54 protein-coding genes (2 of these 54 running past the window's edge) are annotated in these 56,445 nt (G+C 72.3%); 23 read left to right on the top strand and 31 right to left on the bottom strand.

The genetic code is table 11. The features are described from left to right. The 3 genes in view from BLS67_RS16105 to BLS67_RS16100 are tightly spaced (each overlapping or abutting the next) and all read left to right on the top strand, a layout consistent with a single transcriptional unit that may run on beyond the window. Positions 1-502, top strand: partial view of a thiamine pyrophosphate-binding protein gene (locus tag BLS67_RS16105; RefSeq protein WP_165617624.1) — the end only. It extends 1,172 nt beyond the left edge of the window; only the last 502 of its 1,674 coding nucleotides appear in the window; the start codon falls outside the window, past its left edge; its stop codon occupies positions 500-502. Next, positions 499-726 (top strand): putative antibiotic biosynthesis monooxygenase, encoded by a 228-nt coding sequence (locus BLS67_RS23505; RefSeq protein WP_131801761.1) that lies wholly within the window; start codon positions 499-501, stop codon positions 724-726. The genes BLS67_RS16105 and BLS67_RS23505 overlap by 4 nt, the downstream gene beginning before the upstream one ends. Continuing rightward, the gene (locus BLS67_RS16100; RefSeq protein ID WP_091247045.1) at positions 723-1,703 is read left to right on the top strand and encodes a substrate-binding domain-containing protein; all 981 of its coding nucleotides are present in this window, start codon (positions 723-725) and stop codon (positions 1,701-1,703) included. Before BLS67_RS23505 ends, BLS67_RS16100 begins: the two co-directional genes overlap by 4 nt. A gap of 4 nt (positions 1,704-1,707) precedes the next feature. Here the strand turns inward: BLS67_RS16100 and BLS67_RS16095 are convergent, their stop codons facing one another. Both BLS67_RS16095 and BLS67_RS16090 read right to left on the bottom strand, forming a co-directional pair. Beyond that, on the bottom strand, positions 1,708-2,940 hold the full coding sequence (locus tag BLS67_RS16095; protein WP_091247042.1) for a lipase family protein: 1,233 nt from the start codon (positions 2,938-2,940) through the stop codon (positions 1,708-1,710). 62 nt (positions 2,941-3,002) lie between these two features. Continuing rightward, complete coding sequence (locus tag BLS67_RS16090) at positions 3,003-3,452, bottom strand: NUDIX hydrolase (protein WP_091247040.1); 450 nt, start codon at positions 3,450-3,452, stop codon at positions 3,003-3,005. 50 nt (positions 3,453-3,502) lie between these two features. Between BLS67_RS16090 and BLS67_RS16085 the strand changes: the two genes are divergently transcribed. After that, a complete protein-coding gene (locus BLS67_RS16085) occupies positions 3,503-4,300 on the top strand; it encodes an alpha/beta fold hydrolase (RefSeq protein ID WP_207500653.1) in 798 nt (265 codons plus the stop codon). Here BLS67_RS16085 and BLS67_RS16080 read toward each other — a convergent pair. Then, positions 4,286-5,287 (bottom strand): LLM class flavin-dependent oxidoreductase, encoded by a 1,002-nt coding sequence (locus BLS67_RS16080; RefSeq protein ID WP_091247036.1) that lies wholly within the window; start codon positions 5,285-5,287, stop codon positions 4,286-4,288. The genes BLS67_RS16085 and BLS67_RS16080 overlap by 15 nt on opposite strands. Before the next feature lie 78 nt (positions 5,288-5,365). Between BLS67_RS16080 and BLS67_RS16075 the strand changes: the two genes are divergently transcribed. Further along, positions 5,366-6,280 carry a DUF5996 family protein gene (locus BLS67_RS16075; protein ID WP_091247034.1) on the top strand — a complete coding sequence of 305 codons (915 nt, stop codon included), beginning with the start codon at positions 5,366-5,368 and terminating at the stop codon, positions 6,278-6,280. A 20-nt stretch (positions 6,281-6,300) separates the two neighbouring features. Here BLS67_RS16075 and BLS67_RS16070 read toward each other — a convergent pair whose 3' ends face one another. After that, on the bottom strand, positions 6,301-6,867 hold the full coding sequence (locus BLS67_RS16070) for a TetR/AcrR family transcriptional regulator (RefSeq protein WP_091247032.1): 567 nt from the start codon (positions 6,865-6,867) through the stop codon (positions 6,301-6,303). An 86-nt stretch (positions 6,868-6,953) separates the two neighbouring features. Between BLS67_RS16070 and BLS67_RS16065 the strand changes: the two genes are divergently transcribed. After that, positions 6,954-7,874, top strand: coding sequence for an SDR family oxidoreductase (locus tag BLS67_RS16065; RefSeq protein WP_091247030.1), 921 nt, complete (start codon positions 6,954-6,956; stop codon positions 7,872-7,874). Between the two features lie 108 nt (positions 7,875-7,982). Beyond that, entirely contained in the window at positions 7,983-9,074 is a 1,092-nt protein-coding gene (locus BLS67_RS16060; protein WP_091247027.1) for a DUF5925 domain-containing protein, read from the top strand. A 22-nt stretch (positions 9,075-9,096) separates the two neighbouring features. Here BLS67_RS16060 and BLS67_RS16055 read toward each other — a convergent pair whose 3' ends face one another. From BLS67_RS16055 to BLS67_RS16045, 3 genes are read right to left on the bottom strand one after another with little or no spacing between them, the layout of a single operon-like run. Further along, positions 9,097-11,838, bottom strand: coding sequence for an MGH1-like glycoside hydrolase domain-containing protein (locus tag BLS67_RS16055; RefSeq protein ID WP_242654131.1), 2,742 nt, complete (start codon positions 11,836-11,838; stop codon positions 9,097-9,099). Positions 11,839-11,898: 60 nt separating this feature from the next. Continuing rightward, positions 11,899-12,876, bottom strand: coding sequence for a GGDEF domain-containing protein (locus BLS67_RS16050; RefSeq protein ID WP_091247024.1), 978 nt, complete (start codon positions 12,874-12,876; stop codon positions 11,899-11,901). Further along, a complete protein-coding gene (locus BLS67_RS16045) occupies positions 12,873-13,796 on the bottom strand; it encodes a GGDEF domain-containing protein (protein ID WP_207500652.1) in 924 nt (307 codons plus the stop codon). The genes BLS67_RS16050 and BLS67_RS16045 overlap by 4 nt, the downstream gene beginning before the upstream one ends. Before the next feature lie 136 nt (positions 13,797-13,932). Between BLS67_RS16045 and BLS67_RS16040 the strand changes: the two genes are divergently transcribed. Next, the gene (locus BLS67_RS16040; RefSeq protein WP_091247021.1) at positions 13,933-15,666 is read left to right on the top strand and encodes a DUF429 domain-containing protein; all 1,734 of its coding nucleotides are present in this window, start codon (positions 13,933-13,935) and stop codon (positions 15,664-15,666) included. Positions 15,667-15,762: 96 nt separating this feature from the next. On the opposite strand, the gene BLS67_RS16035 is transcribed toward BLS67_RS16040, so the two are convergent. Continuing rightward, on the bottom strand, positions 15,763-16,320 hold the full coding sequence (locus tag BLS67_RS16035) for a hypothetical protein (RefSeq protein ID WP_091247019.1): 558 nt from the start codon (positions 16,318-16,320) through the stop codon (positions 15,763-15,765). A gap of 323 nt (positions 16,321-16,643) precedes the next feature. After that, the gene (locus BLS67_RS16030) at positions 16,644-17,192 is read right to left on the bottom strand and encodes a hypothetical protein (RefSeq protein WP_131801760.1); all 549 of its coding nucleotides are present in this window, start codon (positions 17,190-17,192) and stop codon (positions 16,644-16,646) included. 127 nt (positions 17,193-17,319) lie between these two features. Here BLS67_RS16030 and BLS67_RS16025 point away from each other — a divergent pair, with 127 nt between their 5' ends. Next, complete coding sequence (locus BLS67_RS16025) at positions 17,320-17,850, top strand: tetratricopeptide repeat protein (protein WP_091247015.1); 531 nt, start codon at positions 17,320-17,322, stop codon at positions 17,848-17,850. 36 nt (positions 17,851-17,886) lie between these two features. On the opposite strand, the gene BLS67_RS16020 is transcribed toward BLS67_RS16025, so the two are convergent. Next, positions 17,887-18,078, bottom strand: a complete 192-nt coding sequence (locus BLS67_RS16020) for a hypothetical protein (RefSeq protein ID WP_091247013.1) — start codon at positions 18,076-18,078, stop codon at positions 17,887-17,889. A 133-nt stretch (positions 18,079-18,211) separates the two neighbouring features. Between BLS67_RS16020 and BLS67_RS24525 the strand changes: the two genes are divergently transcribed. Together BLS67_RS24525 and BLS67_RS16010 are read left to right on the top strand one after the other, a co-directional pair. Beyond that, a complete protein-coding gene (locus BLS67_RS24525; protein WP_242654130.1) occupies positions 18,212-19,423 on the top strand; it encodes a helix-turn-helix transcriptional regulator in 1,212 nt (403 codons plus the stop codon). Positions 19,424-19,509: 86 nt separating this feature from the next. Beyond that, complete coding sequence (locus tag BLS67_RS16010; RefSeq protein WP_091247011.1) at positions 19,510-20,154, top strand: hypothetical protein; 645 nt, start codon at positions 19,510-19,512, stop codon at positions 20,152-20,154. 6 nt (positions 20,155-20,160) lie between these two features. Here the strand turns inward: BLS67_RS16010 and BLS67_RS16005 are convergent, their stop codons facing one another. Beyond that, the gene (locus tag BLS67_RS16005) at positions 20,161-20,484 is read right to left on the bottom strand and encodes a hypothetical protein (protein ID WP_091247009.1); all 324 of its coding nucleotides are present in this window, start codon (positions 20,482-20,484) and stop codon (positions 20,161-20,163) included. A gap of 54 nt (positions 20,485-20,538) precedes the next feature. On the opposite strand from BLS67_RS16005, the gene BLS67_RS16000 reads away from it, so the two are divergent. Continuing rightward, complete coding sequence (locus tag BLS67_RS16000; RefSeq protein WP_091247006.1) at positions 20,539-21,054, top strand: HAD domain-containing protein; 516 nt, start codon at positions 20,539-20,541, stop codon at positions 21,052-21,054. Here the strand turns inward: BLS67_RS16000 and BLS67_RS15995 are convergent. From BLS67_RS15995 to BLS67_RS15985, 3 genes are all read right to left on the bottom strand, one after another. Continuing rightward, entirely contained in the window at positions 21,051-22,628 is a 1,578-nt protein-coding gene (locus tag BLS67_RS15995) for a PP2C family protein-serine/threonine phosphatase (protein ID WP_091247003.1), read from the bottom strand. The genes BLS67_RS16000 and BLS67_RS15995 overlap by 4 nt on opposite strands. A gap of 62 nt (positions 22,629-22,690) precedes the next feature. Then, positions 22,691-23,002: a hypothetical protein gene (locus tag BLS67_RS15990; RefSeq protein ID WP_091247002.1), complete on the bottom strand. Its 312-nt coding sequence runs from the start codon at positions 23,000-23,002 to the stop codon at positions 22,691-22,693. Positions 23,003-23,092: 90 nt separating this feature from the next. Then, complete coding sequence (locus BLS67_RS15985) at positions 23,093-23,920, bottom strand: aldo/keto reductase (protein ID WP_091247000.1); 828 nt, start codon at positions 23,918-23,920, stop codon at positions 23,093-23,095. Positions 23,921-24,007: 87 nt separating this feature from the next. Between BLS67_RS15985 and BLS67_RS15980 the strand changes: the two genes are divergently transcribed. Next, positions 24,008-24,451, top strand: coding sequence for a hypothetical protein (locus BLS67_RS15980; RefSeq protein WP_091246997.1), 444 nt, complete (start codon positions 24,008-24,010; stop codon positions 24,449-24,451). Here the strand turns inward: BLS67_RS15980 and BLS67_RS15975 are convergent. Next, positions 24,441-25,391: a D-2-hydroxyacid dehydrogenase family protein gene (locus tag BLS67_RS15975; protein ID WP_091246995.1), complete on the bottom strand. Its 951-nt coding sequence runs from the start codon at positions 25,389-25,391 to the stop codon at positions 24,441-24,443. The genes BLS67_RS15980 and BLS67_RS15975 overlap by 11 nt on opposite strands. 88 nt (positions 25,392-25,479) lie before the next feature. Between BLS67_RS15975 and BLS67_RS15970 the strand changes: the two genes are divergently transcribed. Next, a complete protein-coding gene (locus tag BLS67_RS15970) occupies positions 25,480-26,163 on the top strand; it encodes a helix-turn-helix domain-containing protein (RefSeq protein ID WP_091246994.1) in 684 nt (227 codons plus the stop codon). A gap of 56 nt (positions 26,164-26,219) precedes the next feature. Beyond that, positions 26,220-26,960: a hypothetical protein gene (locus BLS67_RS15965; protein WP_242654129.1), complete on the top strand. Its 741-nt coding sequence runs from the start codon at positions 26,220-26,222 to the stop codon at positions 26,958-26,960. A 14-nt stretch (positions 26,961-26,974) separates the two neighbouring features. On the opposite strand, the gene BLS67_RS15960 is transcribed toward BLS67_RS15965, so the two are convergent. Next, positions 26,975-27,829 carry an NAD(P)-dependent oxidoreductase gene (locus tag BLS67_RS15960; RefSeq protein ID WP_091246990.1) on the bottom strand — a complete coding sequence of 285 codons (855 nt, stop codon included), beginning with the start codon at positions 27,827-27,829 and terminating at the stop codon, positions 26,975-26,977. 56 nt (positions 27,830-27,885) lie between these two features. Between BLS67_RS15960 and BLS67_RS15955 the strand changes: the two genes are divergently transcribed. Continuing rightward, positions 27,886-28,500 (top strand): HD domain-containing protein, encoded by a 615-nt coding sequence (locus tag BLS67_RS15955; RefSeq protein WP_207500651.1) that lies wholly within the window; start codon positions 27,886-27,888, stop codon positions 28,498-28,500. Here the strand turns inward: BLS67_RS15955 and BLS67_RS15950 are convergent, their stop codons facing one another. Continuing rightward, positions 28,501-29,733, bottom strand: a complete 1,233-nt coding sequence (locus BLS67_RS15950; protein ID WP_091246988.1) for a hypothetical protein — start codon at positions 29,731-29,733, stop codon at positions 28,501-28,503. A gap of 148 nt (positions 29,734-29,881) precedes the next feature. On the opposite strand from BLS67_RS15950, the gene BLS67_RS15945 reads away from it, so the two are divergent. Continuing rightward, complete coding sequence (locus BLS67_RS15945; RefSeq protein ID WP_091246986.1) at positions 29,882-30,295, top strand: very short patch repair endonuclease; 414 nt, start codon at positions 29,882-29,884, stop codon at positions 30,293-30,295. Here BLS67_RS15945 and BLS67_RS15940 read toward each other — a convergent pair. From BLS67_RS15940 to BLS67_RS15905, 8 genes are all read right to left on the bottom strand, one after another. Next, the gene (locus BLS67_RS15940) at positions 30,281-31,177 is read right to left on the bottom strand and encodes a PGN_0703 family putative restriction endonuclease (protein ID WP_091246985.1); all 897 of its coding nucleotides are present in this window, start codon (positions 31,175-31,177) and stop codon (positions 30,281-30,283) included. The two genes, BLS67_RS15945 and BLS67_RS15940, sit on opposite strands and share 15 nt — an antisense overlap. Next, complete coding sequence (locus tag BLS67_RS15935) at positions 31,174-31,467, bottom strand: DUF7662 domain-containing protein (RefSeq protein ID WP_091246983.1); 294 nt, start codon at positions 31,465-31,467, stop codon at positions 31,174-31,176. Before BLS67_RS15935 ends, BLS67_RS15940 begins: the two co-directional genes overlap by 4 nt. A gap of 4 nt (positions 31,468-31,471) precedes the next feature. Then, entirely contained in the window at positions 31,472-33,106 is a 1,635-nt protein-coding gene (locus BLS67_RS15930; protein WP_091246981.1) for an NERD domain-containing protein, read from the bottom strand. A gap of 88 nt (positions 33,107-33,194) precedes the next feature. Then, positions 33,195-33,737, bottom strand: coding sequence for a hypothetical protein (locus BLS67_RS15925; RefSeq protein ID WP_091246980.1), 543 nt, complete (start codon positions 33,735-33,737; stop codon positions 33,195-33,197). Beyond that, positions 33,734-34,354 (bottom strand): hypothetical protein, encoded by a 621-nt coding sequence (locus tag BLS67_RS15920; RefSeq protein WP_091246978.1) that lies wholly within the window; start codon positions 34,352-34,354, stop codon positions 33,734-33,736. The genes BLS67_RS15925 and BLS67_RS15920 overlap by 4 nt, the downstream gene beginning before the upstream one ends. A 73-nt stretch (positions 34,355-34,427) precedes the next feature. Continuing rightward, a complete protein-coding gene (locus BLS67_RS15915) occupies positions 34,428-34,616 on the bottom strand; it encodes a hypothetical protein (protein WP_091246976.1) in 189 nt (62 codons plus the stop codon). A 61-nt stretch (positions 34,617-34,677) separates the two neighbouring features. Beyond that, entirely contained in the window at positions 34,678-35,088 is a 411-nt protein-coding gene (locus BLS67_RS15910; protein ID WP_131801759.1) for a hypothetical protein, read from the bottom strand. Positions 35,089-35,245: 157 nt separating this feature from the next. Next, the gene (locus BLS67_RS15905; RefSeq protein ID WP_091246973.1) at positions 35,246-35,890 is read right to left on the bottom strand and encodes an NUDIX hydrolase; all 645 of its coding nucleotides are present in this window, start codon (positions 35,888-35,890) and stop codon (positions 35,246-35,248) included. 77 nt (positions 35,891-35,967) lie between these two features. Between BLS67_RS15905 and BLS67_RS24145 the strand changes: the two genes are divergently transcribed. The 4 genes from BLS67_RS24145 to BLS67_RS15885 all read left to right on the top strand — a co-directional run bounded on the left by BLS67_RS24145 (position 35,968) and on the right by BLS67_RS15885 (position 40,325). Continuing rightward, positions 35,968-36,816 (top strand): ARPP-1 family domain-containing protein, encoded by an 849-nt coding sequence (locus BLS67_RS24145; protein WP_207500650.1) that lies wholly within the window; start codon positions 35,968-35,970, stop codon positions 36,814-36,816. After that, positions 36,813-38,222: an ADP-ribosylglycohydrolase family protein gene (locus BLS67_RS15895; RefSeq protein WP_091246970.1), complete on the top strand. Its 1,410-nt coding sequence runs from the start codon at positions 36,813-36,815 to the stop codon at positions 38,220-38,222. The genes BLS67_RS24145 and BLS67_RS15895 overlap by 4 nt, the downstream gene beginning before the upstream one ends. A 110-nt stretch (positions 38,223-38,332) precedes the next feature. Next, positions 38,333-39,208 (top strand): hypothetical protein, encoded by an 876-nt coding sequence (locus BLS67_RS15890; protein ID WP_131801758.1) that lies wholly within the window; start codon positions 38,333-38,335, stop codon positions 39,206-39,208. A 133-nt stretch (positions 39,209-39,341) separates the two neighbouring features. Then, on the top strand, positions 39,342-40,325 hold the full coding sequence (locus tag BLS67_RS15885) for a DUF4268 domain-containing protein (protein WP_131801757.1): 984 nt from the start codon (positions 39,342-39,344) through the stop codon (positions 40,323-40,325). A gap of 85 nt (positions 40,326-40,410) precedes the next feature. Here the strand turns inward: BLS67_RS15885 and BLS67_RS15880 are convergent, their stop codons facing one another. Beyond that, on the bottom strand, positions 40,411-41,964 hold the full coding sequence (locus BLS67_RS15880; protein ID WP_091246966.1) for an SIR2 family protein: 1,554 nt from the start codon (positions 41,962-41,964) through the stop codon (positions 40,411-40,413). Positions 41,965-41,978: 14 nt separating this feature from the next. After that, complete coding sequence (locus BLS67_RS15875) at positions 41,979-42,740, bottom strand: LEM-3-like GIY-YIG domain-containing protein (protein ID WP_091246964.1); 762 nt, start codon at positions 42,738-42,740, stop codon at positions 41,979-41,981. Between the two features lie 231 nt (positions 42,741-42,971). Between BLS67_RS15875 and BLS67_RS15870 the strand changes: the two genes are divergently transcribed. Beyond that, positions 42,972-46,049 carry a PD-(D/E)XK nuclease family protein gene (locus BLS67_RS15870; protein ID WP_091246962.1) on the top strand — a complete coding sequence of 1,026 codons (3,078 nt, stop codon included), beginning with the start codon at positions 42,972-42,974 and terminating at the stop codon, positions 46,047-46,049. Beyond that, positions 46,046-49,270: a UvrD-helicase domain-containing protein gene (locus tag BLS67_RS15865; RefSeq protein ID WP_091246961.1), complete on the top strand. Its 3,225-nt coding sequence runs from the start codon at positions 46,046-46,048 to the stop codon at positions 49,268-49,270. Before BLS67_RS15870 ends, BLS67_RS15865 begins: the two co-directional genes overlap by 4 nt. 18 nt (positions 49,271-49,288) lie before the next feature. Here BLS67_RS15865 and BLS67_RS15860 read toward each other — a convergent pair whose 3' ends face one another. The 4 genes from BLS67_RS15860 to BLS67_RS15845 form a co-directional block, all read right to left on the bottom strand. Continuing rightward, the gene (locus BLS67_RS15860) at positions 49,289-49,972 is read right to left on the bottom strand and encodes an EcsC family protein (protein WP_091246960.1); all 684 of its coding nucleotides are present in this window, start codon (positions 49,970-49,972) and stop codon (positions 49,289-49,291) included. A gap of 90 nt (positions 49,973-50,062) precedes the next feature. Continuing rightward, positions 50,063-50,605 (bottom strand): HNH endonuclease, encoded by a 543-nt coding sequence (locus tag BLS67_RS23860; protein ID WP_165617622.1) that lies wholly within the window; start codon positions 50,603-50,605, stop codon positions 50,063-50,065. 268 nt (positions 50,606-50,873) lie between these two features. Further along, entirely contained in the window at positions 50,874-51,599 is a 726-nt protein-coding gene (locus tag BLS67_RS15850) for a DUF6308 family protein (protein ID WP_091246956.1), read from the bottom strand. Position 51,600: 1 nt separating this feature from the next. After that, positions 51,601-56,445 carry the 3' portion of an AAA domain-containing protein gene (locus tag BLS67_RS15845; RefSeq protein ID WP_091246954.1) on the bottom strand. It continues 297 nt past the right edge of the window, so only the last 4,845 of its 5,142 coding nucleotides appear in the window; its start codon lies beyond the right edge, outside the window — the gene reads right to left on this strand; it ends in the stop codon at positions 51,601-51,603.

The following is a 56,445-nucleotide window of genomic DNA, read 5'->3' as shown; positions in this document are numbered from 1 at the left end:
GCAGGACGCGCCCAGTTTCGGCCCGTGGAGCCACCGCTACCTGCGGCTGCCCCGGCCCGGTAGCTTCTCGGGCTCGGCCGGCGGGGCGATGGCCTGGGGCTTCCCCGCCGGGCTGGGCATGGCCCTGGCGCGCCCGGACCTGCGCGTGGTCACCGTGAGCGGGGACGGCAGCTTCTGGATGGTGGCCCAGGACCTGGAGACCGCCGTCCGGGAGCGGATCCCGACGGTGAATGTGGTCGTCAACAACGACGCCTACGGCAACACCCGCGACCGGCAGCGGTCCGCGCACGGCGGCCGCTACCTGGGCGTCTTCTACGGCAACCCCGACTTCGCCGGGTTCGCCCGGTCGCTGGGGGCCTTCGGCGCCCGGGCGACGACCGACGACGAGGTGGGCCCTGCCATCCAGGCCGCCCTCGACCAGGACCTGCCCGCCGTGGTCGAGGTGGTGCAGGACCAGATGTACGGGCTGCCCCCGGGTCTCCTCCCCCCGGCCGCGCGGTGAGCCGGCCACAGGCGCAGCGCCCGACCCCGCCACGCTGGCGCACGGCGTTGGTGGTGTGGGCGGGCCTGTTCCCGTTCTCGGTGGTCTACGGCCTGTGGGTGGCACCCGCACTCGCCCACCTGCCGGTCGTCCTGCAGTCCCTGGTCAGCAGCGCCGTGCTCGTGCCCCTCGCCGTCTTCGTCGGCATCCCGACCGTCACCGCGATCCTCCGGAGGTTCTCGTGACCCGTCCGTCGTTCACCCTCGCCGTGCAGGCCTACGACCGCTTCCAGCCGCTGTTCGACGGGCGGGTGCAGGTGGGTGGCGCCCGGCTCAACTGCCTGGACCTGCCGGTGGAGGAGACGTTCCACCGCATGGTCGCCCACGGGGAGTTCGACGTCGCCGAGCTCTCGCTGTCGACCTACGTGCTCACGCTGTCCCGCGGGGCGCCCTTCCTCGCCGTCCCGGTGTTCCCCTCCCGGGCGTTCCGGCACAGCGCGGTGTACGTGCCCGAGGGGTCCTCGGTCACCGACCCCGCCGAGCTGGTCGGTGGCGTGGTGGGCGTGCCGGAGTACCAGATCACCGCCGCGGTGTGGGTGCGCGGCATCCTCGCCGAGCACCACGGGCTGCCGGTGACCTCGGTGCGGTACCGGACCGGCGGGTTGGACGCGCCCGGCCGGGTGGAGAAGGTCGCCCTCGACCTGCCCGCCGACGTCGAGATCACCCCGATCGGGCCCGGGCAGACGTTGTCCCGGATGCTCGCCGACGGGGAGCTGGACGCGGTGTACAGCGCCCGCAATCCCGGGACGCTGGGGGCCGGTGTCCGCCGGCTCTACCGCGATGCCCCGGCCATCGAGTCGGCCTACTTCGCGCGCACGGGCATCTTCCCGACCATGCACGTGCTCGTCGTCCGGCGCGACGTGCACGAGCAACATCCCTGGCTGGCCCGCGAGCTGGTCAAGGCCTGCGAGCAGGCCAAGGCGGTCGGGCTGTCCGGGATCGGGGAGACCGCGGCCCTGCCCTACGCCCTGCCCTGGCTGTGGGCCGAGGCCGAGCGCACCCGCGCGGTGCTGGGCGAGGACTGGTGGCCCTACGGCCTCGAGCGGAACCGGGCCACGCTGGAGACCTTCCTCCGGTACTCCCACGAGCAAGGTCTCGCCGACCGCCGGTACGAGCCCGAGGAGCTCTTCGCCCCGTCGTCGCTGACGTCCGTCGTGGTCTGACCGGTCAGCAGCTGGGCACCACCGGGAGTCCGCGGGAGACCGCACCGAGCCAGGCGCCGAACAGCGGCAGGCTCTCGACCTGGCCGGTGACGTGCTCGGCGGGCAGCAGGTCCAGCCGGGTGGTGGCCCCGGCGGCGCACCAGGTCGCGTGGAGGTCCTGCGCCTGGCCCAGCGCGACGATCTCGTCGGCCGCGGCGTGCGACTGGTAGATCGGCACGGTCGGCACCGGCCGGGTGGCCAGGTCGTTCTCGGAGATCACCGCGGCGATGTCGGGCTCGGCGAGGAGCTGCTCCAGGGTCGACCCGTCGGCGGTGTAGTCCGCGACCGAGGTGAAGGCGGTGCTCAGCGTGCCTGCGCCGCCCACGCACTCGCCCCGCAGCTGGGCCACGACCTGCTGGCCGCGCGCGTTCAGGCGCTCGTCCAGCCGGATGGCGTCGGGGTAGGCGGCGTCCAGACCGATGACGCCGAGGAGGCCGAAGTAGGCGGCCGGGCCGCCGTCCAGGCCCTGCGCGAGGGCGCCCAGGTCGGCCGGCACGCCGCCGACCGCGGCGCCCTCGACGGCAAGGTCGGGGGCGTAGTCCGGGGCAAGCGACGCGGCCCAGGCCGCGCCGCCGCCGCCCTGCGAGTAGCCCTGCAGCAGAACCGGGGAGTCGTCGGTGCTGCGCGCGCCGGGCACGGCCGAGACCGCGCGGGCCAGGTCGAGGACGGCGTGCGCCATGGCCGGCCCGGTCGTGTAGGTCGGCGACCCACCGTTCAGGTAGCCGTCGTAGTCGGTGACGGCGACGGTCCAGCCCTGCGCCAGCCCGGCGGCCACCGAGCCGAGCTCGTACTCGGTGCCGGCGACGAACTGCTTGCTCGGGGCGCACTGCGGACCCAGCCCCTGGGTGCCCGGCGCGATGGTCAGCACGGTCCCCGCCTGGGCGGACAGGGTGGGCGTGAAGACCGTGCCCGACACGACCTGCGGCTCACCGGTGGCCGAGGTCGAGGTGTAGAGCACGGTCTGGGCGGTGAACGGCAGCACCCCGGCCAGCGGGACGGCAGCCGGGCGGCTGCGCAGCAGCGTGCCGGGCTCACCCGTCGCCGCGGGCGGGTCGTAGAACGGGTCGGTCGCCGTCGTGGGCGCGGGGACGGCGGTGGCCGGGGTCAGGTCCGCGACCTCGGGTGCGGCCTGCGCCGGCGCGGCGCCGACGGCGAGAGCACCTGCGGTGAGGACGGCGAGGGTGAGGCGACGGGACATCAGGCGACTCCGGTGTCGTGGCTGTGACTGTCGTACACACCAACGAGATGCGGGGGCTCAGGTCACGCGAGCGCGTCGACCAGCCGGTCGAGGAAGGCCAGCTGGCCCTTCACGAGCTTGGTGCGGGCGGTGGCCAGGTCGAACCAGCCGGCCCGGTCGACCTCGGGGAACTGCTGCACCCGACCCGACCTTGGTGGCCACTCCAGGTCGAAGGTGTTGCTCACGACGGCGTCGGCGTCCAGGTCACCCTCGGCGGCCCACACGGTGAGCGTCTTGGACCCCTTCACGACCCCCAGGGGGATGAGCTCGGCCGGCGACGCGGAGCCGATCTCCTCGGCGAACTCCCGGCGCGCGGCCGTGAGCGCGTCCTCCTCTGGACCGTGCTCGCCCTTGGGGATCGACCAGGCGTGCTCGTCCTTGCGGGCCCAGAACGGACCGCCCATGTGGCCCAGCAGCACCTGCAGCTCGGGTTCGCGGCGGAACAGCAGGATCCCGGAGCTCAGTCGTGGCACCGGGCGATCCTCCCCCGATGAGTTCCCGGGGGCCGGGCAGTCTCCCCGGCATGACGCACACCCTGGACGCCCCCGGCGCGACGTTGTCCTACGAGGTGCTGGGCACCGGCCCGGTGCTCGCCCTGATCGGGCACCCGATGCCCGCCGACGGGTTCCGGGCCCTGGCGGCCGAGCTCGCCGCCGACCACACCGTCGTGCTGCACGACCCGCGCGGGACCGGGGCCAGCACGATGACCGACCCGACCCAGCCACCGGACCCCGACGTCCTGGCCGACGACCTGTCCCGGGTGATCGCCGCCGTCACCGACGGACCGGCCGACGTGTTCGGCTCCAGCGGCGGCGGGATCACCGCGCTGGCGCTGGCTGCAGCCCACCCGGAGCAGGTCCGGACGGTGGTGGCGCACGAGCCACCACTCGTGGAGTACCTGCCCGACGCCGAGGTCCACCGGGCGAACGGGGCCGCGGTGCAGCAGGCCTACCGAGAGCAGGGGCTGTTCGCGGCGATGGGCCTGTTCGCCGCCCAGGCGGGGTTCGCCCCGGACCCGGACGCCCCGGCGCCGCCCCCGCCGTCCGAGGGCGACCAGCGCGCGATGACCCGACTGGTGCTGGGTCTGCAGACGGTCACCGGGTACCGGGTGGACGGCGCAGCCCTGCCCGCGGGGCGGGTCTCGATCGGCCTGGGTGAGCACAGCGGGGCGGCGCTCACCGGCCGCACCTCGACCGCCGTCGCCGAGGCGTTGGGACTGCCGCTGGTCGGCTTCCCGGGCGGGCACGCCGGGTTCGCCCCGGAGCAGGGCGGCGACCCCGCGGCCTTCGCCGCCGTCCTCAGGTCGTCACTGGGCGGGTGACCAGCCCAGCGCCGGGCCGAGGTGCGTGGCCATGTCGGTGAGGATCTGCACGTAGTCCTCGTGGTCGAAGCTGAACGGCAGCGCGAAGGCGACCTCGGTGACCTGCTGGAACCCGGCGTGGGCGTGCAGCTGCTCGGCGATCTGCTCCGACGTCCCCACGATGTCCGGGGCGAAGAGCAGCTTGCCCGGACCCTGCGGCTGCCGGGTGCGCGGCAACCGGGCCGCGGCGTAGTCGGCGTACTTCTCGCGCTGCGCCGCGGTCGCGGTGTCGGTCGGGATCACGACCAGGCCCTGCGACACCCGGCCCTCGGGGAACACCTCGCGGTAGGCCTCGATCTGGGCACCCTGCACCCCGGCGAAGTCGGCGGTCTCGGCGCCGGTGAGCACGCTGGACGTCAGCAGGTTCAGCCGCTGCTCGGCCGCCCACGCGGCCGAGCGGAAGCTGCCCGCGCCGTACCAGACCCGGTCGCGCAGGCCGGGGCTGTGCGGCTGGACCCGGTCGGAGAACACCTCGATGCCCTGGGTGCCGGCGGTGGCCACGGCCTCGCCGCCGACCATGCGGAGGAACCGGGTGACCCGCTCGTAGGTGAAGTCCTCGACGGTGTCCGGGTACAGGGCGTGCTTGACGTCGTCCCACCGCATGGGCTGGCTGACGCTCACACCGGGGTTGATCCGCCCGCCCGAGAGCAGGTCGACGGTGGCGAGGTCCTCGGCCAGCCGCAGCGGGTTCTCCCACGCCAGCGGCGTGACCGCCGTCCCCAGCTCGATGCGCGAGGTGCGCTGCGACGCCGCGGCCATGATCGCCACCGGGCTCGAGACGCCGAACTGCAGGTGCCGGTGGCGCAGCCAGGCGGAGTCGAAGCCGAGCTCCTCGCCGAGCTGGATCTGGGTCAGCAGCGCCTCCATCCCGGGGCGCGGGTCGTCGCCGTCGAAGACGCCGATGGTGAGGAAGCCGAGCTTCTGCAGGGGCACGTCGGACGTGGGCACGACCGGACAACCCACCCGCGCCCCCGCGCGTTCCCGACAGGATGGGTGTCCCCGCGCCCGATGACCTGGAGGTCCCCCGTGGAGCTGTTCCCCCCGATCCCCTACGCCGGCTGGTCGGACACCCTGGCCACCGTGCACCGGGTCGCCCAGGTGGTCGGCCGGGTGCGGCTGCTGGCCAGCCCGCGGCGCAACCACTGGTGGAACGTGCCCTTCCACGTCACCGGCCGCGGCATCACCACCCGGCCGATGGGCCTGGACCCGACGTTCACCATCGACCTGGACCTGCTCGACCACCGGCTGGACGTCACCACGGTCGAGGGACGACGGGTGTCGACGCCGTTGCCGGGCCGGTCGGTCGCGCAGGTGCACGCCGACCTGGTGCGGGCCCTGGCCGACCTCGGGATCGACGTCGACATCACCGACGCCCGACCCTTCGACCTGCCCGACGCCGCCCGGCCCTTCGCCGCCGACACCGAGCACGCCTCGTGGGACCCGGTGGCCGTCACCCGCTACTGGCAGGTGCTCAGCCAGGTGAACCTGGTGCTGGAGGAGTTCGCCGGCGGGTTCTCCGGCAAGACCAGCCCGGTGCACCACTTCTGGCACACCTTCGACATCGCGCTCACCCGCTTCTCCGACCGCGTCGTCCCCCAGCCCGACGCCGACCCGGTCACCCGCGAGGCCTACTCCCGCGAGGTGGTCAGCTCCGGGTTCTGGTTCGGCGACCCGAGCTACCCCGACCCGGCGTTCTACTCCTACACCGCGCCCGAGCCGGCGGGGCTGGAGACCGAACCGCTGCCCGGGGGCGCGTCCTGGCTGGCCCGCGGCGGCAGTCACCTGGCAGTGCTGCCCTACGACGTCGCCCGGACGGCGCCCGACCCTCGGGCCGCCGTCCTGGCGTTCTACGAGGCGGCCTACACCGCCGGCGCGACCCGGGCCGGCTGGGACGTCGCCGGGCTGGCCTGCACGAACGGCAGCACCGACCCGCTGCGCTGACCCCGTGGGCGCCCGGTGGGTCAGCCGCCCGCGACGGCGGTGCGGAGCTCGGCCAGGGCGGCGGTGAGCACGGCGGGGAACGGCGGCCGGCCGGGGGCGACGGCCCACTGCTCGAAGGCCACGCGGAACACGGCCACACCCGCCTCGGCGGTCAGCGCCGCCGCCGGGTCGGGGACACCGCGCTCGCGCAGCACCTCCCCCACGGCCCGGGCCATCGCCGACAGCTTCGCCAGCTCGCGCTCGGCGAGCTCGGGGTGCCCGCCGACCACGGCGGCCCGCGCCCGGGCGTCGTCGCCGAAGGAGTCGAGCAGCTGCGCACCGTCGTCGAGCCCGGCGGCGACGGCGGTCAGCGGGGCCGCGTCGGCAGGGGCGTCGCGGACCCCGGCGACGACCAGCTGCTCCAGCCGGCCGGTGCTGTCGAAGAGCACCTCGCGCTTGTCGGCGAAGTGCCGGAAGTAGGTGCGCTCGCTCAGCCCGGCGCGCTCGGCGATGTCGGCGGTCGTCGTCCGGTCGTAGCCGCGCTCGGTGTAGAGCTCCATGGCGGCCTGCTGCAGGCGCCCGCGCGCGTCCGGTGCCCAGCGACCCATGCGCTGCAGGCTACCGATGACAGCGACTGTCATGGCGGTGTAGCGTCCATGTCAGCCACTGCCATCACTCCCCGGAGGTACCTCCCATGCACGTCCTCGTCACCGGCGCGTCGGGCTGGATCGGCTCCGCGCTGGTCCCCCAGCTCCTCGCCGCCGGGCACCGGGTCACCGGCCTGGCCCGCTCCGACGCCTCCGCCGCGGCCCTCACCGCGGCCGGCGCCGACGTCCTCACCGGCTCCCTCGACGACCTCGACGGGTTGCGCGCCGCCGCCGCAGCCGCCGACGGCGTCGTCCACCTCGCCTTCCGGCACGACCTGGCCTTCTCCGGCGAGATGGGCCGGGCCGCCGCCGACGACCGGGCCGTCGTCGACGCGTTCGGCGACGCGCTGGCCGGCACCGACAAGCCCCTGGTGATCGCCTCGGGCCTGCTCGGCGTCTCCCCCGGCCGGCTGGCCACCGAGGACGACGGCCGGGTCGCCGAGGACGCCGGGTCGGCGCTGGTGAACGTCCGCCAGGACACCGCCCGGGCGACGCTGGCCCTGGCCGACCGCGGGGTGCGCAGCGTCGTCGTCCGGCTGTCGCCGACGGTGCACGGTGCCGGCGACCCGCCCGGGGCGTTCATCTCGACGCTTGCCGCCACCGCCCGCGAGCGCGGCGCGTCCCGCTACGTGGACGACGGCGCCGCGCGGTGGCCGGCCGTGCACCGGGACGACGCCGCCCGGCTGTTCCTGGTGGCCCTGGAGTCCGCACCCGCGGGCACGGTGCTGCACGCCGCGGCCGAGGAGGGCGTGGCCACCCGCGACATCGCCGCAGCGCTGGGCGAGCAGCTCGGCGTCCCGGTCGGGTCGGTGCCGGCGGCCGAGGCCGGGGAGGCGTTGGGCTGGCTGGCCCCCATGCTCGGCCTGGACAGCCCGGCGTCGTCGACCCGCACCCGCGAGCTGCTGGGCTGGACCCCGACCGGCCCGACCCTGCTCGAGGACATCGCCGCCGGCCACTACACCCGCTGACCGTCCCGACCGTGCAGTTGCCGGGGCCGCCGACCGCCCACGGACCCCGACAACTGCACAGTCACCGGGCGTCGTCCGGCCCCGGAGGCCGTGCCGCAGGATGACGGGATGCCCGACACCGCTCCCCTGTCCGCCAGTTCGCCCGGGGGCCTCGACCTCGGGACGGTGGGCCAGCTCGCCGACGCCCACCTGCTGCGCGCCCTGGCTGCCGGCGGACGGCCCTTCCACCGCACCGGCGAACAACCCGGAGTCGTCGGCGACCTGGCCGACGTCGTCCCCGCGGACGGGGTCGTGCTGCTGGACTCGCTGGACGACGGCAGCCGCACCGTCGTCCTCCAGGTCGCCGGGTCGCTGGTGCAGCTGGTCTCACGCCGGCAGCTGACGACCATCCAGGTCGTGGGCTCGGAGCTGCCCGCGGTGACCGCCCTGCTGGCGGAGATGCAGGCGGCGGTGCGGGCCGCCCGGGAGCAGCCCGGTGACCAGGTGCGCATGCGGTTGTGGGCGCACCGCGGCAACTACGCGGAGATGTCCACCCGCCCGGTCGAGGCGCCGTCCTGGGGCGAGGTGGCGGACAACTACGCGGGCGCGACCGCCGCCTCGCTGGCCCCGCTCATGGACCTCGCCGACCTGGCGGCCCGGGCTGGCCGGTTGGTGCTCTGGCACGGCGTCCCGGGCACGGGCAAGACGACGGCGGTGCGGGCGTTGAGCCGTGCCTGGTCGCCGTGGTGCGAGACGCACTACGTCGCCGACCCCGAGAAGCTGTTCGCCGATCCCGGCTACCTGCTGGAGGTCGCCGGCGTGGACGGCGGCGACGAGGACGGCGACGACCACCCGTGGCGGCTCATCGTGGCGGAGGACTGCGACGAGTACCTGCACGCCGACGCCAAGCAGCGAGCCGGGGCGTCGCTCGGGCGCCTGCTCAACCTGTGCGACGGCATCCTCGGCCACGGGCTGCAGGTCGTCGTCCTGCTCACCACCAACGAGGACGTCGGCCGCCTGCACCCCGCCATCACCCGCCCCGGTCGTTGCCTCGGGCAGACCGAGTTCCTCCCGCTGTCCGCCGGCGAGGCGGCCGACTGGCTGGGTGCGGACACCACCGCCCCCACCCGGCCGACGACCCTGGCCGAGCTGTACGCCGTCCGCGAGCAACGCCAGCTCGCCCGCGGCCGGGTCGACGCCGAACCCGGCGGCTACCTCTGACCCGACCCCCACCCCCGCCGGCTCAGCTCCAGCGGGGGTCGGGGGGCAGCCGGGGGTTGAGGAGGTGGGCGACCAGCGCCGTCCAGCCGGTCTGGTGGGTGGCGCCCAGGCCCTCGCCGGTGTCGCCGTCGAAGAACTCGCTGAACGTCGGGTGCTCGCGCCACAGCGGGGAGTCCGAGGACTCGATGCGGTCGCCGTCGGCGGGTCGGCGTCCGTCGACCGGGCGGAACAGCGCGGTCAGCCCGTTGTCGATGAGGTCGGCGGCGTCGACGAGGGTGCAGTGGTTGCCCGAGCCGGTGGGCAGCTCGATGGTGAACGAGTCGCCGTAGAAGCGGCCCAGCGTGCGCAGCTTGTCGGCCAGCAGCACGTTGACCGGGAACCACACCGGCCCGCGCCAGTTGGAGTTGCCGCCGAACAGCGCGGTGCGCGACTCCCCCGGCTCGTACTCGATGCGGGCGTCGCGGCCGCCGACCTTGGCGATGACCTCACCGGTGGACTTCGACAGCGAACGGATGCCGAAGGGCGACAGGAACTCGTCGGTGTCGAACATCCGGGTGAGGATGCGGCGCAGCCGGTCCTTGTCCACCAGCGACAGCAGCATCTTGCGGCCCTCGGGCGCCGACCGGCTGCGCAGCGGGGCCACCAGCTCGGGCCGGCGGCGCTGCAGCCAGCGCAGCCGCTCGGTGACGTCGGGGACCTCGTGGGTGATCCAGTGCGGCACCTCGGTGACGCCCAGGATCGGCAGCAGCCCGACCATCGAGCGCACCCGCAGCGGCTGCCCCTCGCCGTCGGGGGCGACGAGGACGTCGTAGAAGAAGCCGTCCTCGTCGTCCCACAGCGACACCTCGTTGGAGCCGAAGGCGTTCATGGCCTCGGCGATCGAGAGGAAGTGCTCGAGGAACTTGGTGGCCGTGCCGTCCCACGCCTTGTCGTAGCGCGAGAGCTCCAGGGCGATCTTGAACATCTGCTGGCAGTAGAACGCCATCCAGCTGGTCGCGTCGCTCTGCTCCAGCCGGTAGCCCGGGGGCAGCGGCGCGGAGCGGTCGAACAGCGCGATGTTGTCCATGCCGAGGAAGCCGCCCTCGAACACGTTGGAGCCGTCGGCGTCCTTGCGGTTGACCCACCACGAGAAGTTCAGCAGCAGCTTGGTGAACACCCGCACGAGGAACTCGCGGTCGCGGTAGCCGTCGATCCGGTAGACGTGCCAGGCGGCCCAGGCGTGCACCGGCGGGTTGACGTCGCCGAAGGCCCACTCGTAGGCCGGCAGCTGGCCGTTGGGGTGCATCGCCCACTCGCGGCACATGAGCACGAGCTGCTCCTTGGCGAAGTCGGGGTCGACGTGCGCCAGGGGGATGGTGTGGAAGGCGGTGTCCCAGGCGGCGAACCAGGGGTACTCCCACTCGTCGGGCATCGAGATGACGTCGGCCAGGGCGACGTGCCGCCACGTGGTGTTGCGCCGCCCCTTCTTCGCGCGGTCGGCGGGTGCGGGGACGTCGGGGTCGCCGTCGAGCCACTGGGCGACGTCGAAGCGGTACAGCTGCTTGGTCCACAGCAGGCCGGCGTAGGCGCGGCGGGCCACGTGCCGGTCGTCGGCGGACAGGCCCGGGTGGATGACGGTGGCGTAGAAGGCGTCGGCCTCCTCGCGGCGGGTGGCCAGCACCGAGTCGAAGGCCTCGTCGAACATGCCGTCGAAGGGTTCGTCGGTGGTCAGCCGCAGCTTGACGGTGACGGTCTCACCGGGGGCGACGGCATCCCACTGGTACCAGAACGCGGCCTTGGTGCCCGAGTCGCTGGGGTTGATGGCGCCCTTGTCGCCGTGCACGACCCGACGGTTGACGCCGTCCTTGGGGTACTTGCTGTCGTTGCGCGAGGCGCCGAACAGGGTCACCTTGTCGGTCTCGTTGTCGCAGCAGAGCACCTTCGGCGAGCCCTCGGCGGCCAGCCAGTACCGGCCCAGGAAGCCGTGCTCGGCCTCGACGGCCTCCAGCCCGGACGCCGTCAGCGTGGGGGCCAGCAGCTGGGTGATGTGCCCCTGACGCTTGTCCCCGCCCCACGACCAGGTGTTGCGGAACCAGACCTGCGGCAGCAGGTGCAGCGGCGCGGGGTCGGGCCCGTGGTTGGTGGCGCTGACGGTGATGCAGACGTCGTCCGGGCCGGCCTTGGCGTAGGTGACCTGGACGTCGAAGAAGCGGTCCTCGTCGAGCACACCGGTGTCGGCGAGCTCGTACTCACGCTCCATGCGCGAGCGCTTCTTGTTCTCCTCGCGGAGCTTCGCGTAGGGGTACTCGGCCTGCGGGTAGCGGTAGAGCCACTGCACCCACGAGTGGGTGGGGGTGCCGTCGACGGCCCACCAGTGCTCCTTGGCGTCCTCGCCGTGGTTGCCCTCGTCGTTGGTCAGCCCGAACAGCCGCTCCTTCAGGATCGGGTCCTGGCCGTTCCACAGGGCGACGGAGAAGTTGAGGAACCCGTAGCGGTCGCAGAAACCGCCCAGGCCGTCCTCGCCCCAGCGGTAGGCGCGGGCGACCGCGTGGTCGAAGGGGAACCCGGCCCAGGCGTCGCCGTCGGCGGAGTAGTCCTCGCGGACGGTGCCCCACTGGCGGCCGGCGAGGTAGGGGCCCCACATGCGCCAGGGCGAGTTCTGGTCGGCGGACTCCGCGAGCCGGGCGTGCTCGGCGCTGCGGGGGTCGACGGCGTCCTGGGGCCCCGGCGGCGGGGCCACCGGGATGTCCTTGACGCTGGGGACGCGGAGTCGGCTGGGTGGCACGCGGACACGGTGCCATGCCCGGATGACGATCCTGGTGACCGACGCCCGAGCAGGACCGGTTCAGCCCGTTGCGGACTGCCGGGTGTCGTCGGCCAGCGCGGACCGGCCGCGGCCGGCGGCCTTGGCGGTGTAGAGCGCCTGGTCGGCCCGGCGCATCAGCTGGGCACCGGTGTCCCGCAGCCGGTACTGGGCCACCCCGCAGGACATCCCGACGCCCGGGTGCAGGGTGCGCAGGCGGCTGACCAGGGCCAGCGCGTCCGGACCGGCCCAGCCCGGCAGCAGCAGCGCGAACTCGTCCCCGCCGTGGCGGGCCAGCACCGCACCGGGCGGCACGGCTCGCCGCCAGGCCTGCGCGACCTGCCGGAGCACCTCGTCGCCCGCGGCGTGCCCACCGGTGTCGTTGATCTGCTTGAAGTGGTCGAGGTCCAGCAGTGCAGCACTGAGGACGACGCCCGGGCGCACCAGCTCCTGCAGCGCCTCGTCGAACCCGCGCCGGTTGGCCAGCCCGGTCAGCCCGTCGACACCGGCCACCGAGGCCCGGGCGACCAGCCGGCCGGTGACGATGCCGACCGCGACGACGACGACGTCCACCGCGAGCACCGTGGTGGTCGGCAGGTCACCGCGCAGCAGCAGCGCCAGGGTCACCGACCCGACCGCGAACCCCAGCTGGGCCACGCCCTCGTGCAGGGCGAAGAAGAAGAACGCGTCCACCCCGACGAACGCGATGATCGCCCCGATCGTCAGGGCGGTGACCGGGTCGGGCCCCAGGGCGGCGGCGAGGGCGATGAGCACGCTGGCCACCGCGACCGGCAGGTGGAAGGCCCACCGCGGGCAGCGGGCGCCCCACCGCCGGATCGCCGCCCCGGCACCGATCGCCGAGCAGCCGATCGCCGCGATGGCCCAGCGCCTCGGCCAGTCCGGGGCACTGCCCAGCAGGGCCAGCAGACCGCTGACGCCGCCGAGGACGTAGAACAGCGAGAGCGTCGCGGCCATCACGCGCGGGGTGGCGACCTCCGGTGCGCGGCGGGTGCGGTTCACCGACGGCCCCGGGACGGCGTCGTCGCCGCGAACTCGACCCGACCGCGCCCGGCGGCCTTGGCCGCGTACAGCGCGCCGTCGGCCCGCCGCATGAGCTGGGCGGCGGACTCCCCCGCGCGGACCTCGGCCACCCCGCAGGACAGCCCCACGCCGGCCAGCTGGTCGCACATCCGCCACACGGTGGCGACGGCCTCCTCGCCGGCCCGGCCGGGCAGCAGCAGCGCGAACTCGTCCCCGCCGTGCCGCGCCAGCAGCGCCCCCGCGGGGAGCTGCACCTCGGCCACGCGGAGAAGGACCCGGTCGCCGGCCTCGTGGCCGGCGGTGTCGTTGATCTCCTTGAAGTGGTCGAGGTCCAGCAGCGCGACCGACGAGGTCCGGCCGTCGCGCACCAGGTCCTGCAGGGCGTCGTCGAAGGCCCGGCGGTTGGGCAGCCCGGTCAGCGGGTCCGAGCTCGCCCCCGAGGCGCGGCGGGCCAGCCGGTAGGTGACCACGGCCAGCGCAACCATGATCGTGTCCAGTGCGAGGACGGTGGGGAGGGGGACGTCGCCGCGCAGCAGCAGCGACCCGTCGACCGCCAGGAACCCGCCCAGCACGTGCCCGACCGCGACCGGCCGGGAGAAGAAGTAGCAGGCGTCCACGACGATGAACGCCAGCAGGCAGGCCAGGGCCACGGCCGAGGACGGCTCGAGCGGGATGGCGATGGCCAGCGCGATGAGCAGCGCCGATCCGCCCACCAGCCCCTCCAGCACGCGTCGGGGCAGCCGTCGTCCGACCGTGACCAGCGCGACGGTCGCGAGGGAGGTCGACGCCACGATCCCGCCGACGACCAGGCGCCGGGTCGGGCTCAGCTCCGAACCCAGCGCCACGAGGATCCCGACCAGGGTGCCGGCCGTGAACAGGACAGCCAGCGTCTCGACCATCACCCGTGGTGTGGCCGCCCTGGACTGCGCGGACTCCTGCACACAGACGTGTTCGGCACCGGCGGAGAGGTCTTGACCACGCCTCCTCCTGCGGGGTGACCCGGTACCGGAACGCCCGGCAGGGCAGGCTGTGCCCGTGCACTGCATCGGGATCGACCTGGCCTGGGGACTCAAGAACCCGACGGGGCTCGCCGTGCTCGACGAGGGCGGTCGGCTGGTGCACGTGTCCGCCGTCCGCACCGACGACGAGATCGTGGCGGCGCTCGAGCCCTTCGTCACCGGGCCCTGCGTCGTCGCGATCGACGCGCCGCTGCTGGTCACGAACGAGACGGGCAACCGCCGGGCCGAGCGCGAGCTGAACGCCGACTTCGCGAAGTTCCAGGCCGGGGCGCACCCCACCAACCAGGGCAAGCCGGAGTACACCGACGGCGACACCCGCGGCGGCCGGTTGGGCAAGCGCCTGCGGCTGGACCTGGACCCGCGGTCGGGCCGCGACCGGCGCGGCATCGAGGTGTACCCGCACGCGGCGACGGTGGCGCTGTTCCGGCTGGGCCGGACGCTGAAGTACAAGAACAAGCCGGGCCGCACGGTTGACGGGCTGCGCGCCGAGCTGCTGGTGCTCATGGGCCACCTCGAGGGCGTGCCCGAGCTGGACCTGGGCCCGGACTGGGTCGCGCTGCGCTCGGCCGTGCAGACCGCCACCCGCAAGAGCGAGCTGCGGGTGGTCGAGGACCAGGTGGACGCCGTGGTGTGCGCGTACGTGGCGTGGGTCGCCGTCCGCCGTCCCGACGAGGTGACCACCTACGGCAACGCGGCCGAGGGGGCCATCGTCACCCCGACGCTGCCGCCGGACCTCAAGCCCGGACCACCGCTGGCGGCGGTGGCGGACCCGGCCCAACGGGCCATCCAGGTCTACGCCGACGGGTTCGCCGGGACGGCGGCCGCGGCCGAGCAGGCGCTCGCGCTGGTCACCGGGCTGCTCGACGAGGCCGGCATCAACTACCTGTCGGTGGCCGGGCGGGCGAAGACGGTGGCCTCGTTCGCGGAGAAGGCGACCCGGGAGGTCGACGGCGTGCGGCTCTACGCCGACCCGCTGGCCGAGATCGGCGACACCGTGGGCGTGCGGGTCATCACCTACGTGCAGAGCGACGTCGTCGCGGTGGCCGAGCTGCTGGGCGACCAGGTGGTGGTGCACGACGACCGCGACCTGGGCTCGCAGACCGCGCGCGAGGGCCGGTTCGGCTACTCCAGCCGGCACCTGCAGATCGGGCTGGACGCCGCCCGCGCCGGCGAGTGGCCGGCGCTGGTGGACCGGCGGGTGCAGGTGCAGGTGCGCACGGTGCTGCAGCACGCGTGGGCCGAGTTCGAGCACGACATCCGCTACAAGGGCACCGTGCCGGCCGAGCACGCCTCGGAGTTCGACCGCCGCTTCACCCTGGCCGCCGGGCTGCTCGAGCTCGCCGACCAGGAGTTCACCGCCATCCGCGAACGCCTGCGCACCCCCTCGCCCGCGGCCGCCGCGGACGACGAGGACCCCGACGACCCGCGGATCGCCCCGCGCGAGCTGGCCGCGTTCCTGGCCGGCCAGTACGCCGACGCGGGCTGGTCGCGGCCGGACCACTACGACTGGATCTCCGGCCTGCTGCTGGAGCTCGGCGTGACCTCGCTGGTGGAGCTGGGCGAGGTGCTGCGCACCGCCGACGACGCCGCGATCGCCGGCCGGATGGGCTACCGCTACCCGCCGGGTGCCGTGCGCCGGCTGGACGACGCGCTGCTGGCCGGCTTCGGGCAGCGCTACGTGGACCTGCACGGCAACGCCGACCGCCGCGCGGCGCTGGCCGCTCGGCTGGCCAAGCTGACGTCGCCGTGACCCCGCGCCCGGTGCGTGGGTCGACGTCGTCGATCACCCGGCGTCCTCCTGGACGAATGGTCGTGCGGAGGAAGCCCTGCGGTACCGGAGGACCGGTCAGTCGTAGGGGTTGGTGAGGACGGCGTGCGCCTGCACCGCGGTGAGCTGGACGGTGGGGCCGTCGGTGGTGGTCGTGCCCCCGATGTCGACCGGTGCGCTGCCGTCGACGGTGAACGTGCCGCCCCAGGTGACGGTGAGGTAGGTCGAGTAGGTGCCCGACGTGTAGTCGTAGGTGACCGTCTCGTCGGGGTAGGGAGCGCCCGGACCGTCGGAGGTGACGACGGCGTCGCCGTTGCCGGTGTGCCAGGTGAAGGACTGCGCCCCCGCCGTGATGACCACGACGAAGCCACGGATGTCGACGGTGAACACCTGCTCGGTGGGCGCGTCGGTGTAGAAGATCGTCGGCAACCCGACGAGGACGGTGCCCCCGGGCGGCTGAACGGTGGTGGTGAGCTGCGGCAGCGGGAGCGTCTGGAAGTAGGCGAACACCTCCGCCGGCGTCGGCGCCGGGTTCAACTCGGTGACGTCGACGCAGCGGGAGCCGACGACTGCCCAGTTCCCGGCCACCGCCCCGACGTCGGGACCGTCGGTGACCAGCGCCCGGCGTGAGACCACGTAGTAGTTGACGATCCGGTCAGGCGGAGCCGCGCAGACGGGTTGGTTCCCGGTGCAGCCGCCGACCTCCGCATCGTCGGCCTGGCACTGGGTCCGCAGCCGCCACTCGTAGGGACGCGGTGGCGCATCAGCCGCGCCGGCGTTGCTGGCGAAGTCAGTGCCGCCCGGCCGCTCTTCGTAGTACGAAGGGAAGAGCGCTCCATCTCCGGCACTGACTTCGGGGGCTGCTTCACAACCGACCAGGCCGCATGCCCTTGCCACTGTCGGAGGAAGCAGAAGTGCGCCGAGCAGCGCAACGAACAGAACAGGGACAAAGCGGCGCACTAGTACTGCTCCGCATTTAGTTGTGTCACAAGCCAGACTGTCCTGACGCTGTCCCATTCGAGAACTAGACCGCCGCTCAGCCGCGTAGCAGGGGTCGATCGGTCGGGTACCGCCTGACCGCTGGCATCGAGGAGCGTCGATGCGGCTTGCGACATCGTGAGAGTCAAATCGGCGGTTCGATCACGGAGGACTATCGGCCCAACTGAAGAAATCATCAGGTCCGCACCGTCGTACCGATTGCCTGCGGCGCGTTCCGCGTCAAAGCCGGCGGCTAACTGATCGCACGTCTCGCAACCATCGCTCAGGGCGAGAAACGGCTCCCCGTTCATCGAGGATCGAGCGAGATCAATGAGGTCCAGGTAGTAAGTGGCCATTGCCAACGCGCCGGCTTCGGTTTGTTCGCGGGCTTCGGCGGGGACCGGGAAATCGGCTGGGCCGAGGAGTGCCAGGGTGGGTTCGGCCGAGGTGGTGGCGGCGGTGGGCAGGGTGTTGCTCGGCGTCCCGGGGTCCGAGCACCCGGCCAGCCCCAGGGCCAGCACGGCGACCACCGGCACCCACGCACCTCGACGCACAGTCCGCTCCCCGGGTCGATCGACAGTGCGCGGGAGTCTATGCAGGTCAACGACGTGCACGGCACCTGCCTGTGGATGATCGGCGCTCGCTAGGGTCGGTCAGGTGCGCGAGCCCCTGACCTACGACGACCTCGAGGCGACCGAGGGCCACCGCTCCCCCGACGCCCACCGCACCCTGGCGGAGTCCCTGCTCGAGTGGGCCTCCGTGGTGCACCCCGACGACGAGCCGTCGACGGCCGAGCTGCTCGCCGAGGCCGGCTGGCACCTGGACCTGGCCGGTGACACCGACGCCGCGATCGCGGTCTTCCGCCGCGCGGCCGAGGCGGAGGGGCGCCCCGCCGTCCCCGACACCCGGTGCTCCATCGCCGCCGTCCTGCTCGCCTCGGGCCGCCCGGACGAGGCACGGGCGGTGGCCGACGAGCTGCGGCGCACCCGACCGGGCGTCACCGACTGCACCGCGATGGCCGAGGTGTTCGAGACCGCCGACGACCTGGTGCAGGCCGCCCGCTGGACGGCGATCGGGCTGGCCCGGGTCGAGCTGGCCACCGACGACGAGCTCGACACCGGCGAGGTGGAGCAGCTGCTGCACACCCGGTCCCGGATCCGCACGGCGCAGGGCCTCCCGCCGGACTGAGCGGTCCCGCCCCCGTCGAGGGGGCGGGACCGGAGCTCACTTCTTCTTGGCCTTCTTGGCGGCCTTGCGGGCCTGCTTCGCGGCCTTCTCGGCCTTCTTCGCGGCCTTCTTGGCGCGCTTGCGGTCCTTGCCCTTGTCCGCGCCCTTGACCTTCTTGAGCAGCTTCTCCCACTTGGACTCGGCCTTCTTGACGGCCTTCTTCGCGTCCTTGGTCGCACCGTTCGCCATGTACGTCTCCTCCGTCGTGACCCTCGTGGGCCGGATGTGATCGGTTGACGATCATGCCCGAGCCCCCCGCGGCGGCAACCCGACGGTGCACCGGGGCCTTGCCGGGCCACCCCGGGTCCGCCACGCTCCGTGCGTGTCCGTGCCCCGCCCCGTGGCGCTGGTCGGCCTCGCCGGTGCGGCGGCGGTCCTCTGCCTGGTGCAGCTGCGCCTGGACGGCGACCACGGCTTCGCCACCGACCCGGTCGGCGCGGTCGCCCTCGCCGCCGGCGCCGTCGCTGCCGTGGTCGCGTCCACCCGGCTGCCCGGCCCCGCGCAGCGCCCCGCCCGGTGGCTGGCGGCGTCGCTGCTGGCCTACCTGGGGGCCGCGGCCTGGGCGGTCGGCTCCGGGGACGCCGTGGCGGTCGCGGTCTGGACCTCCGCGTGGATCCCACCGCTGGCGCTGGCCCAGCTGACCGCGGCGGCGGCCGTGCGGCGGAGCGGGACCCCCGCGTGGGACGCCCGGCTCGTGGCCGCCGTCCTCACCGCGGCCGCGGTGGGCAACCTGCTCCTGACCAGCGCCACCGAGCCGTTCACCGGCGTCCCGACGATCGCCCCCGAGGCCTGGCGCACCGCCCTCGCCCCGCTCGGCGACCTGCTCACCACCGCGGCGGCGCTGGCCCTGCTCCTCCTCCCGGTCCGGCTCGGCCGGGCCGCCGCGACCTCGGCGGGGCCGGCCCGCGCCGGGCTCGGGATCGCGGCGGCGGGGACGGCGACCGCGCCGCTGGTCGTGCTGTTCTGCCTGCTGCTGGCGGTGGCCCGCGATCCCGGCGCGGTCGAGCCGGAGCTGGGGTCGGTCGCGTTCCTGGTGGCGCTGGCGGGGGGCGCGGCCTGCGCGGCGGGGTGCGCCGTGCTCGCTGCGCGGGACGCCGCCGACGCCGTCCCCGCGGTCGTGCGGACGACGACGGTCACCGCCGCCGTCCTCCTCGTCCTGGCCGGCGGCACGCTGCTGGCCGCCCCGACGCTGCAGCTGCCCCCGGCGCTGACCGTCGTCGGGGTCGTCGTCCTGGCGGTGGCCGGCGTCGGCGGCGCGTGGCTGGCCGGCGGTCGGCTGGCCTCCGCCCTCGTGCCGGCGGCCGCGCCCGCCGCACCGACCCGGGTGCCGGGGTTGACGGCGCGGGAGAGCGAGGTGCTCGGCCTGCTGGCCGCCGGGGCGAGCAACGCGGGCATCGCCGCGCAGCTGGTGATCTCCGAGCGGACCGTCGACGCCCACCTGCGGTCGGTGTTCACCAAGCTGGACCTGCGGCCCGACGGCGGCACGAACCGTCGCGTGCAGGCGACCCGGATCTGGCTGCAGCACACCTCCTGACCTGCGGATAGGTGCTGAGGCCGATGTTCCGCGGCCCGCCTCCCCCCGACGCTGGGCGCACCGCTCCCGCCCACCGGAGGTACCCCGTGATCGACACCCCCACCCGCCTCGCCCCGCCGCGGGCCGCCGTCCTGCTCCTGGTCCTCCTGCTGGCCTCGCTGGCCGGCCGGGTCGTGTTCGCCCTCTGGGAGGGCCCCTTCGACGGCTCGATCGACTGGGCCGATGCCAGCCGGCCGGGCTTCTGGTGGATGAACCTGTACCTGGGCGGCCCGAGCTACACCGTCTCGTTCGTGGCGGCGGCGGTGTTCCTGGTGCTGCTGGGCCGGTCGTCGGCGCTGGCGTGCCTGGCCGGGGTGCTGGTCGGCCTGGGCGGGATCGTGTTCGGGGCGGTCATCACCGCCGAGGTGCTGCCGTTCGCGTTCGCCGTCGACCCGGCCGTGCTGCCCGAGGTGGCCGGTCGCGAGCTGGTCGAGGGGCTGAACGGTCGCCTGGACCTGCTGCTGCCGACCATCCTGGGGACGACGGTCGTGGTCGCCGTCGGCGGACTGCTCGGCCTCGTCGCAACCCTGCGCGCCCGGACCGCGCCGGGCTGGTTCGCCCCGGCCGCGATCACCGCGGTGGTCGTGTCGCAGCTGCTGCCCCAGGTCGGGCTCACCGTCGTCGGCTACCTGGTCGAGACGGCGGCCCTGGCCGGCATCGGCTGGTTCGGCACGCGGGCCGCCGCGGACTGAGCCGGCTCAGGCGCCTCCGTCCCCACCACCGCCGCCCCCGCCGCCGTCCGACCCGGACGAGCCGCCGTCGGACCCCGAGGACCCGCCGTCGGTGCCGGAGGAACCGCCGTGGTGGCCGCGCCCGGCGCCGCCGTCCGCCCCGCCGTCCGCTCCCCCGTCGGACCAGCCGACGTAGCCGGCACCGGCACCGGCACCGGCAGCGGTCCCGGTGTCGGTGGAGCGCGTCGTGTTCGACCTCCGCACGGCGGTGTGCCCGGTCTGCCGCAGCAACGACCGGATCGCCAGGGCGACGACGACCACGGCGAGCACGATGACGATCAGCCTGATCATGTGGCCCACCCTGCTGCCTGGGCGGCGTCCGCGCCAGCAGGGTAGGACGGTGGCGTGCACCCACCCCTGGTCCTCCTCGACGTCGACGGCGTGCTGAACGCACTGGACGACGGCGTCTCCCCCGGCCGGGAACGCGGGGTGTTCCGGGGCTACACGTTGTCCTGGGACCCGACGGTCACGCGGCGGCTGGCCGACTGGCACACCTCCGGCACGGTCGAGCTGCAGTGGCTGACCACCTGGGCGCAGTACGCCGACGAGCTGCTGGCCGATCCGATGGGCCTGCCGCGCGGGTTGCGCGTGCACCACCGCGAGGACGGCGAGGGCCCGAGCGGGTTCACCACCGCCCTGGCCGGCGCCCCCGGCTGGTGGAAGCTGGTCGCCGCCCGGGCCGTGGTCGCCGAGCAGCCCGACCGTCGCGTCGTGTGGATCGACGACGACCTGGGCCTGCAGGCCGACGACGTCGCCGGCTGGTTGGCCGAGAACCCGCAGGTCATGGTCGTGGCGCCGCTGCTGGAGACCGGCCTGACCCACGCCCATCTGGACGCCGTCCAGAGCTGGCTGGGGTCCTAGCGGTTCGCCGAGGTCCGGTCGTCGGCCGGGGCGCGGGCGCCGGGCACGGCGCGGCCGCGCTGCAGGCAGACCACGGTGTGGTCGTCGCGGCGGGGCCGGTTGCCGCCGAACCGCATGCTGGCCGCGGCGACGGCGTCGACCACCCGCTGCGGGTCGTCCGTGCCGCTGGCCCCGACCGCCTGCCGGATCCCCTCGACCCCGAACTCGGCGCCCCCGGCGTCGCGCGACTCGGTCACGCCGTCGGTGTGCACGAGCAGGACGTCGTCCGGGGCGAGCCGGCTGCGCACCGTCCGCCACCGGCGCCCGGCCATCACCGACGACAGCAGCGGCCCGGTGGTGTCCAGCTCGGTCCAGGTGCGGGCGGGGCCGACGAGGAGGCCGGCGGGGTGCCCGGCGTTGGCGTGCGCGACGGTGCCCTCGTCGGGGTCGAGGACGGCGACGAAGGCGGTGGCGAACTGCCCGGCGGGGGCGTCGGCGAGGTCGGCGCAGACCGCGGCCAGCGCCTCGCCGGGGGCCAGGCCGGCCCGCAGCGCGGTGAGCAGGCTGTGCTTGAGCCGCAGCGCGAACACCGCGCTGGCCGGCCCGTGGCCCGCGACGTCCCCGACCACGACCCCCAACCGGGACGGCGCCAGCGCCACCGTGTCGAACCAGTCGCCGGCGAGCACGCCCTCGGCCGGGTCCAGCCGGGCGGCGACCGCGATGCCGGGCACCTGGCCACCGACCGGCTCGAGCGCGGCCCGCAGCGCCTCCACCGCGGGGCCGCTCTGGGCGAGGGCGTCCAGGGCCTGCCGGGTGCCGTGCAGGTCGGCGGCGAGCCGGTCGCGCATCGCGGTGACGTCGGTGGCCAGGCTGCGCATCTCGGGTGCCCCGGTCGCCGGCAGGGCGGCGGCCAGGTCGCCGGCCGCGACGGTGCGGGTCGCGGCGGCCAGCCGGCTCAGCGGACGGACGACGGCCCGCCACAGCACCAGGCACCCGGCGACGGTGACCACGAGCAGCATGGTGAGCGTGGCGGCGAGCAGCCCGGTCATGCGGGTCTGCAGCTCGGCGAGCCGGTCGGCGGTGCGGTCCTCGGCGGCGGTGACCCAGTCGGCCAGGGCGCGTTCCCGGTCGCGGATGGCGTCGAAGAGCTGCTTGCCGCGCTCGGTCTCGGCGACGGAGCTGGCGGCGTCGGCGTCGCCGGTGCCGACCAGGTCGATCTGCGACCGGGCGTGGTCGACCCAGCTGTCGTGGGCGTCCTCGAGGGCGTCGACCAGCTCGGTGGGCCCGTCGACGGCGGTCCAGCTGCCGCGCAGGGCGGTGGTCAGCTCGGGGGTGGCCCGGGCAGCCCGCTCGTAGGGCGCCAGGAAGGCGGCCTCGCCGGTGAGCAGGTAGCCGCGGAGGCCGGTCTCCTCGTCGACGTAGCCGGTGAGCAGCTGGCTCTCGATGCGGGCGACCTTCGCGAGGTCGTCGCGGTGCTGCTGGGTGCGCTGCACCTGGGTCTCGGTGGACCAGACGGCAGCTGCCGCGGACAGCGTGAGGCCGATGACGACGATGCTCGCCACGAGCACCCACCGGGCCAGGCCGCGCCGCGCCACCCAGACCTCCCCCGGTCGACGTCCCCGGATCGCGGACGTCCCGGCAGGCTATCGGTCCGGGGTCAGCCCCAGCTGCCGACGCGGGCCGCGGCCAGGTTCGGGTCCTCGTCGCGCCGGTTCCACCAGCGCGTGGGCACCGGCACGGGCAGGGCGGCGGCCAGCTCGTCGTGCAGGTCGTCGCTCTCGTCGTCCTCGGTGGGGTCGATGCCCTGCACGGCGTCGCGGATGGCCTGGACCATCAGCGTGCCCAGCCCGACCAGGAGCCAGAGCATCGCGATGCCGGCCAGCGGTGGGACGAAGCCGCCGACCACGAGGGGGGCGACGACGCCCCACAGCAGGACGCGGGTCGAGACGGTGCTGGTGGATCGGTCCACGGGGTGCTCCTGACGACGGGCTGGTCCCTCGTGCATCGGGGGCCACCCGCCGTCGGTTGAGCACCTCTCACCCTTCGGCGTGATGCGCGGTCAGAACTCCTCGTAGCGGGTGGGGTCCTGGTCGTAGGTGCGGCCGTCGGGCCGGCCGAGCGCGCTGATGCGGGCGACCTCGTCGTCGGTGAGTTCCAGGTCGGCCGCGGCGAGGTTCTCGGCCTGCCGCTCCGGGGACGCCGCCTTGGGCAGCGGGAGCGCGCCGAGGGCGATCGACCAGGCCAGCGCCACCTGCGCGGTGGTGGCGTCGTGCGCGGCGGCGACCTCGGTGAGCACGGGGTGCTCGAGCAGGTCGTAGCCGCGGCCCAGCGGGGTCCAGGCCTCGGTGATGATGCCGTGCTCGGCGCCGTAGGCCAGCAACTCGGCCTGCGGGAAGTAGGGGTGCAGCTCGATCTGGTTGACCTGCGGCAGCTCGCCGGTCTCGGCCTGCAGCCGGTCGAGGTGCTCGGGCTCGAAGTTGCAGACGCCGATGGCCTTGACCAGCCCGCGGTCGCGCGCCTCGATCAGCGCGCCCCACGCCTCGACGTACTTGTCGACCCCCGGGTTGGGCCAGTGGATGAGGTACAGGTCGAGCACGTCGAGGCCGGTGCGGAACAGGCTCTCCTCGATCGTGGCGATCGCCTCGTCGCGCGCGTGGTGCCGGCCGGGGAGCTTCGAGGTGATGATCAGCTCGTCGCGCCGCCCCGAGTTGCGGACGGCGCGGCCGACGGCGCCCTCGTTCTCGTAGTTGAACGCGGAGTCCAGCAGGGTCCAGCCGCCGTCGATCGCCCGCTCGATCGCCGCGACGCCCTCGGTGCCGTTGAGCCGGTAGGTGCCGAAGCCGAGGGCGGGCAGCGTGAGTCCGGCGTGGGCCGTGAAGGTGCGCATGGCGTCAGTCAACCGGTGGGGTCCGACATCCGCAGCGCCTGTGGACAAGATCATCGTGACCGGCGGATCTGCGGCACCCTGCCCGCCATGACCGCCATCCAGCACCCCTCCGTCCCCGTCACCGACGCCGCCCAGCTCGCCGAGCGCTGGCAGCACCTGCTCGGCACCGAGGGTCCGCCGTCCCGGCGCTCCCTGGTGCTCAGCTGGCTGCGGCCCGACGGCACGTCCGCCCCGCTGCTGGTGCCGATCGACGACGTCCCGACCGAGCCGGACCGCGCCCTGCTGGCCCACCTCGTCGACCTGACCGCCGCGGTGGCCGAGGCCGAGCACCTGTCGCCGGCCGACCTGCACCTGGCGCTGTACCTGGAGCGGCCGGGCCCCGCGAGCCCGCTGCCCGAGGACCACGCCTGGGCTGCGGCGGCCGACACCGTGCTCCGCGGACGCGAGGGGGTCGACTGCAGCCTGCACGTCGGCGACGGGTTGACGGCGACCGCGCTGCTGCCGCGCAGGTCGTGGCCGACTACGCGGTGAGCACCCGCATGGGCTCGTCGCGCAGCCAGGCAGCGACGTCCTCGACCGCGTCGCGCCAGAAGACCTCGTAGGTGCGCTCGGTGACGTAGCCCAGGTGCGGGGTGAGCACGGCGCGGCGCAGCTCGCGCAGCGGGGAACCCTGCGGCAGCGGCTCGGTGTCGAAGACGTCCAGGCCGGCGCCGTGGATCCGGCCCGCCCGCAGCACCTCGACGAGGGCTGCCTCGTCGACGATCGGCCCGCGGCTGGTGTTGACCAGGATCGCGGTCGGCTTGAGCAACGCGAGCTCGGCGGCGCCCAGCAGGCCGCGGGTGCGGTCGGAGAGCTTGAGGTGGATGGTCACGACGTCCGCCGTCCGCAGCAGGTCGTCGCGCTCGACCCGGCGCACGCCGACCTCGGCGGCGCGCTCGTCGGTGAGGTTTGCACTCCACGCGACGACGTCCATGCCGAAGGCCTGCCCGACCCGGGCGACCTGCTCCCCCAGCCGGCCCAGCCCGATGACGCCGAGGGTGGCGCCGGCGAGGTCGCGGCCGACGGTGTGCTGCCAGCCGCCGGCCCGCACCGCGGCGTCCTCCTCGGGGATGCGCCGCGCGACGGCCAGGACGAGTGCCCAGGTCAGCTCGGCGGTGGCGGGGCCGTGGGCGCCGGTGCCGCAGACGGTGATGCCGAGGTCGCCGGTGGCGGCGAGGTCGATGGCGGCGTTGGCACCGCCGGTGGTGACCAGCAGCCGCAGGTCGGTCAGCCGCTCGAGCACCTCGCGGGGGAACGCCGTCCGCTCGCGCATGGCGACGACGACGTCGAACCCGCGCAGCCGCTGCACGAGGGCGTCCCCGGCCACCGAGTCGGCGAACGCCACCACCTGGGCGGGTTCGGGCAGGGTCGACCAGTCGGCGAACCGGGCGGCGGCGGACTGGTGGTCGTCGAGGAGCGCGATGCGGTGCACGCCGTCCGGTCTACCGGCACTTCCGCCCCTTCGCCGGGCGCGTCCATCCACTCTTGCTCGACAACGTCGTTAGAACGACACTTTTCGCATGGCCCTCATGACGACGCGACAAGCAGCCGAACGCATGGGCTTGTCGGTCCGCCAGGTCCAACGCCTCATGACCGACGGTGCACTGACCCGCATCGGGACGGACCGCATCGAGGCCATCTCCGTGGAGCAGTGGCTCGCACAGCGCCCCACCCACCGGGTACGTGCGTGGGCGGAACCGACCGCCTGGGCGGCGGTCGCCCTGCTCGAGGGGCAGAAGGTCGACTGGGTCGACCAACCGCGCCGGTCCCGCCTGAGGACCGCACTCGTCGACGCAACACCTGCAGAAGTGGTGGCCAGGACCCGGGACAGGGCCCGCGTGCGCCGGTACTTCGCCCATCCCCAGGCGCACTCGTGGCTGAGTGGGCTCGTGGTGTCGTCGGGAGCCTTGACCGCGACGGCGGGACTCAGTGCGGCCTCCGAGCACGAGCGGGTGGACGGCTACGTGTCCGCGGACGAGGTCCTGCGTCTGGTCATCCGCTTCCGGATGGAGCACGACCCGGGCGGCCACATCGTGCTGCGGGAGACCACGATGCCCATCGATCTGGTCCGGAGCCTCGCCCGCGGTCGGCAGCAGGTGCTCGCCGGACTGGACCTTGCAGGATCGACGGACGACCGTGAGAGAGCGGCCGGGCGGCAACTCATCGCATCCGCCCAGTCGAGGCTCGGGGACCGCGCGCGGTGACCGGACCCATCCTGGTCCCGACGCCACCTGGCGGCTGGGCACGACCGTGGCCGGCCGTGGCGGAGCTGAGCCAGGAGCTCCACCCGGACACCTGGATGCTCATCGGCGGACTCATGGTCCAGATCCACGCTGCTGCGGCCGGGCTGCCCATCGTCCGCGCCACCGAGGACATCGACGTCCTGCTGCACGTCGAGGGCGGTCGCGGCCGAGCCGCGGAGGTGGCGGGGGGTCTGGAGCGGTTGGGATACCAGTTGCGTCCCGGCTTCGACCCGAGGACGGCAGCAGCGCACCGTTTCGTCCGCGAGGGAGCTGTCGTGGACCTGGTCACCTCCGACCCGGAGCCCGACACCCAGGACTCTGTGGTCGACGTCGTCGTCGCCGACCACGTGCCACCTCGGGTCCTGGAGCGGCTGAAGGGCTACGACATGGTTCCCGTTGATGGCGGCACCCAAGCTCGCCGCCGGGCCACGACAGCACAGGTGGACATCACCGACGAGCCGACCGTCGTCACCGTGCCCAATGCCTTCGGAGCTCTGATCCTCAAGGCTGCAGCCCACAAGGCCGACTCACGTGACCCCGGTCGGCACCTCCTGGACGCCGCAGTCCTGCTGGCATGCGTGGACCCGTTCGAGGACCGAATCCCGTCGGGCAGCGACCGGGGGCGACTCCTGCACCTGCAGGAGCACCTGGGGCGGCCGACCGCTCCCGCGTGGTTGCAGCTACCCGAGGGCGCCCGACGCAGCGGCCTGGCTGCTCTCGGCCTCCTTCTCGAGGAGCCGAGAAGCGCCAGCCGCTGATGGCCGGTCGAGGTTCAGCGCTGGAAGGCGTGCCAGACCGCGGCGATGTCCTCGTCGCCGTGCCCGGCGTCGGCGGCGCTCGCGTAGAGGCTCGCCAGCGCGTCGAGCAGGGTCGGGTCGACGCCGGGGGTCTCCGCGGCAAGCCGGACGTCCTTGAGCAGGCCGGTCACCTCGAACGACGGCGTGAAGTCGCGGCCGATGACGGCCTTGCCCTTCATCTGCAGGTAGGGGGTGTCGACGGCGCTGCCCTCGACCGCGGAGAGCAGGTCGGCGGGGTCGACGCCCAGCCGCTCGGCGATGGTCAGCGACTGCCCGATGCCGGCGGTGAGGGTGGCGATCCAGGCGTTGGCGGCGATCTTCAGCGCGGAGGCCTGCGGGGGTGCGCCGACCCGGACCTGCTTGACCGAGATCGCGTCGAGCACGGGCTGGATGGCCTCGACGTCGGCGTCGGCACCGGCGAGGAGCGCGGTGAGCTTGCCCTGCTCGGCGGGCGCCTTGGTGCCGAGAACGGGGGCGTCGAGGAAGCGGACGCCGGCCTCGCGGGCGCGGTCGGCGAACTCCTGCGCGGCGACCGGCCCGGTGGTGGAGGCCTGGATCCAGATCGCGTCCGGCGTCATCGCCGGCAGGACGTCGTCGGCCACCGACCGCACGGAGTCGGCGTCGAACAGCATGGTGAGGACGGCGTCGGCCCCCTCCACGGCCTCGGCAGCGGACGCGGCCGCGCGGTCACCGAACGGCTCGGCCTTCTCCGGGCTGCGGTTCCACACCCGGACGTCGAGCCCGGCGTCGACCAGGCGCTGCGCCATCGCGCCGCCCATCATGCCGAGCCCGAGCACTGCCACCGACTGCACCGTCTTCGTGTCACTCATCCGCCGGTCGTCCCCGGGCATGCGCCGTCCCACACCTGCGCGGTTGGATCGGAGCTGTGACTTCGATCGAGCAGCGACGGACGGCCGGCTCGGGACCGCTGACCGAGCGCTACGACGAGGCGCTGGCCTTCGCGGCCGCGCACCACCGCGCGCAGCTGCGCAAGGGCTCGCAGGTGCCCTACCTGTCGCACCTGCTGAGCGTGAGCGCGTTGGTGCTGGAGCACGGCGGCAGCGAGAGCCAGGCGATCGCCGGCCTGCTGCACGACGCGGTCGAGGACGCCCCGGACGGAGAGGGTCCGGTGGTGCTGACGGAGATCGGCGAGCGGTTCGGCGCGGACGTCGCAGCGATCGTGGCGGTCTGCAGCGACAACCCGAACGTCCCCGGCGCGAAGCCCCCGTGGGCCGAGCGCAAGCAGGCCTACGTCGCGTCGCTGGCCACCGAGCCGGTCGAGGCCCTGCTGGTCACCGCCTGCGACAAGATCCACAACGGCTCGCGGATCGCGGCCGACGTCGCCACGTACGGCCCGGACTTCTGGACGACGTTCGGGCCCACGAGGGAGCAGCTGCTCTGGTACTACGGCGCGGTGTCGGCCGCGATCGACGCGCGCCTGCCCGGCACCCCGGTGGCCGCGGCGCTGGCCCGGGTGGTGGCGGACCTGCGGTCGGCCTGATCAGTCCTCGGGCACCTCGGTGGCCTGCCCGACCCAAGCGCTGAACACCGGGACGCCGTGCCAGGGCCCGCCGTCGTCGTCGAGGGCGACGGCGACGACGGCGTGCGGGTGCCCGAACCGCAGGGTGACCTCGCGCAGCAACCCGGGCCTTCTCACCGGCGCGCCGCTGGCCCGCATCGCCATCGCGCTCACCGCGGCCGCCCGGAAGCCGAACCGGCTGAACTCCGCCGTCGCCACCTGCTTGGCCTCGACCTCCAGCGGACCATCGGTCGGCGCGAGCAGGCCCATCACGGCGGTCGCCCCGGAAGGGATTCCGGGCTGGCGCATCAGGTCGTGGGTGCTGTCGGCCCGCCAGGCCGGCAGGTAGGCGTGCACCACGGCCATCCGGTCCCGCGGCAGGGGAACCTCCCGCTCGGCGACGGTGATCACCGGTCCCTCGCCCAGCGCCAGGTCGAAGGGGTCGACCACGGCCGCCGGGTGCTGCCGGGCCGCACCCGTGGCGAGCTCGTGCGCGACGGCGAGGACGTCGGCGGCGGGCACCTCGGGTGCGGCGGCGACCGTGGCGACGAGCATGTCGGTGACGGCACGGTGCACGACGAGCGCGACGTCCCCGGCTGCGGCGGTGCGGACGACCGACAGCCCGCCGTCCCGCGCGGCGCTCAGCACGCGGCGCACGCGGCCGGCCAGGGGGGCGTCCGCACCGAGCATCCCGGACGGGACGACGTCGAGCGGGGTGGTCCAGGAGACGTCGAGGGCCAGGGCGCTGGCCAGCACGAGCAGCGCACCGTCGACGTCCACGGGGAACTTCTCGATCTGCCCCTGGGTGGCCCGGCTCGCCCACGCGTCGGCCTCGTCGGGGGTGGGGATGCGGGTGTCGAACGTCGTCCCCGCGGGGAGGGCGCCGGCCCACTCCACGATCGCCGCGGTGGTGACGTCGAGGTCGGCCCAGGCCGCGGTCTCGGCGTGCACGGCGGCGTGCGGCGACCCGAGCAGGTCAGCGACCAGCCGGACGGCGTCGGGGATCGGCACGCCGAGGGCCTCGGCGATGCGCTCTGCCTTTGCAGACCCCGGCCGCGCCGCCGGTGCGGCGAGGGCCAGCAGCAGCCAGGCGCCCAACGGCGAGGCGATCCAGTGGTCACCCTCGACCCCACGGTGGAACCGGTCGGCGTAGCGCCCGACCACGTCGGGCAGCGCAGTGGTCTCGTGCAGCGGGCCCGAGAACGGCGTCGTCATGCTATGCACTTTGCCGGACCCGGGCGCTCTGTCCACAGCTGAGCCGTGGGCCCTCGCCTCGCGGTGCTCCCCCGCGCACCCTCGCCACGTGCCGACGTGGAACCCGCCTCCGCACCCGGGCTCGTCGGACCCCGGGATCTCCGCCCGGATGAGCCGTACCAAGCGGCGCGACAACGGGCCCGAGCTCGCGGTACGCCGGCGGCTGCACGCCGCGGGCCTGCGCTACCGGGTGGCCCACCCGATCCCCGGGCAACGGCGCCGGACCATCGACATCGCCTCCACCCGGGTGCGGCTGGCCGTGTTCATCGACGGCTGCTTCTGGCACTCCTGCCCGGAACACCTGCAGATGCCGCGGGCGAACTCCGCGTGGTGGGTGGTGAAGCTCGAGACCAACCAGTTGCGGGACCTCTCGGCGACGGCGCAGCTGGAGGGCCTGGGCTGGACGGTCCGTCGCTTCTGGGAGCACGAGGACCCGGACGCCGTCGCAGCTGCGATCGCCGAGGTCTGGTCGTCGGCCAGTGGCCGGACGCTGGGCATCGGTGATAGCTCACGTCGCGGGTAGCAGGTAACGCTCCCGGAAGTCATGGATCCATGGGGCGGACACAACCCCGGCGATGACGGCGACGACCTCCTCGATGGCCCGTCGCTCGTACGTGAGTGCGTCCGACAACGCCTTGCGGTACCGCACGTCCGCGGCGGCGACGGCCAGGTCGCCGACCGGTGCGAGCAGCACGAACCGGGTCGCCGCACAGCGCCCGTCGCCATCACCGATGAGGGAAAGCGCGAGCAGGTGGTCGAGCCAGAGCTGACGCAGCGGCAGCGCGCGCAGCTCTGGCTCGTCGGGATCCTTGAACACGCCCGACTCGCGTGCGACGACGTCGTAGCGAGCTGACCGGGTTGAGCCAGGGTCCTGGGTGAGGTCTTCGTGGTACTTGACCTCGATCCCGACGCACGTGGGCCGACCCTTCGAGTCCACGGCAGCGAAGGCGACGTCGAAGGCCGACCTGTTCCCGAGGAAGCGGAGGTCACCACGCCCGGGCGACCACTCGAACCGGACCTCGGTCACCGTCTCCACGAGGTCAGGCCACAGTCGGCGGGCCACCGACGTAGCGGTATCGAGGTCCGCGGCGAGTTCTGCGAACAGGTTGAACGTCAGCGGCTGCGAGGAAAGCATGTTGGTGTAGATCCGTGGTGCGCTGATCAGCGCACCACGCTGACCCCGCGCCTCTTCCACCGCCATCGCCACGGCCGGGGTCAGGAAGTTGCTGACCCTGTCGTGGGCGGGCAGCGACGATCCCAATGCCTTCCCACGGTGCTCGCCAGCAGGCAGTCCGAGGCGTTGTCGCCACCTGGACTGCCGGAGTCTGAGTTCGCTCTGCCAGGGCTTGTCCGACCGGACCAGGACGTCCGCCGCCATCAAGGTCTCGGCGGTCGGGGCCCTCATCGATGCCTCCCGGTCCTTCTCGAGGTCTGAGGCGCCGACTGGTCGACGCTCACACGGAAAGTGACCGTCCGGGTTGCACGATCGACCTCATCGACCCTGAAGCCGGCGTCAAGCCATGCCGTGGCCTGGACGTGCCGTCCGGTCTCGTTGGCCCACCATGCGGCATGTCGGTACGCCGAGGCCGGCAGCGCGTCACCGATCACCTTCTCGATGTCGGCGAGGCTCATCGTCACCTCCGGGCAACCCGCAAGGTCCTCCAGCCAGCGTCGCAGCGGCTCGTACTTCGCCACCTGCTCACCCGCCCCTCAGCCGACGGGCAACGGCGTCGCCGCCGACACGCTGGATGAGCTCGAGGTCGCCGCACACGACGAGCAGGTCGCGGGCGCGGGACAACCCGACGTAGAGCATCTCCCTCGCCCGCTCCTCGTCCCGGAACCCGTTGACGGCGAGGACCACAGCTGGTCGCTCCAGCCCTTTGAACCCGAGGACGTGTCCGTAGAACAGGTCCTCGTCGTCCCAGTACGAGGCCCAATAGGCGTCCTGACCAGCGGCTTGGCGCTCGACCTGCACCGGGTGCCGCCGATACGTGGTGAGCAGGGCGACAGACTCCGGCGGCCAGCCAGCGTCCAGCAGCCCGTCGGCGACGTCGTCCGCGGCACCGAGGGCATCGTCGGTGGTGCACGCGACGAAGCGAACCGGAACGCCGTCGCCGCCCAGCAGGCGCATCTGCGCGGTGGTCAGGCTGGAGAAGGTGCCGCCGATCTGCTTGGTGTTGCGCAGGTTCTCCTTGAGGTCGTAGGCCTGCAGCGGAACCGGCGAACGTCCCTGGCGCATGAAGACCCGCTGGCCCTCGTCGGAGAACACGTAGAGGCAACCCGCGTCGGGCTGCCTCAACGAGGCCAGCACTGCCGGCCACCAGGACTGGTCGAAGTCCTGCGCCTCGTCGATGACCACCGCGTCGAAGAGCTCGGCTGGCGCCAACCCGGCCGCCCGTTCGACCATCTCCTCCGGGAGCCGCTGCTCCCAGTACAGGCTGTCGTCGTCCCGGCCGCGCTCGACGCCCCAGGCGATGCCGAGCTCGTGGAACTCCCCCACGTAGGCCGGTCGCTGCTTGCGCGGCAGCGTGGCCACCCGCCGGCGCAGGAACTCCGCGAGACCGCGGGAGTAGCAGAGCAGTGCCACCCGCTGACCCGCTGCAGCCAGCCGACGGGCCTTCTCGACGGCCAGCCAGGTCTTGCCCGAGCCCGCTCCGCCGCGGATCTCGACGCGGTCGTGCGACTCCAGGAAGTCCAGCAGCCTGGCCTGCTCCCGGGTGAGCAGCTCGACCGCGGCCTCCCGCTCGCCGAGCTCGGCGACCAGGTCGGCTTGCGGGATCAACGTCCCGACGAGGCAGTCCACCAACAGCTCGACGTCGTCGACGGTCGGCGGATCCGGCTGGTTCTCCACGAGTCGCAGTGCCGACGCGATGCGGCCGGCCGCCGCGCCCAGCTCGGACTTGTCGATGACGGCCCATCGCGGCGCGTCGGGCGCCACGAAGTCCGCCGGCAGGGTGGTCGTCGGCAGCGCGACCAGGTGGGCCAGGCGCGGGTTTCCCCGCGACCACCTCGGTGCGGCGTGCAGGTAGTCACGCAGTGCGTACTTGCACTTCAGTGCTTGCTCGACCGGGTGGATGGCCTTGCTGCGGCCGCCGGTCTGCCACCACTGACCGTCCTGTAGGGAGACGCTGCCGCCCTTGACCTCGAGGACGGCGACCCCGTGGCCGGGCCAGGCCACGATGACGTCGGCCTCGCGGTCGGCGCCGCGATCGGTGAAGCGCTGGTTGCAGATGAGTACGGCGTCGTTCGGGAGCTGTTCCTGCAGAGCCATCACGAACAGCCGCTCGGCGGCCGACGCGAAGTCCGGGTCCTGCGGGTACATCCGCGCCGTCATGCCTGCTCCCCCGTAGTCGTCATCGACACCGTCCGGGGCAGCTTGGCAGGGCTCCGGTCACGAGGGACGCAGGTGTGACCCGTGCGGGTCATGTCCGCGGCCCGGCAGCCGCGACGTCCTCGACGACGTCCCAGAACTCCTCGATGTCGAGCGGGAACAGCATCTGCACCCGGGCGGCGGAGCCGACGACGAGCACGGCGTCGTCCGCACGCGTGACCTGCACGCGGGGCCCGGCCATGTCGTCGAGGTCGGCCAGGTCCTCGCTCCCGGTGTGGTCGAGCAGCTGGGCCCAGTCGTGCAGGTCGCTGTCGTGCCACGCCGCGCTCGCGACCTCGAGCAGGTCCGGGAACCACCGCACGCCGCACTTCCTCAGCACCGTGTGCAGCACCAGCTCGTCCAGGTCAGCCAGCGGTACGCGGCGCCCCTCGATGGCGGCCACCCAGTGAACTGGTCGTCGGACCCGGTCCGCCATGTCGCGCAGCGAGAAGCCCCGGATCAGGCGCATCACGCGGAACTCGGGCCCGGTCGGGATAGGTCCTTGCGGGAGCTCTTCGGCCGGGTGGAAGTCGTCGGACTCCAGCTCGGCGTGGGTGGGCATCCGGGCCACCCAGCGCCGCCGCGGCTCGCTCATCGCCCGAGCCCGTGGTGCCGTCGCACGCAGTCGACGCAGACCCCGCGGTACCCCGCGAACTCCTCGGGCGGGTGCGGGCGGCGGCAGGTGGGGCACCAGCGAAAGCTGCGTCTGCGGGCCCTCGCGAACTCGTCGGCCGCGGCGGCCAGCCACTCCGGGGAGCACAGCAGGTCGTCCCGGCTGAAGGTCCGGCCCTCGTCCTCGACGACGGCGAGGTCCTCGCGGGCCGGGCCGATGACCAGTGCACCGGCGCCCACGCCGACCGCCACCTGCGCGGGCTCGCCGCTCACGAACCAGGTCAAGCCGACCACGTCGTCACCGACCTGCCGCCAGCCGGGGCCGATCGCCTGGACGACGTCGTCATGTCCGACGGCGAGCAGGGCGGCGAGGATCAGCTCGTCGGCGGTCGGGTCGTCGACCGAGCCCCACTCGTGCGAGCAGGCCCGGCAGTGCAGTCCACCCCGATCGTCGACGACGACGCACCCGGCGATGACCGCCAGCCCGCGGTCAGCGGCCCGGGCCAGCTCGGCGTCCGGCATCCCGACCGCCACCGGGACGGCGTCCTCGATCCCGCACTGCGGGCACACCTGCCCCCGCACCACACCGAACTCGTCCATCCACGCACCCCCGTGACCGGACACCCCACGACGACCGGATCAGTACCGTCGCACCCAGGTCCGACAGTTCGGCTCAGGTCTCGTCGCGTTCCCATCGGCGGACCTGGTCGTCCTCCGTCTCCTGGACGACCTCCCAGAACTCGGAGAGGCTGAACGGGAAGACCAGACCGGTGCCGACGGTGTCGCAGCGGACTTCGATCCCGTCGTCCGTGGTCTCGATCCAGGTCTCAGCTTCGTTCTCCTCCATGACCAGGTCACTCACCCCGGCCAGGTCCTGGGTGCGGAGTACTCGGCAAAGCTCGGCGAGCGAGCTGACTGCGGGATCAGTTGCAGGCACAGGCGCCGCTCAGCGACTTCGTCTCGTGGCAGGTCGGGCATGAGTCGCCGCGACGAGGTTCCTTGACGCTGCCGCCGTTCTTCACGACACCGGTGTAGCCGGGGAGCTCAGTCCTGATCTCGCCGGCAACGTCGACGTAGCTTTTGCCGACCCATGCGACTGCCCTGCCCTTGCGGCCGAGCGCGATGTAGCTCCTGCTGTACGGCAGCCAGACCTCATCGTGATCGACAGGCGCGAGCACGGACTGCACCTGCGGCCAGTCGGTCACAGATACGCCCATCACCGGCAACGCGGTCAGAAGGTCAGCTTGGTAGTCCCGCCCGTGCCCGTCGCGCTCGGCCTGGCAGGAGTCGCAGACTGGCTGGTCGGTGGCCGGGATGATCTTCTTGCCGACCAAGTGGGAGCACCGCGCGAGGTGCGCCCGACCGCCCGTGGCGGTCCTCCACAGGGAGCTGTCATCTGCTGCATCAGCGCTGGTCACAGGCCGATTCTGGCGGAGGGGTCCGACAATTCCGGCGCAGAGGGGACCGCCCCACCCCGACGTGTGAGGCCGGTCAGCGCCGGTACAGCTGCGCCGGCTTCCCGACCGTCCCCTCCCGAACACCGGGCACCTCGGTCAACAGCGGCAGCATGGCCCGCCGGAAGGTGTCCGAAGAACGCGGCAGTCGGCCCAGCACGGCCTGGTGGACCACCCGTAGCTCGCGCAGGGTGAACGGCTCAGGCACCAACCCGGCTGGATCTGGCCGGTCCCGGTAGCGGGCCCGGACGTGTTCAGCAGCCAGCCGGACGATCTCGTCGTGGTCGAAGGCCAGACCGAACACCTCGTCGCAGGGCCGGTGCGCGACGTCGTCCCGACGTGCCTCGAGCACCGGCGCCAGTTCGTCCCACGGGACGACGTCGACGTGCGCGACGCTCAGGACCCAGCCTCGGTCGTCCCGCCCCGGGTCGTCGAAGACCTGCAGCTGCTGGGGCGACCGCCCGCCCAGCCCGACCTTGTCGGCGAGGGAGCGCTGCACCGCCTCGGCCAGCGTCTCCCCCTCGTGCAGGAACGTCCCGGGCAGGGCCCAGCCGCCGTCCCCGCGCACGAGAACGACGTCGAGGGACCCCGCGGCGGGCGGGACGGTCAGCACTGCCGTGTCGACAGCGACCGACGGCCGCGGGTAGTCGGTGAGCGCCTTGCCGGACGAGTCGCGGTACACGCCCTTGACTTTAACGCAGAACCCGTCTATCTCTTTGATATACGCAATGTTGCGTGAACTCGAACGGGGTGTTCAGCATGGTTCGTCTCCGACTGCACGTGGGGCAGGGCACCCACCGCGGCGCCCTCACCGTCTTCCCGGTCTGGACCGACGCGTCGCCGGTGACCGGCCTCGCCACGGGCGCCACTGCCGAGGTCGACGTCGCCGAGCGGGCCGGCGCGCCGTCGGTCGACCAACTCGTGGTGATGAACCGGTCGGCGAAGCCGACACTCCTGCTGGCCGGCGAGCTGCTCGAGGGCGGTTGGCAGAACCGGACGCTGACCGCCTCGACCGTCCTGGCGCCGGCCACCCCCACCGTCCTGCCGGTGCTGTGCGTCGAGCACGGCCGCTGGGGCGGTGAGACCGCACACCGGCGTCAGGCCCGCCGCGCGCCGGTCGCCCTGCGGCCGCACCTGGAGCAGTCCGACGCGCAGGAACGGGTCTGGCGCCGGGTGTCCGGCTACTCCGCGGTCGCCGGGCCCTCCCCCACCGACTCGCTGACGGACCGCCTCGACCGGGCGAAAGTCGAGGCGCCTGACCTCACCCCGCTGGCCGGGCAGAGCGGTGTCCTCATCGGGATCGCCGGGCGGCCGGTCGCCCTCGAGCTGTTCGGCTCACGCCGTGCGCTCAGCGCCCACTGGCGGCCGCTGCTCGAGGCCGCCGCGCTCGATGCACTCGGCCGGCCCGCCGTCCGCACGACGGCTGCCCTGGCCCGCGCGTTCGCCGAGCGGGTGCAGGGCACCGACCTGACCGCGGTCCGCGGCGCCGGGGCGGGCCGCCGGTACGGCGGTGGCGGACGCATCCGGGTGGACGACGTCCGTTGGCGCGACCGCACCGTGCACCTGACCGCGATCGACCTCACCCACCCCGTCCTGGAGGCGTCATGACCATGCCCCGCTTCCACCGCGCTGCCGGTGCGGTCATCGGCTCCGCCGTCGGCGACGCCCTCGGCGCACCCTTCGAGTTCGGCCCGGCCGGTCGCTTCTCGGCCCGCTTCCCGCAGGACGCCCGCGGAGCCGCGACCGAGATGTGCGGCGGCGGTTCGCTGAACTGGGAACCAGGCGAGTTCACCGACGACACCCAGATGGCCCTGCTCGTGGCCGGCTCCCTGGTCGACCGCGGCGGGCTGGACGGGGCCGACCTGTTCGAACGCTTCCACCGCTGGGCCGGCGCGAACCCGCCGGACATCGGCAACCAGACCCGCGCCGTCCTCGGGTCCGGTCGACCGTGGGACGTCGCCGCGGCCGAGCACTTCGCGCGGTCCGGGCACGCGGCCGGCAACGGCTCGCTGATGCGGACGACGCCGGCGGCGGTCTTCTTCGCCCCCCAGGGCCGGACGGCGACCATGGACGCCGCCCGGCGGATCTCGGCGCTCACCCACGGCGACCCGTCCGCCGGCGAGGGCTGCGCGATCTTCCACGAGCTGGTGCGGGTGGCGCTGGACGGCGGTGATCCGCTGGCCGCCGTCCCCGAGACCCTGCAGCACGTCGCAGCTGAGCACCGTGAGCGCTGGGCGACGGTGCTGGCCCCTGAATGGACGCCGGCGGATGCGACCGAGAGCAACGGAGCCGTGTGGCCCACACTCGGCCAGGCCGTGTGGGCGCTGCGCGGGGCGACGTCCTTCGCGCAGGTGCTGCGCCGGGTGGTCGACCTCGGCGGCGACACCGACACGGTGGCCGCCGTCGCGGGTGGTCTGGCCGGAGCCGTGTTCGGCATCGCGGGCATCCCGATGCGCTGGACGTCGGTCGTGCACGGATGGGTGCCCGGGTTCGGCGATCGCGTGTGGGACCTAGCGGACCTGCATGCGGTCACCGCGGGGCTCACCGGGAAGTCGGGGGACCGGTACGAGGCTCCATCGACGCCTGGTCTCGAGCCGCGCGAGATCGCCGACGGGGTGTGGGCCAGCGACCTGGACGGCGCCCGGCGCAGCTCGCGGGAGTTCGCCGTCGTCTCGCTGTGCCGGACCGGTGAGCCCTTCGGTCACGAGGTGCAGCGGTTCGCCTATCTCACCGACGACGACGCCAACAGCGAGATCGACGTCGTCCTGGCCGACGTCCTCGACGACATGGCGGCGTTGCGAGCGGAGGGCCGGCAGGTGCTGGTGCACTGCCACGCCGGGCAGTCGCGGACCGGGCTGGTGCTGCGGGCGTGGCTGCGTCGGAGCCAGGGGTTGACCGCGCAGGAGGCGACCGACACGGTCGCGGCCAGGTGGCCGCACCTGAGCCGGTGGAACGACAGCTTCACCGCCGCACTCGAGCGCGTGCAGCAACCCGCCGGCCCGAACGAGGGCTGACGACGATGCCGTACGCGGTCTACATGCTCCACCCGGAGAGTGAGAGCCGACGAGCTGAAGGCTTCACTGCGTGGAACTTCTGGGCGCAGGTCGAGGCACCCTGGTCCGGGATGGGGATCGACGAGGTGGCTTCGCTCCTCCAGCTCCTTCCTCCAGCACCACACACTGATCACCTGCGGGCTGTCCTCAACCGTGGCGGGGAGTTGCGTGTCGACGAAGTCCGACTGTTGATCTCCGCGGGAGCCCACGCGCTGTCCCCTGCGTGCCGTCGGGTGCTCCACTCGGCAGTCGCCGGTGCCGTCGGTGTCAAGATCCTCTACACACCGTCGATCTTCATTCCCACCGCTGCTGGTCAGTGGTTGGCTCGCTTCGGGCCAATAGAGGGGATCGACAGGCCATCGGATGGAGGCTCGGGAATGACGCAGATGCCCTTGGGCGAGGCATGCTCGCTCTGGCAGAGCGGGCAGGACGTCGGGTCCTCGCTGATCCGCGCCGGCGCACGAGTGCTCACCGGCGTTCCGCACTACGTGCAGGCCAGCTACATCGCGGCGCACGAGGAGAAGGCCAAGGAGCGCCCGGACGCGCTCGCGGCCGCCCGCACTCTCCTGGATGCCGTGGCGGGAGCCGACCAGCGGGACGCCGCCGGATGGGCGCGGGTGGCCTCGCTACCTGCGGGTGACTTCGCTGGCCGCGGATTGAAGTCGGAGGCAGAGAAGGACGCCCAGATCGAATCCGTCATCGACTCGGGCACCATTCGGATGCCGCTCTGGGGGCTCTCATTGGACCGAGCGGTGACCGAGCAGTACGGCGGCCGCTTCCTTTTCGAGGTCATCGGGCCTTTCCCGGCCGTCCCGGCATGGTTGGCGTCGGGAGTAGTGCCCGAGGAAGCCGAACTCATCACCGGCGGCGACTACGCCGTCGTCGATGTCGAACGGGCCGAAGGGCGGACCACCGCACGGCTTCGTTGGACGAACGCACTCGCATGACCCTGACGCTCATGCCGGGGGCGGTCGCAACCGCCGCGAACTGTTGACGCGCAACCGCAGCGGTCGCAACGCACCAACTCGGTACCGCACGGCTGCGGCGCAACGGGCAGCGCAGCGGAGAAGATGAGGCGTGATGAGCGACATCCCCCACCTCGGGTCACTGGAGTACGTCGCTGTCCGGGAGGTCTGGGCCCACGAGGCGCATGTGTTCACCCCGTGGCTCCTGCAGAACGCCAACCACCTCGGCGACGCGTTGGGGATGGATCTCGAGCTGACCGGCGCAGAGCACCCAGTCGGCAACTTCTCACTCGACCTCATCGGACACGACCTCAGCACCGGCGAACGTGTCATCGTCGAGAACCAGTTGGAACGGACCGACCACGGTCACCTGGGACAGCTGCTCACCTACGCCGCCGGGGTCGAAGACGTCGCCAACATCGTCTGGGTGGCGCCCACGTTCCAACCGGAGCACAGGGCAGCACTCGACTGGCTCAACACCCGCACAGGCGAAGGCACGCGATTCTTCGGTGTCGAGGTGGCGGCGGTCCGCATTGCGACGTCTCCCTACGCCCCCTTGTTCCGCGTCGTCTCCCAGCCCAACGACTGGCAGAAGATCGTCAAGAACGCTGCCCAGTCGAGTCAGAGCATCAGCTCCAGAGCAGGCCTCTACAGGGAGTTCTGGGAGCAGTTCTTGGACCGCCTCAAGGCTGCACACCCGACGTGGTCACGTGGTCGAGCGCCGCAGGCCAACTACTTCGAGATGACCGCCGGTAGCGCTGGACTCAGGTGGGGCGTGAGCTTCACGAATTCGCCGGGGGTGCGAAGCGAGTTGTACTTCGGGCACTCCGATGGCGTCGAGAACGACAGGATCTACCAACGGCTCGCTCGTCGAGCAGCCGAGTTCGAGACCGCCTTCGGCGGTCGGCTGGTCTGGGACCCACTACCCGGGAAGAAGGCGTGCCGGGTCGAGGCCCCTCAGATCACCGGCGAGGTCGACGACACCGAGCGCTGGCCCGAGTTCCTGGACTGGATGGTCGACACCCAGAGTCGGCTTCGGTCCGCACTGGTCTCGATCGGTGGGGTCAACTGGCTCGTCGACGCCTCGGACGACAGGTAGCCCCGACCGCAGAGGTCACTTCCACCACGCGCCTGCGGTGATGCGGTTCATCAGTCGCTGGTCGACGTGTTCCTATGCAGGAGCCTCACGTCGGGTCGGCGCCGAACTGCTCGAGGGCTGCTCTGAGCGCACTCCAACCTTCGCCCCCGAGTCCGGCGATCTCTTCATGGAGGTGCCTTGCGGACGCGGCCGCGCGACGTTCTGCGTCGGTACCCAAGAGAGGCGCGTAGCGCTCGCTGATCAGGTGTGCCTGGCCGGTCTCGCTGAGGAGGACCACGCGGTCGAGGAAGACCTCGAGCTCTCGCGCGGCACGACCAACGTCACCGTTCCGCTCGCCGAGTGCCAGGTACGCGAACTCTGGCTTCCAGATCTGCTGACGCAGGTCATCTCGTTGCAGGCTGATCACGGTGCCCAGTTCCGTAGCGGACCCGTGGCTGCGTTCACCCAGTTCTGCGACCTCGTGGATCAGTCGGATCACGTTGTCGTCAGTCATCGACGCGCCGACGACGAGCAGGTGCTTCGTGAGCAGAGTGGACTGCAGAACGCCCCCGAGAGGGCGCCTCTGCGCGTCGTAGGTGACGAACGACCGGCGAGCGAGGACTACGGAGGCAGGTGCGGATACGTCGCCGTGCAGCTTCAGAAGCCACCCTGCACTGCTGGTACCGGCGAGCTCGCGGCTCTTCCCCCCGGGCAGCACGACGAGCGGACGGCGTCCGTCCACCGCCGCCACTGCGTCCTCGTAGAGGTGGTCGAAGTTGGTGGTGATGGCCTGTTCGCAGTGGAGCGCGGCCAACTGGACATGGGTCAGTCCGTACCGCTTCTTCGGCGCGATGATCTCGGAGACCAGCCAGCCCAGCGCCCCCTCCTCACCGTGGTGCACGTCAGCGGCTCGGCGGCGCAGGAGTTCGGCCGCGTCCAATGGACCGAGCCTGTCCCAAGCGGCTGCATCGAAGGGAAGATCGACGCGGGCAGCCAGCGCAGCGAGCAGCCCGTTCCACGAGGGGAGCCCGGCCGACATGCTGGTACCCGCCCCCATGAACAGCGCGAGTTCTCCGGACTTCGCTCGTTCGGCAAGTGCCCTGGCCAGCGTCTCCTGCTCGGCCGACAGCATGTCGCCGGCTTTCCGCCGCTCCGATTGGAAGGCCGAGTAGTCGGCAGGGTTGTACGCGACGAAAACGACATCCATGCCGAGTTCTTGCGCCAATCCCGTAGCCGTCTCGAGCAGCGCACGAATCACTTCACCACGTTTGCCTCCGTACCCGCCCTGACCGACGCCGAGGGTGGGCAGCCCCACCCGCCGGACAGATCGGTCGCCCAACATCTGAGTGCTGGCGATGGCCCGTAGACACTGTTGGAGGCCGTCGGCGAGAGCTTCGATGTCACCACCACCGTGGCCGACGGAGAGGAGCCAGCGTCGCCTCCCGGTCCGCTCCGGAAGCTGGGCAACCCGACGTTGGTCGGACAGCGATGTGACCGCCCCTCGCTCCGCGCGGCGGACGGGTGCACTCCCCCAGTCCAGGGTGCTCGTCCAGGTCCGCGTCACGTGCACGGAGTGGTCGGTGGGGACGACGACGTCGTCGCAGTCGAGGAGATCGAGTCGTCCGGGCACCACGAAGACGTGGCCGGGGTGAGAAGGCATGCGCTCGTGCCCCGTCAGCAGTTGAGGTAGCGCACTGAATTCTGCGCTCCTCTGGCGAAGTACCTGCTGACGTCTCTGTTGAGGACTGCACGGGAGAAGTCGTCGTCTGCCTGAACCCCCTCGAAGCCCCAGCGGGTCTTGCGTGGGGCGGAGGACCACCCCCGATCGCCCTGTCGTTGCTCCCGCCACCCAGTCGGGAGGTAGACGCCACGGATGACGCCCCGGGAAACGCTCAGGACGTAGGTGGCGGTTGCTGCACGGGCTGGGTTCAGCACCCACCAGCCGTGCGTGGCCTCGAACAGTGCATCGCCGCTCATCTTCGGGGACCAGAGCTGACTCGGCCTGATCAGGAGAACGGCATCGGAGATGTCTGGTGCCGCCTCCGCCTCGAAGGTCGATGCTGCCGCGTCCGTCGTCATCCAGCCGCGCTCCTCGACGTGGTGACCTGAGACCAGGTTGGTCAGGGCGACTGAGCTGTGCGTCTTGTTCGAGAGGAGCTCGATGGCGGCCGCCTCCACCTCGAACGCCTCCTTGCTGGTCAGGCCGAACCTCAGCAGCTCCGTGCCGACGACGAGACCCTCCGCACGAATGGCACGGATCGTGTCGAGCTTCGTCGACAGAGGGCTGTCGTCGGCAGCTACGAGCTCGTCAGCCGCGTGGGCGAACACCCGATTGCCCACGCCCTTCCCGACGTAGAAGACGGAACCATCTCGAGGATCGCGCAACAAGTAGACGTAGTAGTCGAGCTTCTCGGTGACAAAGGGTGTGAACGTCATCTGTCGACCTCAACCGTTCCCCGTGTGAGCGTCACTGCCATCGAGCCCCCCGTGTCGTGCGCCACTCGTGATGCGGTCGCATGCACTCAACCAGAGGGCGGCGACCTTTCCGATGCAACTGCACTGTGGCTGACCGCTCCGAGTGAACTGTGGCCATTCAGGCCGCAGACGCTTGCGCCTCACTCGCTCGCTGTTACGTTCCGAGCCAGTCCGATCACGGGGGATCACCACATGACTGCGTACGGGCAGCCCGCGCTGCACGAGCTCCGCCGCGTCGTCCGGGAGCTCAAGGGCGGCGACCCGATGACGCCGGTGACCATCCTGATGCCGAACAACCTGGCCGGGATCGTCGCCCGTCGGTTCCTCGCACACGGGCTCGGCGACGGCCACCACGGTGTGGCGGCGATCTTCCCGACGACAGCGACCCGGCTGGCCGAGCAACTCGCCGCAGCAGCGCTGCACCCGCGCCGTCCCTCGACCGGGCCGGTCCTGACCGCCGCCTGGCGCGCCTGCCTGACCGCCGACGCCGGCGTCTTCGCGAAGGTCGCCCACCATCCGGTGACCGTGCAGGCCCTCGTCCGCGCCGGCCGCGAACTCCGCGACCTCGACGACACCGCCCTCAACGCCCTGGCCGGGGTGCAGCCGCTCGGGCCGGACCTCGTCCGCCTCCACCGGAGCGTCCAGACCTCGCTCGCCACCGGTTGGTACGACCAGCACGACCTGCTCGTCACCGCAGCGGCCATCTGCCGCGACCACCCCGAGCGCATCGCCGAGCTGGGCGCCGTCGTCCTCTACCTGCCCCAGGTGCTCGACCAGGCGGAGGCCGCCTTCGTTCTGGCCCTGAGCGGATCCGGCACCGTGCACACGGTCGCGGGGTTGACCGGCCACCCCAAGGCCGACGCAGCGGTCCACCGCTCGCTGGCCCGCGTGGGGGCCTTGGCAACCGGAAACGACGCCGAGCCGACCGCGACCGCCGTCCTCACCGCCTCCGACGCCGACGACGAGGTCCGCTGCGTCGTCCGGGACGTCGTCAAGGCCCTCACCACGACGCCGGCGCACCACATCGCGGTCCTCTACACCGCCCAGAACCCCTATGCCCGGTTGCTGCACGAACACCTCGGGGCCGCGGACATCGTCGTCAACGGGCCCGGCACCCGCCCGGTGCACGAACGCGCGCTGGCTCGAGCCGTGTTGGAGCTGATCGACCTGGCCGGTGACGGTCCCGCCCGCGACGTGCCGCGGGGCGACCTGTTCCGCGTGCTCGCCACCGCACCGATGCGGACGGCGGCCGATGACCGCGTCCCGGTCAGCCGCTGGGAACGGCTGTCCCGCACCGCCGGCGTCGTGCACGGCGCCGACTGGGAGACCCGCCTCAGCCGCTACACGCACGACGAACGCGGCCGTCTCGCCGCCGAGCAGGAGAGCGACGACGCCCGCCCGGGCATGGTCGCCCGGCTGACCGCGAACATCGAGAACGCCGAGGCGCTCCGTGCGTTCGCCTGTGCGCTGCGGGACCGGTTGGCGGTGGGCCGGTCGCTCCGGTCGTGGCGGGCGCTGAGCGAGTGGTCGCTCGACCTGCTCCACGACCTCATCGGCGAACCCGACACGCTGACCCACCTGCCCGAGGAGGAGCAGCACGCCGCCGTCGCCACAGCGGCCGCGATGGGCGGCGTCGCCGTCCTCGACGGGTTCGACGGCGGGGAGCCGTCGCTCCCCGCCCTCCGCGAGACGGTGGCCGACCAGCTCGAGGCCGCACTCCCCCGCGTCGGTCGGTTCGGTGACGGGGTGTACGTCGGACCCGTGTCCAGCGCCATCGGCCTGGATGCCGACCGCGTCTTCGTGCTCGGTTTGGCCGAGTCGGTCTTCCCCGGCCGGCTGAAGGAGGACCCACTCCTGCCGGAACGGGCGCGCGAGGTCACCGGTGGGCAGCTGCTCGGCTACCGCGAGCGGATCGACGCCCAGCACCGTCACCTGCTCGCCTCGTTCGCCGCGGCGCCGTCGGTCACGGCCAGCTTCCCGCGCGGAGACCTGCGCACGAAGAGCCAGCACCTGCCCAGCCGCTGGCTGCTCCCGACGATGCGCGCGCTGACCGGCATCCCGAAGCTGGCGGCCACCGAGTGGGAGAAGCACTCCGAGCACTGGACGACGTCGCCGTCCTTCGCGAGCTCGCTCACCACGGCAGCGTTGCCCGCGAGCGAGCAGGAGTGGCGCACCCAGGCTGCGCACGCGGGGGTCGACATCGACGACGACGTCGCTGCGGCTGCCGTCCACCTGCTCGGCGAGCGTGCCGCACCCCGGTTCACCCGGTTCGACGGCGACCTGTCCGGCGTCGACGGTCTGCCCGACCACGCCGACGGCACGCGGGTCGTCTCCCCCACGGCACTCGAGCGCTACGCGGGCTGTCCGCACGCGTACTTCGTCTCGCGCATGCTCGGCGTCGAGCCGGTGGAGCAGCCCGAGGACGTCGTCGAGGCCAGTGCCGCCGACATCGGGACCCTCATGCACGAGAGCTTCGACGCGCTGTGCCGCGAGTTCGCCGGCCGTCTGCCGGGCCACGGTGAACCCTGGAGCACCGAGCAGCACGAGCGGCTCCTGCAGATCTGCGCGGAGAAGGGCGCCGAGCTGGAGGCGGACGGCCGCGCCGGGCACCCGAGGCTGTGGGCACGCACCATCGCCCGAGTCTCGGCGGACCTCTCAGCGATGCTGGAGGCCGACGACATCTGGCGGGCGGAGCACCGCGCAGCCGTCATCGCCAGCGAGCTGGCCTTCGGCATGAAGGGCGAGGACCCCGTCGCCATCGAGCTTCCCGACGGGACGACGCTGCTCATGCGCGGCGCCGCGGACAAGGTCGACCAAGCAGACGACGGACGGCTGTTCGTCACCGACATCAAGAGCGGGAGCCAGCGCTCCTTCGAGGCGATCAAGGTCGACCCGGTCGCAGGTGGCACGAAGCTCCAGCTGCCGGTCTACGCGCACGCCGCCCGCGCGCGGCACGCCCCCGACGCCGAGGTCGAGGCCGCCTACTGGTTCGTCCGACGGGACAAGGGCCGTATCCAGGTCCCGCTGGACGACGAGGTGGAGCAGCGCTACGCCGAGACCCTCCACACGATCGTCAGCGGCATCCGCAGCGGTCTGTTCCCGCCGAAGCCACCCTCCGAACCGGACTTCCGTTGGGTGCAGTGCCACTTCTGCAACCCCGACGGGGTGGGCCACGCCGACGCCCGCCGGCGGTGGGAGCAGACGAAGGGCGACCCCGCCCTGAGCGACCTGGTCGACCTCATCGAGCCGACCACCGGAGGCGCCCCGTGAGCCACCCGTTGCAGGACGCCGACGCCCGGCGGGCGATCCGCGAGGACACCGACCGCACGCTGTTCGTCGAGGCCGGCGCCGGCTCGGGCAAGACCCGGAGCCTGGTCGAGCGCATCCACCACCTCGTGGTGCACGACGGCGTGCCGCTGCGCCGCATCGCCGCGGTCACCTTCACCGAGAAGGCCGGCGCCGAGCTGCGGGACCGGCTGCGGGCCGCGTTGGAGCAGGCGGACGGCCAGCGCGCCGAGGAGGCGCTCGACGACCTGGACGGCGCGGCGATCGGCACTCTGCACTCCTTCGCGCAGCGCATCCTGGCCGAGCACCCCATCGAGGCCGGCCTGCCCCCGCTCATCGAGGTGGCTGACGAGCTCAGCTCGGCCGTCGCCTTCGAGGCCCGATGGGCGGAGCAGCGCCGTCAGCTGCTGGACGACGACACGATCGACGAGCCGTTGATGCTGGCGATGTCGGCCGGCGTCACCCTCGACAACCTCCGGTCACTGGCCAAGTTGTTCAACGCGGACTGGGACCTGGTCGCGGAGCGGGTCCTCGCCGGCCCCCAGTCGACGACGCCCAGCCTGACCGGGGTGGAGGCACTGGCCGACCGGGCGGCGACGCTCGCGGCACGCGCCGACGCCTGCCTCTCCGCCGACGACAAGTTCCTGCCGCACCTGGCCAGGCTCGGCGCTTGGGGGTTGACGCTCGCCGAGGCCAGCGACGCCGGCCTCCGGCTCGCCGCCCTGGGCACTGCGGCAGACCTGAAGTTCAGCTACGGCCAGGCCGGCAACTGGGGTGGCAAGCCGGCGCTCGACGGCCTGAAGGAGGAGTGCCGCCAGCTCGTCGCGGACGCCGCCGCGGCCGTCGCCGCCGTCCTCGAACCGACCCTGCGGATCCTCTCCCGCTGGATCGCCGAGCGGGTGCTCGAGGCTGCCGAGAAGCGCCGCGACGCCGGCCGTCTGGAGTTCCACGACTTGTTGGTCATCGCCCGCGAGGTTCTCCGCGGTGAGGACGGCACCCCCGTACGAGCCGCCCTGCAGGACCGGTACCAGCGGCTGCTGCTGGACGAGTTCCAGGACACCGACCCCATCCAGATCGAGCTCGCGGTCCGGATCGCGGGTGGCGCGGCGGCCTCGGCCGAGCGCTGGGAGGACGTCGTGGTCTCCCCGGGGTCGCTCTTCGTCGTCGGCGACCCCAAGCAGTCGATCTACCGCTTCCGCCGCGCTGACATCGCGATGTACCTGAGGTCGCAGCGCGTCATCGGCGAGCAGGTCAGCCTCACGACGAACTTCCGCACGGTCGCGCCGGTGGTCGACTGGGTGAACGCCGTGTTCGACCGATTGATCGTGGCCGAGCCCGACCGTCAGCCTGCGTTCCAGCCACTCGTGCCGGAGCGCCCGGCGCACGGCGGCGCACCTGCCGTCGTCGTCCTCGGTGCCGAGCCGCACCAGGGACTCCCCAGGTCGAGCGCCTCGACCCTGCGCGAGCGAGAGGCCGCTGACGTCGCCGGTGTCATCCGCCGGGCGGTCGCCGAGGGATGGCCGGTCCACGTCGACGGTGCATGGCGGCCGGCACGTCTGGACGACGTCGCCGTCCTGCTACCAGCGCGGACGTCCCTTCCCTTCCTGGAGTCCGCCCTGAACCGAGCGGGCATCGCGTACCGGGCCGAGTCCAGCTCGCTGGTGTACGAGGCGCAGGAGGTCCGCGACCTGATGGCCGCGGCTCGGGCCATCGCCGACCCGTCCGACGCTCTGTCGCTGGTGACCGCGCTGCGGTCGCCGCTCTTCGGCTGCGGCGACGACGACCTGTGGACCTGGAAGCACGGCGGCGGGGCGTTGAGCGTCATCGCTCCCCTCGACGAGACCCGCTCTGAGCATCCCGTTTCACGGTCGTTGGCTTACCTGCAGAGGCTGCACCGGGCTGCGCGGTGGATGGCGCCGAGCGAGGTGCTGACGCGGCTGGTCGCCGACCGCCGCATGCTCGAGGTCGCCGCGCAGGGCCCGCAGGCCCGCGACCAGTGGCGACGACTGCGGTTCGTCGTCGACCAGGCCCGGGCGTGGGCGGAATCGGAGCACGGTGGGCTGCGGGCCTACCTGGCGTGGGCGCAGCAGCAGAGCGGGGACTCGTCGCGGGTCGCGGAGTCCGCGCTGCCCGAGACGGACGCCCAGGCCGTGCGGATCATGACCGTGCACGGTGCCAAGGGGCTGGAGTTCCCGATCGTCGTGATGAGCGGCATGACCTCGGGAGTGCGCCGGCCCGGTGGCGTGCGGGTGCTCTGGACCGCCGACGGCTACGAGGTCTCGATCCGCAAGGGTGTGACCACCGGGGACTTCGACCTGGCCGCGCCCGTCGACGAGCAGATGGACGACCGGGAACGCCGCCGGCTGCTGTACGTAGCGGCCACTCGAGCGCGGGATCACCTGGTCGTTTCCCTGCACCGGTCGGCCGGGGCCTCCCAGACGAGCGCGAAGCTGCTGGCCGACGACGGTGGAGCCCGCTCCGGAGCTGAGGCCTGGTCGGTCGACCAGTTGCCTGCCGACGTCGTGCCGGTCGCCGCCCCCACCATGCCGGCGACGCCGCCGGACCGCGACGCCTGGTGGACCACCGTCAGCCCAACGCGCGAGGCAAGTCGACGCACCTCGGCCATCTCCGCATCCGGGCTGGAGGGCAGCGAGCCTGCGGTGGCCCTCGGTGGCGGCGACACCGGTCTGGCCAAGGGTGCGCAGAACCTTGACCTTCCCCCGTGGTCGAAGGGGCGGTACGGGACGGCGATCGGCCGAGCGGTGCACGCCGTCCTGCAGACCGTCGACCTCGCGACAGGTGCCGGACTGGACGAGGCAGTGGCGGCGCAGTGCGCCGCGGAGGGCGTCGAGCCGCACGCCGACGTCGTCACGGCCCTTGTGCAATCAGCCCTCGACTCGGCGCTGATCCGCGAGGCAACGACCCAGCCTCACTGGCGTGAGATGTACGTCGGCGCGGTCCAGGCCGATGGCACGATTCTCGAGGGCATCGTCGACCTCGTCGTCCGCAGGGATGACGGCACGCTGATGGTCGTCGACTACAAGACCGACGCAGTACCCAGCGCCGCCATTGATGGACGTGCCGTGCACTACCGTCCCCAGCTGGCGAGTTACGAAGCCGCCCTGACCGCAGCAGGCTCCCTGAGCGAGGGCCCCCGATTGGTCTTCCTGAGACCGGATGGGGTTGCTGTCGACACGACGATCTGACCCCGAGTCCCTCCGGCGTCAGCTCTCGGCACGAGCTTCCGCGGCTTCGACCTCGGCAGAACGGCGGAAGGTCGTGTGGGCGTACTTGCCCACTCCCCACGTGGCCGCCGTGTCGACGCCGCCCCCGACCAGACCACCAACCAACGGGACACCCTTCGCCAGGGTGACCACTGAACGCTTCGTGCCGTACTTGGCGACCAGCATGAAGCCCACGCGCTTGTTGATCCGCCGGATGACAGCGACCGGGATTCGCTCGATCATCGTCATGGTCACCTTGGAGCCCACCGTGACACCGAACCGCTTGAGCACTTCGGATCCGGCATTGCCCACCAGGCAGAGAAGGACAGCTGAACGGACCTCCTCAGCATCGAGTTCGTTGCCGTGCACGGCGGCGATGGCGCCTGCGAGGTGTGTCTGCACCAGGTAGGCCGCACCGATGTTGGCGGGAAGAGCAACCGGCAGCGTGACGATCCCGCCAAGGTTCGTGACGAAGCCCTGGGCGCCAGCGATCGCGCAGTGGTTCCGGATGAGCACCTTGACGGCCTCGTCCGGCGTGCGACCCCGCAATGCCTCCTGGGCGCTGTCCTCCGCACCCTTGAAAGGGCCGAATCCATTCAGGCCGACCTTCAGCAGCTGCTCGATGAGCTTCTCGCCAGCCCGCGCGAGGCTCGAGTCGTCAACTTTCGGGGTGGGGTTCGCCATGGGTCCTCTTCTTCGTAGGTGGGCGGGGTGAGGAATCGCTGATGTCGCCGAGGCGCGCACAGATGCCGCCGCGCGCTGAACCCACGGGGCTCACCGAGGGGCAGCGGGTATGGGTAGGGCGGCGCGCATCTCGGCGGGCGTCATGATGCGGCTTGGGTCAGTTGCTGACCGTGAGCGATGGAGCATGACGTGGCAGTTGGCGCACACGGGTACCAGGTCGTTCGCCGGGTCGACGGTGTCCTGCTGCCCTCGTGCGGACAGGGGGACCACGTGATGGACGTGCACGTAGCCCTCACCGAGCGCGCCGTAGGTCGTGGCGAATTCGAAGGCACAGATGGAGCAGGTGTGACCGTGAAGTGCGATGCAGCGGTCTCGAGCAGCACGGCTGCGCTCGTAGCGCATCGTCGTCGACGAGACCGGCAAGCCCTCCATGTACGTGGCCGAGGACGTGAACGCGCTTGTCCCCCGTGCCTCCCAGAGCGCCAGCAGAGCCAGGTCCGACGGTGGCTTGACAGTTCGGCCCGAGCTGTACACCTGACGCCACCGGAAACCCGGGACGGCCGCCTCGAGCTCGTCCACCTCGATGGGCTCGTCTTGGGGGAGCAGCTCGGACCAGGTGATGTCGATGAACATCGCGGTCGCATCGGAGCCATCCCAGTGCCGATCGCGCGAAGGGCTGCTTCTCACGGTCCCGCGGCCCAGTAGGCCACGAGGGCCTCGACCCTGTCGGAGCAGGAAGACGTCATCGCCGGGTGAGATGCCGTTCCGCCGTTGCCCGACGCTCCAAGGTTCCTCGACAATGCCCCCAGCTTGCGTGCGTGCGACGAGCTGGTCGTAGTTCGGCCATTCCCAATTGGCGGGGTTGTAGTTGACGAGATGGACCGCCCTCATTCTGGTCTCCTCACGCCGGTCCGCCCCCGACCAGGCCGTTCGCCTCGTCGTTCTCGAGAGGGTCCTTCTCACCTGTCTCATCAACCTGGCCGGCGCCCCGTCCGTGCATCCACAGCACGACGTCGAAGACCCGCAGGTCAGGAAGCTGATGCGGAGCCGCTCCAGCGCGGGCTCGGATGTCCTGCAACAGGGCTCGGTTGTTGACGGCGCCCGCCGGTGCCGGAGCACGCAGCCATTCGTGCAGCGGACCCCAGAAGGCTCCGCCTCCGATCACTTTGCGCACCACGGTGTCGTAGACGGGGATCAGGTCCGGTCGTTTTCGCGCCATGACCTTGCCAGCGGTCACCCATCCCGCGCCGGGGACGTCGCGGATGGTCTGCCACGCGACGGTCGCAGCCGCCAGGTGATCACGAACCACGTCGTCCTCGTCCCAGAGCGTTGCAGACAACGGCACCTGCGAGAGGGCGGCGGTGATCGCGTGCCGCTGACCTTCTAGGAGGCGCCAGATCGTCTTGCTGTACGGCCGCATGCTCATCATCTGCACCGCGATCAGGTCGTCGGCCGTCACGACGTCCGGGTGCACCATGCCGCCGCCGGCCCACGTGTTGAACAACGACCCGGTGAAGGCTGGCCCGGTGCGGTCGCTCGACATGTACTTCCGGACGAGTTCGACCGGCTCCGGACCATCGAAGTACCTATCCCGGAGCGTTGCCCAACGCTGCGACACCTTCGTCATGTCAGCTCCCAGCCTTCAGGTCGTGGCCCAGGTCCTTCAGCCGTTGCCGTGCACGCTGCAGCTCGTTGCCGGTGAAGAGGTCGCGGAACTCCGGAGCGCACACCGCTGCCTCAAGGCTGTGGCCCAGCAAGCCGTGCTCCCACAGCACCTCGATCCCGTGCTGCGGTCGCGGGTCAGCCAGCAACCGCTTCGCGGCACCGAGGGCGCCCTCCTGGTTGATCATGTGCAGGTAGTAGCTCGGCCGGTAACCAGACTTCTTGGTCACGGCAGCCGCGTCATCGCGCAACCGTCGTTCGAGACGTGCTTCCAGCTCCGGTCCCTCGGCGCCCCTGACCTCCGGCTGCTCAGCGTCAGCCGGTGCGGCGCTCGCTGCACCCGGCAGCACGTAGTGCGTTCCGCGCTTGGCGCCGCGCTGCTCGAGCAGCCCCCGCTCGACCAGGCCCATCAGGGCCTTCCGCGCTCCTTCCGGCGACAGGTCGAGAAAGCTCCGCACGATCTCGTTGGTCAGGGCCCCGTCCTTGGCCAGGTCCAGGAGCAACGCGTCGGTCGGCGACGAGGCACCCGAGGCAGTCGTGATCCTCGGACCCTGGGCCCGGGATCGCGATGTCGAGCGTGACATCGGTGGTGGGACAGGCGGGAGGACGGGGCGAGCCGCCGCAGGACGCGCCGTCGGCTGCGCGAAGGGGACCTCGAGCTGTTGCCCGGCCGTGCTCTCCGCCGGTGTCTGGACACTCGGGGTGGGACGGAGCTGCTGTGGCACGGCGGCGACTGATTCCGTCGACGAGTGCCCGTCCTCCGGCTCCAGTGCGTCCGGACCCTCCTCCTCGGAGAGTTCACCAGGCACCCAGTCGCCACCGCGCCCGGCGCCTTCGATGACGACCGGCCCGATGCCCCGCTTGTCCAGGGTGTGCCACAGGTCGGTGAGGGCTTCGTCTGGGTCCAGGTAGTAGCGGGACTCACGGATCCGCCAGAAGGCCCACCCGCACCGCTTCAGCTCCAGCTCACGTGCGAGGTCGTTGGCGAGCTGCTCCGGCGAGCTGTGCCATGCGTCCCCGTCGCACTCGACGGCCAGCTTCCCCTGGCTGCCGGTGACGACGAGATCGATCCGCCGGCCGTTGACCTCGACCTGCGGAGTCACGTGGTAGCCGCGCTGCTGGATGCGGCGGAAGACCCGCTGCTCGAACAGGCTGTCGAACGGCTCGCACCGTTCGTCGTCGGTCACCCCCTGCGGCATGGCGGCCGCGGCGGCGACCGGGGCCGCGCTCAGGTAGGTCAGCAGCTGGCTGCGGAGGTCGTCCGGGCGCAACTGGTCGGTCGTGACCGAGTGGAAGAGCCAGAGCTGGTCCCGGGCGCGGGAAGCGGCGACGTTGTACGACCGCTGAGCATTCATCCCAGTCTGGGACGCACGTTTGTGGTCGGGCGCCGTCACCATCGAGAGGAGGACGACGTCACGCTCGTCGCCTTGGAAGTCCGGCGCCGTCCCGACCCGGATCCTGCGACGTTCCCACTCCTCCTGGTCCACACGCCGCATCAGGGCGTCGTTGATGATCTTGACCTGCGTCTGGCCCTGCAGGACGACGACCCCGAAGGTCTTGCCGTCGTACCGGCTGTCATCCAGGCAACCGACCAAAGCGTCGACGACGGCCTCGGCCTCGACGACATTGCATAAGGTGTTGTTGGCGCCTTGGGTGTAGGCGCTCGGTACGAACGAGGTCCGGAGCGGGGTCAGCCGGTCAGCGCCGTGCTGCCGCACCGGGATCAGGGGCGCGTCCCGGTAGAACATCTGGGACGACCACATGATGATCTCCGGCATGCACCGGAAGTGCTCCCGGAGCCGCACGACCTGGCCGAAGCGGGTGCGCAGGGTGGAGAAGACCGAGGATCGCGGCGTCAGGGTCGAGCGGAGGTAGTTCGGGACGTCGGGCAGCAGGACATCCAGCCGACTGAACACCTTGTCCAGTGCGCCGTGCTTCACCTCGGACGGCGTGCACTGCTTGTCGTCGCCCACCACGATGACCCGGGGGGCGAGCCACAGCAGGAAGAGGTTCTCGATCCCTACCTGGCTGGCCTCGTCGACGATGACGACGTCGAATGCGCCCTGCTGCGGGGGGATCGAGGCGAGCACCTCCTGCAGGGGCATGACCCAGGCCGGAACTGCCGACTGCGCGGCGGTCATCGCCTCCCGGGCAGCCTGACGGTAGCGCTGGGCGTACTTGCCCGACCCCTTGCCGACGTTGGCCATGCTGTCGCGGTAGGCCTGCAGAGCCGTGACCTGGCTAGCGGTCATCCGGGTCAGGCACGACTGCCACGCCTGCGCCGCAGCCAGCTGAGCGGTCAGCGATGCTGTGTCCTTCTCGACAGCGGCGAGCTCACGGTCGAGCTGGGCCTCTCGTCCGGGCGCTGACTCCTGCCGGACGTAGGTCGCCGCCCTGGCCCACGCCCACGCACCCTCCACCTGCTCGATCCGGGTGTCCCACATCGGTTCGGTCGCGGTCTCCCGCAACATCTCCACCAAGCGAGGGCTGACGGCGGTCAGCCGCGTGACGAGCTCGTCGCACCTGGCCTGCTGTTCCTTCTCCCGCCTGGCCGACGTCAGATCAGCCAGGCCATCCCGGTACCCCACCGCGTCGGCGGCGACCAACGCGTCGATGACGAAGCGCAGCTCCGGAGGTTGCTTATCCCACGCGACGGTGGCTGACACCAGGTCGGCCAGGCGCCGCAACTCGTCGCTGCTGCGGCGAGCGGTCTCGACATCCGCGAAGACGGTCGCGATCGACACGAAACGGGTGAGCGCTTCTGTCGTCCGCAGGTCGACGCGAGGGATGGTGGGGACCCTGCGGATCTGGGTGACCAACTCGTCGCGTGCGGCCCGGACGCGGTCGATGGCCTCGACCAGTTCCCACACGCGGCTCGCACGGGAGACCTGCTGAGGGCGCGGCAGGCTGAGGTCCACGGGGACGCGCACCAGCCCCATCGTCTGCGCGAAGGTCTGCAGACGCGCCAGGCAGTCGAGGTGCAGGCTGACGAGGTGGGCCTGGCCGGCGGTGACGACAGGCTGACCGTCGACCGTCGCGGCGTCGAGTAAGGGCTCAACGGCCTTCTGCTCGTCGCTCTTGAAGACCTTCTTCAGCGAACCACCGGCCCCTAGGTACCTGGCGAACCCCCCGAAACGGACCGCCGCTGCCCCCGGCAGCATCTGGCCGCTCCACCTGACGTCGGCGAAGCCGATCTGCTGGTTCAGCGCTACGACCTGGTCTCGCAGGCCCCGAGCACCACCGATGTGCTGCCACAGCACGGGGTCGTCCCCTCGCAGGACGACCTCGAGCAGGGGTAGCGCCCAGTCGGCGTCCGTTGTTTCCCGGATCTGCGCGAGCTGCTCCGCCAGATCCCTGCACCGTCGGGTCAGCTCCGCCAAGGTCCCTGCGTCGAGGGTCCCAAGAGCATCAGCTAGGGGTCCTTCTTCTCGTGCTCGTGCCTCTGCCCCGCGTGCGACTGCCTGGGCCAGTCGGTCCACGACGTCGGGGGACGGGACGACGTCGTTCGACGGGAACGACTGCCCGCGTCGCTCCCTGCGGGCCTCGGTGTCGGCCGGCAACGCCTGCCGCAGCTCCATGAGCTCGGGAACGTCGAGGGGGAAGTCGCCGACAGCAGGGACTGGCATCCAGGCGAAGGCCGCCGTTCCGCTGGCCACCTTCTCGGCCATGCGGGCGAGGGTCCCGCCGAAGCCCGGCGCGATCTCGGGGTGCTGCGCCGTCTCCGACTCGCGCAGCCGACGGATCGACTCGAGCAGGCTCGAGCGGTGGCGGCGAGCTTGGTCGAGCTTGCCCTGCAGGTCGCGGACCTCCCGTTCGGTGCGCTGCGGGTTGTACGAGGAGTGCTCAGAAGCCAATTGGCCGACGCTCTTGGCGAGCTCGACCGACCCACCACGCTGGACGTCGGTCAGCGAGACGCACAGCTCCTGCATCTCTTCCGGCAGCTTCTCGCGGAGGACGGACAGGGCCTGCGCCTTCTCGCTGGTCACGAGCACGCGCTGCCCACGAGCCAGGAGCGCGGACACCAGGTTCGCGATGGTGTGCGTCTTGCCCGTTCCCGGCGGTCCTTCGACGACCACCCCTGTGTCGTCGCGCAGCCGGCCGATGATCTGCGCCTGCTCCTCGTTGGCCGGCAGCGGGAACAGAGGATCGGCCGTCACCTCGGCAGCTGCTGTCGAACCAGTTGCCTCCAGCCAGGCGAGGCGTTCGTCCTTCTCGATGGACTCGACGAGCTGGGCCAGGCCGAGGGGCACCAGGCTTCCTTCGGCGCTCAGGGTGCGCTCGATGTCGCCGTAGTACTCCTGGAGGGCGTAGGCGCCACGGCTGCGGAGGACGATGGCCGGCGCGGGGGCGAGGGTGGCTCGGCCCGTCGGGGGTGCCGACCAGTCCTCCACCACCTGGACTTGGGCCAGCAGCGCGCGATCGGCCCACTCCTTGAGGAACACGACCGACTCTGCGCCGGAGGGGCGGACGTCGAGCTCGGTGATGCGGCCGCGCAGGAAGGACGTCCCGCCGTCGTCGAACTCGGCAAGACCGGCGAGCACACGCCCGTCCTCCAACGAAGTCGTACCCGACGGGTCCAGGGAGACCACGACGTCACCCGTCTCGACCTCGACGTCCACGACCACCCGGTGGCTGAGGAGGTGGGTCCGGATGGCGGAGTCGGGCAGGGTGAGCAGCCCGCCGGCGAGGACGATCTCGACGCTTTCGGGATTCTCGGTCGACTTGAGCCGCATCGATCGGAGCTGCTCGTAGGTGCGCTGCAGCCGACGGCGTGGGCGGTCCTGGGCAGCCCACGCCTGCCACTCCTCGAG

It is taken from the genome of Klenkia soli (assembly GCF_900103975.1).
GTDB classification, from domain to species: domain Bacteria; phylum Actinomycetota; class Actinomycetes; order Mycobacteriales; family Geodermatophilaceae; genus Klenkia; species Klenkia soli.
Note: the sequence above shows the minus strand (reverse complement) of the source record. Positions and strands in the feature narration are given on the sequence as shown.

Bases quoted from the DNA above. Each gene is read 5' to 3' on its own strand.
- BLS67_RS16095 (WP_091247042.1), bottom strand. From the start codon at position 2,940: ATGTCCCGTCGCCTCACCCTCGCCGTCCTCACCGCAGGTGCTCTCGCC.
- BLS67_RS16085 (WP_207500653.1), top strand. From the start codon at position 3,503: ATGACGCACACCCTGGACGCCCCCGGCGCGACGTTGTCCTACGAGGTG.
- BLS67_RS16070 (WP_091247032.1), bottom strand. From the start codon at position 6,867: ATGGGTCGCTGGGCACCGGACGCGCGCGGGCGCCTGCAGCAGGCCGCC.
- BLS67_RS16065 (WP_091247030.1), top strand. From the start codon at position 6,954: ATGCACGTCCTCGTCACCGGCGCGTCGGGCTGGATCGGCTCCGCGCTG.
- BLS67_RS16060 (WP_091247027.1), top strand. From the start codon at position 7,983: ATGCCCGACACCGCTCCCCTGTCCGCCAGTTCGCCCGGGGGCCTCGAC.
- BLS67_RS16045 (WP_207500652.1), bottom strand. From the start codon at position 13,796: ATGGTCGAGACGCTGGCTGTCCTGTTCACGGCCGGCACCCTGGTCGGG.
- BLS67_RS16020 (WP_091247013.1), bottom strand. From the start codon at position 18,078: ATGGCGAACGGTGCGACCAAGGACGCGAAGAAGGCCGTCAAGAAGGCC.
- BLS67_RS16005 (WP_091247009.1), bottom strand. From the start codon at position 20,484: ATGATCAGGCTGATCGTCATCGTGCTCGCCGTGGTCGTCGTCGCCCTG.
- BLS67_RS15985 (WP_091247000.1), bottom strand. From the start codon at position 23,920: ATGCGCACCTTCACGGCCCACGCCGGACTCACGCTGCCCGCCCTCGGC.
- BLS67_RS15980 (WP_091246997.1), top strand. From the start codon at position 24,008: ATGACCGCCATCCAGCACCCCTCCGTCCCCGTCACCGACGCCGCCCAG.
- BLS67_RS15970 (WP_091246994.1), top strand. From the start codon at position 25,480: ATGGCCCTCATGACGACGCGACAAGCAGCCGAACGCATGGGCTTGTCG.
- BLS67_RS15960 (WP_091246990.1), bottom strand. From the start codon at position 27,829: ATGAGTGACACGAAGACGGTGCAGTCGGTGGCAGTGCTCGGGCTCGGC.
- BLS67_RS15950 (WP_091246988.1), bottom strand. From the start codon at position 29,733: ATGACGACGCCGTTCTCGGGCCCGCTGCACGAGACCACTGCGCTGCCC.
- BLS67_RS15945 (WP_091246986.1), top strand. From the start codon at position 29,882: ATGAGCCGTACCAAGCGGCGCGACAACGGGCCCGAGCTCGCGGTACGC.
- BLS67_RS15940 (WP_091246985.1), bottom strand. From the start codon at position 31,177: ATGAGGGCCCCGACCGCCGAGACCTTGATGGCGGCGGACGTCCTGGTC.
- BLS67_RS15930 (WP_091246981.1), bottom strand. From the start codon at position 33,106: ATGACGGCGCGGATGTACCCGCAGGACCCGGACTTCGCGTCGGCCGCC.
- BLS67_RS15925 (WP_091246980.1), bottom strand. From the start codon at position 33,737: ATGAGCGAGCCGCGGCGGCGCTGGGTGGCCCGGATGCCCACCCACGCC.
- BLS67_RS15920 (WP_091246978.1), bottom strand. From the start codon at position 34,354: ATGGACGAGTTCGGTGTGGTGCGGGGGCAGGTGTGCCCGCAGTGCGGG.
- BLS67_RS24145 (WP_207500650.1), top strand. From the start codon at position 35,968: ATGGTTCGTCTCCGACTGCACGTGGGGCAGGGCACCCACCGCGGCGCC.
- BLS67_RS15895 (WP_091246970.1), top strand. From the start codon at position 36,813: ATGACCATGCCCCGCTTCCACCGCGCTGCCGGTGCGGTCATCGGCTCC.
- BLS67_RS15890 (WP_131801758.1), top strand. From the start codon at position 38,333: ATGGGGATCGACGAGGTGGCTTCGCTCCTCCAGCTCCTTCCTCCAGCA.
- BLS67_RS15885 (WP_131801757.1), top strand. From the start codon at position 39,342: ATGAGCGACATCCCCCACCTCGGGTCACTGGAGTACGTCGCTGTCCGG.
- BLS67_RS15880 (WP_091246966.1), bottom strand. From the start codon at position 41,964: ATGCCTTCTCACCCCGGCCACGTCTTCGTGGTGCCCGGACGACTCGAT.
- BLS67_RS15875 (WP_091246964.1), bottom strand. From the start codon at position 42,740: ATGACGTTCACACCCTTTGTCACCGAGAAGCTCGACTACTACGTCTAC.
- BLS67_RS15870 (WP_091246962.1), top strand. From the start codon at position 42,972: ATGACTGCGTACGGGCAGCCCGCGCTGCACGAGCTCCGCCGCGTCGTC.
- BLS67_RS15860 (WP_091246960.1), bottom strand. From the start codon at position 49,972: ATGGCGAACCCCACCCCGAAAGTTGACGACTCGAGCCTCGCGCGGGCT.
- BLS67_RS23860 (WP_165617622.1), bottom strand. From the start codon at position 50,605: ATGTTCATCGACATCACCTGGTCCGAGCTGCTCCCCCAAGACGAGCCC.
- BLS67_RS15850 (WP_091246956.1), bottom strand. From the start codon at position 51,599: ATGACGAAGGTGTCGCAGCGTTGGGCAACGCTCCGGGATAGGTACTTC.